This is a genomic window from Paenibacillus glycanilyticus (assembly GCF_051200795.1).
Lineage (GTDB): Bacteria > Bacillota > Bacilli > Paenibacillales > Paenibacillaceae > Pristimantibacillus > Pristimantibacillus glycanilyticus.
In genome coordinates, this window is sequence record NZ_CP195155.1 from 5,824,725 (window position 1) to 5,882,395 (window position 57,671).

At 51.2% G+C, this 57,671-nt stretch carries 52 protein-coding genes (2 of these 52 cut by a window edge); 13 read left to right on the plus strand and 39 right to left on the minus strand.

Annotated elements, in window-relative coordinates:
- Window positions 1–237, plus strand: partial view of an ABC transporter permease subunit gene (locus ACR9FF_RS26230; protein ID WP_435166459.1) — the end only. The gene continues 576 nt to the left of window position 1, outside the view; only the last 237 of its 813 coding nucleotides appear in the window; its start codon lies beyond the left edge, outside the window; the stop codon is at window positions 235–237.
- Between the two features lie 1,795 nt (window positions 238–2,032).
- On the opposite strand, the gene ACR9FF_RS26235 is transcribed toward ACR9FF_RS26230, so the two are convergent.
- The 5 genes from ACR9FF_RS26235 to ACR9FF_RS26255 form a co-directional block, all read right to left on the minus strand.
- A complete protein-coding gene (locus ACR9FF_RS26235; RefSeq protein ID WP_127492841.1) occupies window positions 2,033–3,094 on the minus strand; it encodes a BtaManbiosPhlase in 1,062 nt (353 codons plus the stop codon).
- Window positions 3,095–3,163: 69 nt separating this feature from the next.
- The gene (locus ACR9FF_RS26240; protein WP_435166463.1) at window positions 3,164–4,111 is read right to left on the minus strand and encodes an MTP-1 family protein; all 948 of its coding nucleotides are present in this window, start codon (window positions 4,109–4,111) and stop codon (window positions 3,164–3,166) included.
- Window positions 4,112–4,135: 24 nt separating this feature from the next.
- Entirely contained in the window at window positions 4,136–4,975 is an 840-nt protein-coding gene (locus ACR9FF_RS26245) for a carbohydrate ABC transporter permease (protein WP_201008285.1), read from the minus strand.
- Window positions 4,962–5,837 (minus strand): carbohydrate ABC transporter permease, encoded by an 876-nt coding sequence (locus tag ACR9FF_RS26250; RefSeq protein WP_435166467.1) that lies wholly within the window; start codon window positions 5,835–5,837, stop codon window positions 4,962–4,964. The genes ACR9FF_RS26245 and ACR9FF_RS26250 overlap by 14 nt, the downstream gene beginning before the upstream one ends.
- Before the next feature lie 15 nt (window positions 5,838–5,852).
- Window positions 5,853–7,187 carry an ABC transporter substrate-binding protein gene (locus ACR9FF_RS26255; protein ID WP_127492832.1) on the minus strand — a complete coding sequence of 445 codons (1,335 nt, stop codon included), beginning with the start codon at window positions 7,185–7,187 and terminating at the stop codon, window positions 5,853–5,855.
- Window positions 7,188–7,548: 361 nt separating this feature from the next.
- Here ACR9FF_RS26255 and ACR9FF_RS26260 point away from each other — a divergent pair, with 361 nt between their 5' ends.
- A complete protein-coding gene (locus ACR9FF_RS26260) occupies window positions 7,549–8,574 on the plus strand; it encodes a LacI family DNA-binding transcriptional regulator (protein WP_127492830.1) in 1,026 nt (341 codons plus the stop codon).
- Between the two features lie 106 nt (window positions 8,575–8,680).
- Here ACR9FF_RS26260 and ACR9FF_RS26265 read toward each other — a convergent pair whose 3' ends face one another.
- The 4 genes from ACR9FF_RS26265 to speD all read right to left on the minus strand — a co-directional run bounded on the left by ACR9FF_RS26265 (window position 8,681) and on the right by speD (window position 11,217).
- The gene (locus ACR9FF_RS26265) at window positions 8,681–9,226 is read right to left on the minus strand and encodes a hypothetical protein (protein ID WP_127492828.1); all 546 of its coding nucleotides are present in this window, start codon (window positions 9,224–9,226) and stop codon (window positions 8,681–8,683) included.
- Window positions 9,210–9,803, minus strand: a complete 594-nt coding sequence (locus tag ACR9FF_RS26270; RefSeq protein ID WP_127492826.1) for an AAA family ATPase — start codon at window positions 9,801–9,803, stop codon at window positions 9,210–9,212. The genes ACR9FF_RS26265 and ACR9FF_RS26270 overlap by 17 nt, the downstream gene beginning before the upstream one ends.
- 12 nt (window positions 9,804–9,815) lie before the next feature.
- Window positions 9,816–10,304 carry a CYTH domain-containing protein gene (locus ACR9FF_RS26275; RefSeq protein ID WP_127492823.1) on the minus strand — a complete coding sequence of 163 codons (489 nt, stop codon included), beginning with the start codon at window positions 10,302–10,304 and terminating at the stop codon, window positions 9,816–9,818.
- 103 nt (window positions 10,305–10,407) lie between these two features.
- Window positions 10,408–11,217 (minus strand): adenosylmethionine decarboxylase, encoded by an 810-nt coding sequence (gene speD, locus ACR9FF_RS26280; RefSeq protein WP_015846969.1) that lies wholly within the window; start codon window positions 11,215–11,217, stop codon window positions 10,408–10,410.
- A 156-nt stretch (window positions 11,218–11,373) separates the two neighbouring features.
- On the opposite strand from speD, the gene ACR9FF_RS26285 reads away from it, so the two are divergent.
- Window positions 11,374–11,586 carry a hypothetical protein gene (locus tag ACR9FF_RS26285; protein ID WP_127492821.1) on the plus strand — a complete coding sequence of 71 codons (213 nt, stop codon included), beginning with the start codon at window positions 11,374–11,376 and terminating at the stop codon, window positions 11,584–11,586.
- 63 nt (window positions 11,587–11,649) lie between these two features.
- Here the strand turns inward: ACR9FF_RS26285 and ACR9FF_RS26290 are convergent, their stop codons facing one another.
- From ACR9FF_RS26290 to ACR9FF_RS26305, 4 genes are all read right to left on the minus strand, one after another.
- Window positions 11,650–12,021: a DUF779 domain-containing protein gene (locus ACR9FF_RS26290; RefSeq protein ID WP_127492818.1), complete on the minus strand. Its 372-nt coding sequence runs from the start codon at window positions 12,019–12,021 to the stop codon at window positions 11,650–11,652.
- Window positions 12,022–12,023: 2 nt separating this feature from the next.
- A complete protein-coding gene (adh, locus tag ACR9FF_RS26295; protein ID WP_127492816.1) occupies window positions 12,024–13,544 on the minus strand; it encodes an aldehyde dehydrogenase in 1,521 nt (506 codons plus the stop codon).
- A 194-nt stretch (window positions 13,545–13,738) separates the two neighbouring features.
- Window positions 13,739–15,619, minus strand: a complete 1,881-nt coding sequence (gene htpG, locus ACR9FF_RS26300; RefSeq protein ID WP_435166476.1) for a molecular chaperone HtpG — start codon at window positions 15,617–15,619, stop codon at window positions 13,739–13,741.
- Window positions 15,620–15,812: 193 nt separating this feature from the next.
- Window positions 15,813–16,196, minus strand: coding sequence for a cupredoxin domain-containing protein (locus ACR9FF_RS26305; protein ID WP_164775399.1), 384 nt, complete (start codon window positions 16,194–16,196; stop codon window positions 15,813–15,815).
- 221 nt (window positions 16,197–16,417) lie between these two features.
- Between ACR9FF_RS26305 and katA the strand changes: the two genes are divergently transcribed.
- Complete coding sequence (gene katA / locus ACR9FF_RS26310) at window positions 16,418–17,917, plus strand: catalase KatA (protein WP_435166480.1); 1,500 nt, start codon at window positions 16,418–16,420, stop codon at window positions 17,915–17,917.
- Between the two features lie 92 nt (window positions 17,918–18,009).
- On the opposite strand, the gene ACR9FF_RS26315 is transcribed toward katA, so the two are convergent.
- The 3 genes from ACR9FF_RS26315 to ACR9FF_RS26325 all read right to left on the minus strand — a co-directional run bounded on the left by ACR9FF_RS26315 (window position 18,010) and on the right by ACR9FF_RS26325 (window position 20,586).
- On the minus strand, window positions 18,010–19,008 hold the full coding sequence (locus ACR9FF_RS26315) for a type I glyceraldehyde-3-phosphate dehydrogenase (RefSeq protein WP_435166483.1): 999 nt from the start codon (window positions 19,006–19,008) through the stop codon (window positions 18,010–18,012).
- A gap of 33 nt (window positions 19,009–19,041) precedes the next feature.
- A complete protein-coding gene (locus ACR9FF_RS26320) occupies window positions 19,042–19,992 on the minus strand; it encodes a ring-cleaving dioxygenase (protein WP_435172222.1) in 951 nt (316 codons plus the stop codon).
- 156 nt (window positions 19,993–20,148) lie between these two features.
- On the minus strand, window positions 20,149–20,586 hold the full coding sequence (locus ACR9FF_RS26325) for a Dps family protein (protein ID WP_435166486.1): 438 nt from the start codon (window positions 20,584–20,586) through the stop codon (window positions 20,149–20,151).
- Window positions 20,587–20,769: 183 nt separating this feature from the next.
- Between ACR9FF_RS26325 and ACR9FF_RS26330 the strand changes: the two genes are divergently transcribed.
- Both ACR9FF_RS26330 and ACR9FF_RS26335 read left to right on the plus strand, forming a co-directional pair.
- Window positions 20,770–21,162, plus strand: coding sequence for a cbb3-type cytochrome c oxidase subunit I (locus tag ACR9FF_RS26330; protein WP_015846979.1), 393 nt, complete (start codon window positions 20,770–20,772; stop codon window positions 21,160–21,162).
- The gene (locus tag ACR9FF_RS26335; RefSeq protein ID WP_435166490.1) at window positions 21,159–22,385 is read left to right on the plus strand and encodes an MFS transporter; all 1,227 of its coding nucleotides are present in this window, start codon (window positions 21,159–21,161) and stop codon (window positions 22,383–22,385) included. The genes ACR9FF_RS26330 and ACR9FF_RS26335 overlap by 4 nt, the downstream gene beginning before the upstream one ends.
- A 104-nt stretch (window positions 22,386–22,489) precedes the next feature.
- Here the strand turns inward: ACR9FF_RS26335 and ACR9FF_RS26340 are convergent, their stop codons facing one another.
- Window positions 22,490–24,319 (minus strand): amidohydrolase, encoded by a 1,830-nt coding sequence (locus tag ACR9FF_RS26340; RefSeq protein WP_435166493.1) that lies wholly within the window; start codon window positions 24,317–24,319, stop codon window positions 22,490–22,492.
- A gap of 25 nt (window positions 24,320–24,344) precedes the next feature.
- Window positions 24,345–24,530: a XapX domain-containing protein gene (locus tag ACR9FF_RS26345; protein ID WP_244935528.1), complete on the minus strand. Its 186-nt coding sequence runs from the start codon at window positions 24,528–24,530 to the stop codon at window positions 24,345–24,347.
- Window positions 24,531–24,811: 281 nt separating this feature from the next.
- On the opposite strand from ACR9FF_RS26345, the gene ACR9FF_RS26350 reads away from it, so the two are divergent.
- A complete protein-coding gene (locus ACR9FF_RS26350; protein ID WP_127492796.1) occupies window positions 24,812–25,450 on the plus strand; it encodes a hydrolase in 639 nt (212 codons plus the stop codon).
- Between the two features lie 77 nt (window positions 25,451–25,527).
- Window positions 25,528–26,367 (plus strand): alpha/beta fold hydrolase, encoded by an 840-nt coding sequence (locus ACR9FF_RS26355; RefSeq protein WP_435166497.1) that lies wholly within the window; start codon window positions 25,528–25,530, stop codon window positions 26,365–26,367.
- 64 nt (window positions 26,368–26,431) lie between these two features.
- On the opposite strand, the gene ACR9FF_RS26360 is transcribed toward ACR9FF_RS26355, so the two are convergent.
- From ACR9FF_RS26360 to ACR9FF_RS26385, 6 genes are all read right to left on the minus strand, one after another.
- A complete protein-coding gene (locus ACR9FF_RS26360) occupies window positions 26,432–27,994 on the minus strand; it encodes a response regulator (RefSeq protein WP_435166500.1) in 1,563 nt (520 codons plus the stop codon).
- Window positions 27,987–29,888 carry a sensor histidine kinase gene (locus tag ACR9FF_RS26365; protein WP_435166503.1) on the minus strand — a complete coding sequence of 634 codons (1,902 nt, stop codon included), beginning with the start codon at window positions 29,886–29,888 and terminating at the stop codon, window positions 27,987–27,989. Before ACR9FF_RS26365 ends, ACR9FF_RS26360 begins: the two co-directional genes overlap by 8 nt.
- Window positions 29,889–29,921: 33 nt before the next feature.
- Window positions 29,922–31,622, minus strand: coding sequence for an extracellular solute-binding protein (locus ACR9FF_RS26370; RefSeq protein WP_435166506.1), 1,701 nt, complete (start codon window positions 31,620–31,622; stop codon window positions 29,922–29,924).
- 272 nt (window positions 31,623–31,894) lie between these two features.
- Window positions 31,895–32,755 carry a LysR family transcriptional regulator gene (locus tag ACR9FF_RS26375; RefSeq protein WP_435166509.1) on the minus strand — a complete coding sequence of 287 codons (861 nt, stop codon included), beginning with the start codon at window positions 32,753–32,755 and terminating at the stop codon, window positions 31,895–31,897.
- Complete coding sequence (locus ACR9FF_RS26380; RefSeq protein ID WP_435166512.1) at window positions 32,740–33,639, minus strand: LysR family transcriptional regulator; 900 nt, start codon at window positions 33,637–33,639, stop codon at window positions 32,740–32,742. Before ACR9FF_RS26380 ends, ACR9FF_RS26375 begins: the two co-directional genes overlap by 16 nt.
- A 238-nt stretch (window positions 33,640–33,877) precedes the next feature.
- Window positions 33,878–35,254, minus strand: a complete 1,377-nt coding sequence (locus ACR9FF_RS26385) for an MATE family efflux transporter (protein WP_435166515.1) — start codon at window positions 35,252–35,254, stop codon at window positions 33,878–33,880.
- Between the two features lie 176 nt (window positions 35,255–35,430).
- Here ACR9FF_RS26385 and ACR9FF_RS26390 point away from each other — a divergent pair, with 176 nt between their 5' ends.
- Together ACR9FF_RS26390 and ACR9FF_RS26395 are read left to right on the plus strand one after the other, a co-directional pair.
- Window positions 35,431–36,306, plus strand: coding sequence for an AraC family transcriptional regulator (locus ACR9FF_RS26390; protein ID WP_435166518.1), 876 nt, complete (start codon window positions 35,431–35,433; stop codon window positions 36,304–36,306).
- Window positions 36,303–36,716 (plus strand): cupin domain-containing protein, encoded by a 414-nt coding sequence (locus tag ACR9FF_RS26395; RefSeq protein WP_127492778.1) that lies wholly within the window; start codon window positions 36,303–36,305, stop codon window positions 36,714–36,716. Before ACR9FF_RS26390 ends, ACR9FF_RS26395 begins: the two co-directional genes overlap by 4 nt.
- Before the next feature lie 132 nt (window positions 36,717–36,848).
- Here ACR9FF_RS26395 and ACR9FF_RS26400 read toward each other — a convergent pair whose 3' ends face one another.
- The gene (locus ACR9FF_RS26400) at window positions 36,849–37,538 is read right to left on the minus strand and encodes a glycosyltransferase family 2 protein (protein ID WP_435166521.1); all 690 of its coding nucleotides are present in this window, start codon (window positions 37,536–37,538) and stop codon (window positions 36,849–36,851) included.
- Between the two features lies 1 nt (window position 37,539).
- Window positions 37,540–38,568, minus strand: coding sequence for a glycosyltransferase family 4 protein (locus ACR9FF_RS26405; RefSeq protein WP_435166524.1), 1,029 nt, complete (start codon window positions 38,566–38,568; stop codon window positions 37,540–37,542).
- A gap of 200 nt (window positions 38,569–38,768) precedes the next feature.
- Here ACR9FF_RS26405 and ACR9FF_RS26410 point away from each other — a divergent pair, with 200 nt between their 5' ends.
- Both ACR9FF_RS26410 and ACR9FF_RS26415 read left to right on the plus strand, forming a co-directional pair.
- Window positions 38,769–39,752 carry a sugar phosphate nucleotidyltransferase gene (locus ACR9FF_RS26410; protein WP_435172224.1) on the plus strand — a complete coding sequence of 328 codons (984 nt, stop codon included), beginning with the start codon at window positions 38,769–38,771 and terminating at the stop codon, window positions 39,750–39,752.
- Window positions 39,749–41,044, plus strand: coding sequence for a UDP-glucose dehydrogenase family protein (locus ACR9FF_RS26415; protein WP_435166527.1), 1,296 nt, complete (start codon window positions 39,749–39,751; stop codon window positions 41,042–41,044). The genes ACR9FF_RS26410 and ACR9FF_RS26415 overlap by 4 nt, the downstream gene beginning before the upstream one ends.
- Window positions 41,045–41,117: 73 nt before the next feature.
- Here ACR9FF_RS26415 and ACR9FF_RS26420 read toward each other — a convergent pair whose 3' ends face one another.
- Together ACR9FF_RS26420 and ACR9FF_RS26425 are read right to left on the minus strand one after the other, a co-directional pair.
- The gene (locus ACR9FF_RS26420; protein ID WP_435166530.1) at window positions 41,118–42,197 is read right to left on the minus strand and encodes a glycoside hydrolase family 172 protein; all 1,080 of its coding nucleotides are present in this window, start codon (window positions 42,195–42,197) and stop codon (window positions 41,118–41,120) included.
- Window positions 42,198–42,246: 49 nt separating this feature from the next.
- The gene (locus tag ACR9FF_RS26425; RefSeq protein ID WP_435166533.1) at window positions 42,247–44,655 is read right to left on the minus strand and encodes a glycoside hydrolase family 2 TIM barrel-domain containing protein; all 2,409 of its coding nucleotides are present in this window, start codon (window positions 44,653–44,655) and stop codon (window positions 42,247–42,249) included.
- A gap of 125 nt (window positions 44,656–44,780) precedes the next feature.
- Between ACR9FF_RS26425 and ACR9FF_RS26430 the strand changes: the two genes are divergently transcribed.
- The gene (locus tag ACR9FF_RS26430) at window positions 44,781–45,629 is read left to right on the plus strand and encodes a helix-turn-helix domain-containing protein (RefSeq protein WP_435166536.1); all 849 of its coding nucleotides are present in this window, start codon (window positions 44,781–44,783) and stop codon (window positions 45,627–45,629) included.
- A gap of 44 nt (window positions 45,630–45,673) precedes the next feature.
- On the opposite strand, the gene ACR9FF_RS26435 is transcribed toward ACR9FF_RS26430, so the two are convergent.
- The 11 genes from ACR9FF_RS26435 to ACR9FF_RS26485 form a co-directional block, all read right to left on the minus strand.
- Window positions 45,674–46,354 (minus strand): VOC family protein, encoded by a 681-nt coding sequence (locus ACR9FF_RS26435; RefSeq protein WP_435166539.1) that lies wholly within the window; start codon window positions 46,352–46,354, stop codon window positions 45,674–45,676.
- 50 nt (window positions 46,355–46,404) lie between these two features.
- A complete protein-coding gene (locus ACR9FF_RS26440; protein ID WP_435166542.1) occupies window positions 46,405–47,016 on the minus strand; it encodes a hypothetical protein in 612 nt (203 codons plus the stop codon).
- Between the two features lie 149 nt (window positions 47,017–47,165).
- The gene (locus ACR9FF_RS26445) at window positions 47,166–49,358 is read right to left on the minus strand and encodes an alpha-galactosidase (RefSeq protein WP_127492758.1); all 2,193 of its coding nucleotides are present in this window, start codon (window positions 49,356–49,358) and stop codon (window positions 47,166–47,168) included.
- Between the two features lie 34 nt (window positions 49,359–49,392).
- Complete coding sequence (locus ACR9FF_RS26450) at window positions 49,393–50,415, minus strand: LacI family DNA-binding transcriptional regulator (protein WP_201007707.1); 1,023 nt, start codon at window positions 50,413–50,415, stop codon at window positions 49,393–49,395.
- Between the two features lie 163 nt (window positions 50,416–50,578).
- Window positions 50,579–51,100 carry a hypothetical protein gene (locus ACR9FF_RS26455; protein ID WP_435166546.1) on the minus strand — a complete coding sequence of 174 codons (522 nt, stop codon included), beginning with the start codon at window positions 51,098–51,100 and terminating at the stop codon, window positions 50,579–50,581.
- An 821-nt stretch (window positions 51,101–51,921) separates the two neighbouring features.
- Window positions 51,922–52,599, minus strand: a complete 678-nt coding sequence (locus ACR9FF_RS26460; RefSeq protein WP_435166549.1) for an ABC transporter ATP-binding protein — start codon at window positions 52,597–52,599, stop codon at window positions 51,922–51,924.
- Window positions 52,596–53,708, minus strand: a complete 1,113-nt coding sequence (locus ACR9FF_RS26465) for an ABC transporter permease (RefSeq protein ID WP_435166552.1) — start codon at window positions 53,706–53,708, stop codon at window positions 52,596–52,598. Before ACR9FF_RS26465 ends, ACR9FF_RS26460 begins: the two co-directional genes overlap by 4 nt.
- Window positions 53,709–53,773: 65 nt before the next feature.
- Window positions 53,774–55,153: an ATP-binding protein gene (locus ACR9FF_RS26470; protein WP_435166555.1), complete on the minus strand. Its 1,380-nt coding sequence runs from the start codon at window positions 55,151–55,153 to the stop codon at window positions 53,774–53,776.
- A complete protein-coding gene (locus ACR9FF_RS26475) occupies window positions 55,150–55,827 on the minus strand; it encodes a response regulator transcription factor (protein ID WP_435166558.1) in 678 nt (225 codons plus the stop codon). The genes ACR9FF_RS26470 and ACR9FF_RS26475 overlap by 4 nt, the downstream gene beginning before the upstream one ends.
- A 146-nt stretch (window positions 55,828–55,973) precedes the next feature.
- Window positions 55,974–56,369, minus strand: a complete 396-nt coding sequence (locus tag ACR9FF_RS26480) for a 4Fe-4S dicluster domain-containing protein (protein WP_201007714.1) — start codon at window positions 56,367–56,369, stop codon at window positions 55,974–55,976.
- Window positions 56,366–57,671, minus strand: partial view of an FAD-dependent oxidoreductase gene (locus ACR9FF_RS26485; protein ID WP_435166562.1) — the 3' portion only. Its footprint extends 329 nt past the window's final position; the window shows 1,306 of its 1,635 coding nt (coding positions 330–1,635); its start codon lies beyond the right edge, outside the window — the gene reads right to left on this strand; it ends in the stop codon at window positions 56,366–56,368. The genes ACR9FF_RS26480 and ACR9FF_RS26485 overlap by 4 nt, the downstream gene beginning before the upstream one ends.

Consider the following 57,671-nt stretch of genomic DNA (forward strand, 5'->3'; position numbering starts at 1 on the left):
GCGCTTGGCACCTCCGGTTTTATCGTCATCGGCATGTTCGCGCTCGATATGCTTGGCAAAATCAGCGACAGCGTCGAGTGGCTGCGGTACATCTCGATCTTCGCGCTGTACCGGCCAAGCGATATTGCCGCCGGCAGCGGCGATCCGCTGCTCTCCTCGCTCGTGCTGCTCGCGATTGGCATCGCCTGCTTTGCCGCAGGCGTTATCTCCTTCAGCAGGCGGGATCTACCGCTATGACGGGAACCGATAGCCGGCGGCGGCGTGGCAAGATGCGGAGCTAGTCAGCGAGGCCGCATCCGGCCACCCCGCGGCACACACTCAATCTCGTCGGGGTACTCACGTGCCTGCCTTTAACGCCGTTAAGGTCCCTAAAGGGCCTTAACGGCTTTCTTTTTATCTTTACAAGTCAGCTTAAGGTCCCTGAGGGATCTTAAGTGCGCAACCATTGGCGTTTTACTTGCCAATTCAAGCATAGCGTTAATCCTTAAGGTCACTAAGGGACCTTAAGGACCTCAATTTTCACCTTACGGAGCCGCTTAAAGCCCATTAGGGACCTTATCTGGTTAGCTCTCCAACACACTTTAAGCCACCCCACCTTTAACACCGTCGGCATCCCACTAAACCTAAGCAAATAAGACCCTCGTGGGGGCTTATGATCACCAATATTACTCGGACTTCGCACGATAAGACCCTGCCAGGGTCTTATCCCAACGCCGCACGTCCGCAACATGCACATTAGTCGCCTTGCCTATGCAAATAAGAGCCTCACGGGGTCTTATGATCACCAATATTACTTCACTTTCGCCCGTTAAGACCCTGCCAGGGTCTTATCTCAACGCCGCACGCCCGCAACATGCACATTATCCGCCTTGCCTAAGCAAATAAGACCCTCGCGGGGTCTTATGATCACCAATATTACTCCACTTTCGCACGTTAAGACCCTGCCAGGGTCTTATCTCAACGCCGCACGCCTGCAACACGCACATTAGTCGCCTTGCCTAAGCAAATAAGACCCCTGAGAGGGTCTTATGATCACCACTATTACTCGGACTTCGCCCGTTAAGACCCTGCCAGGGTCTTATCCCAACGCCGCACGCCTGCAACACGCACATTAGTCGCCTTGCCTATGCAGATAAGACCCTCGCGGGGTCTTATGATCACCAATATTACTCCGCTTTCGCAAGATAAGACCCTGCCAGGGTCTTATCTCAACGCCGCACGCCCGCAACATGCACTTTCACCCCCTTACCTATGCAAATAAGACCCTCGCGGGGTCTTATGATCACCACTATTACTCCGCTTTCGCAAGTTAAGACCCTGCCAGGGTCTTATCTCAACGCCGAACGCCCGCAACATGCACTTTCACCCCCTTACCTATGCAAATAAGACCCTGAGAGGGTCTTATGATCACCACTATTACTCTCCTTTCGCACGTTAAGACCCTGCCAGGGTCTTAACCCAACGCCGCACGCCTGCAACACGCACATTAGTCGCCTTGCCTAAGCAAATAAGACCCCTGAGAGGGTCTTATAACCACCAATATTACTTCGCTTTCGCCCGTTAAGACCCTGCCAGGGTCTTATCCCAACGCCGCACGCCTGCAACACGCACATTAGTCGCCTTGCCTAAGCAAATAAGACCCTCGCGGGGTCTTATGAACACCATTATTACTCCACTTTCACCCGATAAGACCCTGCCAGGGTCTTATCTCAACGCCGAACGCCCGCAACATGCACATTCACCGCCTTGCCTATGCAAATAAGACCCTGGCAGGGTCTTATGATCACCAATATTACTCCGCTTTCGCACGTTAAGACCCTGCCAGGGTCTTATCTCAACGCCGCACGCCTGCAACACGCACATTAGCCGCATTGCCTATGCAAATAAGACCCTCGCGGGGTCTTATGATCACCAATATCACTTCACTTTCGCCCGTTAAGACCCTGCCAGGGTCTTATCCCAACGCCGCACGTCCGCAACATGAAAAGCCATCCCTTGCCGAAGGCGGAAGGGATGGCTTTTTTTGGCAGTCTTATACGGCTTCCAGACTATCCAGAATCTCGCTTAGGCTAAGCTCGGCGCAAGCCATGGACGTATCGGCCGCTCCGTAATACATGCGGATGCGGTCGCCGTCTACCAGCGCGCCGCAAGAGAAGACGACTCCGCCGAAGAAGCCGTTCTGCTCGTAGTCGGCCTCCGGCTCCATAATCGGGCTGCCGGAACGAGCGATAACCTTGGACGGGTCGTTCAGGTCGAGCAGCACCGCGCCCATGCAATAGCGGTTATCTTTGGTCGCGCCGTGGTACAGCTCGAGCCAGCCTTTGTCCGTCTTGATCGGCACGGCGCCGCCGCCAAGCCGGCCGCTGTCCCACATGCCGTCGCGCAGACCGATCAAATGGCGGTGATTGCCCCAATAGAGCAGATTGTCGGACTCGGCAATCCACATCTCCGGACGTCCGCAGCTCTTTGTCGTTGGACGGTGCAGCGCGTAATACTTGCCGTTCACGCGTTCCGGGAAGATCAGCACGTCTTTGTTATCCGGGCCAAAGATCATCCCGTGATGAGTCACGCTCTCGAAATCCTTCGTCGACACGAGCGATTCACCGATGCCGACCGGGGAAACCGCCGAGAAGTAAATATAGTAGGTATCCCCGATCTGCGTAATGCGGGGATCCTCGATCCCAAACGTCTCAAGCGATTGGGACGGATATACAAACGGCTTGTCGTCGATGGTAAAATGCCGTCCGTCTTTGCTCCGCGCAATGCGCAGGTAAGACAAAGAAGTCAGGTATTCAAACGACGGCGCGTGCTCCTTCCGCACGATAACGCGCGGATCGGAGAAATCGTAATCCTCGTCGTCCAAGCGGACCGGGAACAAGTCCAGCTCGCCCCGTTCCACGTTATAGACCGGCGCCAGCACGACATCCGGGTCCGGACTGATAGGCCGTTCAGCAACGCGGAGCAGCATGATAACCTCCCCGTTATATTCCGCAATGCCGGCGTTAAACGCACCGATCACTTCGAAATCGGGACGGTGAGGCTTGACGTCCGCGGGCGTAACCAATGGATTCTGTTCATATCTATAGATGTTCATAAGAGGAGTCCTTTCTTTCGTACATTGCTAGACCGGCCGCATTCGACCGGATATAAATACAATTCCAAATTACAAGCCGGCAAAAGGGTCAATGATGGTCAACACCTGCGCATCGGCATCGCTAATGCCGGCATACAACAAGGCGCTGCCGTCCTCCCGTCTCACAAGGCCGCCGCTAAAAACAACATCCTGCAAGTCCGGCCGCTTGGACGGTCCAGGCAGGAACCGGCTACGCTCGGCGATTATCTTCATATCGGTAAAAGAAGCGTCCTTCGGATCGTATACGAAGGCCATCGGATAATAATGCCGGTCCCCCGCTTCGTCGAAGCAGGCTGTATGGCCTAGCACACCCACTCGGCCGTCATTCAGCAAATGGGCTTCGTTAGCGCCGCCCCATTCACCTTCGGCGAATTGACCCTCGAGAAGAGGCGCGTCGTCGATAATTTTCGTCGTCAGGGCATCCAGCGAAGCCACCTGCGCAAAGCCGATCTTGCCGCGGCCGCCCTTCTCGCCCTGCGGGCGGGTGAAGACCCCAACGCTGCCGCCCGGAAGCTCAACAAGACGAATATCCTTCATGCCGTCCGGCCCTTTGAAGAAGGGTTTCAAATCGTGAATGCCGCTGCCGCGATAGAAGACCGTCCGCCACATAAGCGCGTCCTCCCGTTCCGGATGCGGATAAATCTCGACGCCTCCAAGCACGAGTTCCCCGCCGATCCGGCAGTGGAACGGATCCTGCAGCGCCAGCACGGGAGCGCCCTCAACGGGAAGCCACTTGCCGTGTTGTTCAGCGAAGAAGACCACGTCGGAATGCTCGCTGTCCCTCGATTCCACGCGTCCCGGAATAACGGTTATTTCGCCATCCTGGATGGGAGCGGCGATATTGTATACGTCTTTATCGCCTACGCCTTCAAAGACGATACGCGACGGGCTGTCGGCACGCGCACCAGAGGCGCGGTAAGCTTCAAGAAGCTCGGAGCAGGCCAACGGCCTGCGAGCAATTGGTTCTTGAACGGTCATGGTTCGTTTCCCCCAATGTTGATGTTATTTCAGGCTGAACTGCATGCCTTCTTGGAACTTCTTGCTGAATATAAGGAACATCACGATAATCGGCAGCGTCAGGATGGTTGAAGCCGCGTACAGAGGACCCGGATAAGACCCGTACGGTCCAAACATCTGGGACAATAACACGTTCAGCGTAAGCATCGAATCGCTCTTGACCGCGATCATATCCCATAGCAGCTCCGTCCACCGTTCCATCAGCAGGAACAGGAAGATGACGGTCGTGATCGACTTCGACATCGGCAGCATGATTCGGAACATGATTTTCAGATCGGACGCTCCGTCCAGCTTGGCCGCTTCGATGAAGACGGTCGGTACCGCCTTAAAGAAGTTCGTGTACATAAAAATCGCCCATAAACTGACGGCCTTCGGAATGATCAGCCCCAAATACGTATCGTACAAGCCCGCACGCTGAATAATCAGAAAAGACGGTACGAGCAGAATGATAGCCGGGAAGAACATATGAAACAGAACAAAGTTATTGATCGCGTTCCGGCCGAAGAAATTCAGCTTCGACAGCGCGTAAGCGACCATGATGCCGAAGAACATCATAAGCGCCGTTGAAGCGATCGAGACAAAGATACTGTTAAAAAAGGCGTTTAACCAAGGCCGTGTAATACCGGTCTCGCCGCCGCTGAAAAGCCATTCGTACGATTTTGTCGTAAACCGCGTAGGAAAGAGCTGCTTGTCGATCTGCGTCCAATCCGCGAAGGAGCTGAGTACCATATACAGGTATGGATACACCATAATGAGCAGAAGCACGGCCGCGATTCCGTATCGAACAGCTCTTCTCGTACCGCTGTGCTTTTTAGACCCAACCATTGCGCTTCCCCCACATCTCCAAAATTTTGCGAATAACGAAGATAGATATAAACGTCGCCACCGAAGCCAGCAGCGCTACCGCGGATGCGTAGCCAACCTGCATGTTCTGGAACGCCTGCTTGAAAATTTCCATCTGCCAGGTGTTCGTCGCATGACCCGGTCCGCCGCCGGTCAGCTGATACACCTCCGTGAAAATGCCAAAGGTAACGCCAAACGCCAGAATAAGCGTCGTATACAGCGAAGGATAGAGCAGCGGAAGCGTAATGCGCCAGAACCGCTGGCTGTCCTTCACGCCGTCAATCGCAGCGGCTTCATATACTTCCTTATCTATACTTTCAAGGCCTGAAGTAATAATAAGGGCGTAATAGCCCGTAAATTTCCATGCAAGAATCGCGCCAACCACGCAAAGCGCCGAGAATGGTGAACCAAGCCAGTTGATATCCAGCCCGATGCTGCGCAAAGAGACGTTTACGGGGCTTGTATAGGAAAGCAAGCCTTTTACGATAAGGGCGCTAACAACCCCGGAGCTCAGGTAAGGCAGGAAAAAGCCGATCAGGAACAGGCTTTTGAACCGGTTCAGCCCGTGCACGAGCACTGCCACCCCGATCGCCAATACGGTAACGAGCGGAACAAAGATCATCATGAACTTGTACGTATTCCAAAAAGCCGCATGCACGCTTGAATCCTGCAAAGCGTCCATAAAGTTGGCGAAGCCAACGAAATTAAAGGTCGGGGCGATCAAGTCCCAGTCCGTGATGGACAGGAAGAACGACCAGATCAGCGGTCCGAAAAAGAAGATCAAGGAATAGATGAGATAAGGGCTGGTAAATAACCAGCCCAACTTGTTATTGCGTTGGTCCATGAGTAGGAGCCTCCCTTACTTCAGGGCTTTTTCCAAAGCGGACTTCATCGCCGCCCAGCCCTCCGTCGGAGCGATTTCGCCTTTGACGACTTTATTGAATGCCTGCTCGCCGATAATCGTCTGCAGGTCGTTGTATTTGGCGTTGTCCATCGGCGGCACGGCATTCGGCACGTTATCCGCGTATGGCTTGAGCTGCGGTTTCGCGTCCAGAATCGCCTTAAACGATTCGTTTGTCGACAAGTCGTCGCGCGCCGGCGGCAGATTGGTCTGCTCGAACCACTTGGCGTCGTTCTTTGCGTCGCTGTACACCCACTTGATGAAATCAAGGGCTGCCTGCTGCTGTTCTTTCGTCGCGGAAGCGTAGATGACAAGTCCTTTCGTATCGGCGAACGTTTTGCTTTGCGCCGGATCAACGTCGTCCGGAACAGGAGGCATGCTGAGCGCATACGTTTCGTTAAACTTCAGGTTAGGATATTTTTCTGCCCAGGTGGTGAAGGTCCATGGCCCAACGTCGGTGAAGATGCCCGTTCCGTTCTCGAACGGATCCGTCACCTGACGGGAAAGAAGACCGTTCTCCTTGCGCAGGTTATCTACGAAAGTAAGCACTTCGGTTCCTGCTTTCTCGTCCCCGGTGAACTGATCGCCTTCGATGAACTTGTTGCCGTTCGATGCCGCGTCATACAGCATGTAGAAGTCGAACCAGCGTTTCCAAGCCGTGGGATCCGCGAGATCCGGCTTCGCCCAAAGGAACTTCTTGTCCCCGTATTTCGCCTTCAGCTTCTTCGTCACTTCAAGAACTTCGCTGTAAGTTTTAGGCGGTTCGTTATAGCCAAGCTCCTTCAGTACATCCAGGCGCCAGCCGAACAGCATCGGGTTGGAGTAGATCGGCAGCACGTACTGATGGCCGTCGGCGAACTTCCATGGCTCGATCGTTTTGGTCATGTTGCGTCCTTGAATAATATCGTTGTAGCCTTCCAGCGTATCGAGCGGTACCAGCGCCTGACTGTTGGACAGCTGAGCAGCGAAGCCGCGGTTAATGTTCTCGGAGATCGTTGGCGCGCTCTTCGCCGCGATGGCCGATTGAATGCTGGCCTCCGACGTCGGCGATTCCTTGATGGCGCTGACGTTGATCTTCACCTTGTCGTTCGTTGCTTCGTAAGCCTTGGCAAGCTCCTGCCAATAAGCCTGCTGGGTCGGGTTTGGAGCCGCCCAAAACTCGATAGTCGTAACCTTGCCTGCGCCCGACGAGCTGTTTCCCGTCTGATTCTGGCCGCCTTGGCCTGTCGAGCAGGCACTCAGCATTCCAAGCGCCACGATAGTGGTAAGCAGAACCGGTGCTTTTTTCTTCATGGAACAATGACCTCCCAAAAGCATGATTTTATAATGACAAATTTAATCCCGTCATGTTGCATCGCATGACATAAAGTGACTGGAAGCGTTTACGACCCTTATTATGCGCTGTCATTATTGTCTTGTCAAGTGATTACAGTAATAATCATCTTCAAAACAACATTACTAATTGCTTTACTTATTTGTTTTGTAACGTTACAATAGGCAGTGAACAAACCGTTCCTCCTTCCTTTTTCAAATACCGGAAGTGCGTCTTGACACACTTTCGAGGAACGGGAACAATTAAAGAAAACGAGCATTATTTTAGCGTTCTTGCGCATAAGCGCAGCGCCGAAATCAAGTCCCGACGGAGGTTGACCTCGTGAACAGAAAAGTTACGATGCAGGATATCGCAGACAAGCTAAGCTTGTCCAAGAATTCCATATCTCAAGCGCTCACCGGCAAACCGGGCGTAAGCGACGAGACGCGCCGATTGATCATGCAGACGGCGGACGACATGGGTTATGTATACAGCAAGCGGGTCGACCAGCCGGCATCGCCGCAATCGGCTCCGCGTACGATCGCCCTGATCGCTTCGAATTACGCATTCTCTATGAAAAGCTTCTTCGGCGATATTTATCTCAGCGTCGACAAAGAATTGAAGCAAAAAGGCATTGAGCTTATTATCCAATCCATCAGCCCGGAGGATGCCGCTTCCCTTACGCTGCCGCCGTTTATTCAACAACGCGCGGTTGACGGCATTCTTATTTTGTCTCATATAACGACGCCTTATATTCAAGCGGTTCTCGACACCGGAATTCCTTCCGTGTTGATTGACCATCACCATCCGGACCTCGCTGCCGACTCTATTCTGACGAACAACCGGTTCAGCGCATACGAGGCTATCCGCCATCTGGCTAATTTGGGACATAAGAAAATCGGGTACATGGGAAATATCCGTTTCTCGCCAAGCTATTACGAAAGGCTCGAGGGAATGCGGCTGGCCGCTTTCGAGCTTGGCATCGAACTTAAGGAAGAGTGGCTTGTAACCGCGGCGAAGGAAGAAAGCGGAGAAATCCGAACGCTCCTGGAGGGAATAACCGATCTACCGACCGCCTGGTTCTGCGTCAACGACGGCTTTGGCTTTATGGTGAATTCGGCTTTGCAGCAGATGGGGCTACGCGTTCCGGAGGATGTCTCCGTCGTCAGCTTTGACAACGGTTACTTGTCGAAGCTCGCCACTCCGCCAATCACAACCGTAGATGTCGATCTTCATCTGTACGCGCGCTGCGCCGTCGAGAAATTGATCAGCCGGCTTAACGATTCGGAACAGCCGCGGACGGAGACCCTGCTCTCCACCAAGCTGCTCGTAAGAGGCTCTACCGGTCCGGCTTTGCAGCAGAATTAAGCTTCTTCCTTACGTTAGGCACAAAAAAAGCGGCCAGCATGAATCATGCTCGGCCACTCTTTCATCCACGATGCTTATGTAAGCGTTCTGTCTTGTTCTAAATGTTCTAAAGCTGCTCCAGCGCCTCAAGCGTAAGCAGCATATGCTCGATCAGCTCGGGTAAATCATTCATTTGCTCCTCGTCAATGCGGCGGTTGAAACGAAGCTCCACAGCGTTCTTGTACAGGTTGCCGCCCCCGCTCTTGCTTCCGTATACGAAGCTAAGCGTCTGGGTGAGCGAGACCTCCGCCCCCCATTGCTCCCTTACGGCCGTCTGTATTCGCTGGCAATGCGTTTCCGCATCGGGCATAGCCAAATGGAACAGCAAACGAAGACTGCAGCCCGGCGGCTCGCCTTCCTGCAGCTCCAGCAGCTCCGTCGCCAGGTCGCGGAGCGAGGTATCCAGCCGGATTTCCCCGATAATCCGCTTCTGCCGGTCGCTGCCGGCTAATACGAATTGCAGGGCGAACTCGCGGCACATCACCGCCATATCCAGCCGATCCACGCGGTTAACGATCCGGATCCGTTCGTCCAGGTTATCCAGATCATACAGCTGATTTTCCAGAGCGACCTTCAAATTATCGAAGATAGTCGGGTCAAATAACATCGCCATACACGAACTCCTCCAACCGTTCTAAAGCCGCTTCGTCAAAAGGACGCGAATTGTCGTAATACAGAACCGACGATTCCGGCAGCTCCCACGCAAGCGATCTGCGCCCAAGCGAACGGGAGAATGAATCCCAATGCACCAGCTTATATTGATCCGTCGCAAGCCCGCGCTCCTCGATCCGGCTGTAATGCATAGCCTCATCCTGCAAGTAAACCACAACCGCCTTCACATCGACATCGTCCAGGGAAAAGCCGGCTGAAGCCAGCTCCTTCACAATCCACGAAGGGTCGCTGATTTCCTTCGTAAACGGCCCGATGACGAAGGCATCCGTCCCAACGCCGACGTTTTCGAGCGCGGCATCCATCGTAATCCGGTAGCCGAGATCGCGGCACAGCTTCTTATAGTCTTCCGAATCGCGGTCATTCGGGTCCAGCCCGGCAACCGTCATAATCTGAACGGCTGCTGGCCGCAGCATCGTATCCATATCGAATACCGCCGCGCCGCGCTTACGGGCAAGCGCTTTGGCCAGCGTTGTTTTCCCCGCTCCGGCGCCGCCGACGAAAAATACAAGCTTTCGCATGACTTCCGCCCCCTACTTCCGCTGCAGCTGCTTCCAGACGGTCTTGTTGCTGTATTCCTTCGAGCTGCTGATGTCTTGGCCGAACCATTCCGGCGCCTCGAACGAAAGAGCGGCTTCCTCGGAATCGAACTCCACCTCAAGGACGGTCAGTTGAATCTGGTCGTAAATATCAATCTCTATCTGAGCGCCGTTCCATTCCGCCGTTATCCGGTTTTTCGTCAAGGCAACGGCGCCAAACGCTTTCACGACCTGCTCGTATAGCCCCTCGTTGATCTCGTACTCGACTTCCTCGCGCTTAATGCCGAATCCCTTCTTGAACGTGTGCGTGTAGGTAACCTCTCCGTTATCCAAATCCGTAATCCGGCGGACGCGCAGCTCCTGATCGGCCTCCAGCGCCAGGTAAGTCTGCTCGATTCGCTGCTCCGAGCGCACCCGAATTCGGTCTCCCAACTGCTCGTATGGTACGGCCAGCAGAAATTTGCGTTCGATCTCTAATGCCATGAATACTTCTCCCCCATAAACATGAATTTGCTTAATCATATCACAATCCGCCGCTTGGACGCGCCAAAAAACCGGGAGATGCCTCATCCCCCGGTCCACAGCGTCATTTAATATTTTTCCCGTAAAAAATCTCGTACATCTCGTCCGTCAGCCGCTCCGTAATTTCCTTCTGCTCGTCCATGCTCAGCTTGTCCTTCGTGTAGCCGAACAGGTAGTTATTGAGATCGAATTCCCGCAGCTTGCATTTGGTGTGAAAAATATTTTCCTGATAGACATTTACGTCAATCATGTCGTATTGGTCGATAACCTCGTCCGGAATGTAATTCTGGATCGAATTGATATCGTGGTCGATAAACAGCTTGTTGCCGTTAATATCCCTCGTAAACCCCCGAACCCGGTAATCGATTGTCATTATGTCCGTATCAAACGAATGAATCAAATAATTCAGCGCCTTAAGCGGCGAAATCTCCCCGCAGGTTGCCACGTCGATATCGGCGCGGAACGTGCTGATTCCTTCGCTCGGATGATATTCGGGATACGTATGAACGGTAATATGGCTCTTGTCCAGCTGCAGCACCACATTGTCCGGAAGCGGACCCGGCGACTCGTCAAACGTCGATTCGGTCGGCACCTCCACGATTGGCCCTTCCGAGACCAGGATCGTAACGCTGGCGCCTTGCGGCACGTAATCCTGCTTGGCAATGTTCAGGACATGCGCGCCGATGATGTCGGCAACCTGCTTCAATATTTTCGTAAGCCGGTCGGAATTGTACTGCTCGTCGATGTATTCGATGTAGGCTTCGCGTTCTTCCTTCGTCTTCGTATAACAGATATCGTACATATTGAAGCTGAGCGACTTCGTCAAATTGTTAAAACCATGCAGCGTAATCCGCTGCTCGGGCGTAAACTTCACCTTCAATCCCCCCGTTCCTAACTCTTCCACTACTATTACCCATTTTTCCGGGGCTGATTCAAATTATGGCAATAATCTCATGTTGAAGGCAGGTGCGGGATAAGCCTTTTATGGTATACTGCTTCAATAAAGAATTGCATTGGAGGGCCAGCAATCATGAAAATTTACGTCGTTGTCTCGTTCACGGAGGACGGGATGGAAAATGTATACGTCGGCGATGACCAGGAAAAGGTGCAGTCGCTGAACCCGGATGACTTCGAGAACAGCGATGCGCTGTTCGTCGAGATTTGGGAAGACGGCGAGAAGACCGACGAATACCGCGTCGGCTCGTACGAAGAGGACGAAGAAGACGAGGAACCCGAGAACTAATCGTACGCCAAAAACGGTCCCCGCGATGCCTGATGCAAGGCAAAGCGGGGACCGTTTTTTATTTTACAGCAAACCTAAGCTTCGCAGCTCCCCGGCGGTAAAGACGCGGGATCTCGTCAAGAAGCGCAATCCCTCCGGTCCTTCCAGCGAGAACATCCCTCCTCGCCCGGGAACAACGTCGATGATCAGCTGCGTGTTTTTCCAATAGTCGTATTGCGCCTTGGTCATATAAAACGGCGCGCCGCCAATCTCGCCAAGCAATACATCCTGATCGCCGATCAGGAATTCGCCCTGCGGGAAGCACATCGGCGAGCTGCCGTCGCAGCATCCGCCCGACTGATGGAACATGACGTCGCCATGCTTAGCCCGAATCCGTCCGATTAGCTCAAGCGCGCTTTCCGTGGCAAGCACCTTAAGTACGGTTTCCGCGGCCATAATTAGAAGAAGCCTAACGCATCGGGGCTGTAGCTGACGAGCAGGTTCTTCGTCTGCTGGTAATGCGACAGCATCATCTTGTGGTTCTCGCGGCCAACGCCGGACATTTTGTAGCCGCCAAACGCCGCATGCGCCGGGTAAGCATGGTAGCAGTTCGTCCAGACGCGGCCCGCTTCGATCTGGCGGCCCATCCGGAAGGCTGCGTTGATGTCCCGCGTCCATACGCCGGCGCCAAGCCCGTACAGCGTATCATTGGCAATCGCCAGCGCTTCCTCCGGCGTGCCGAAGGTGGTGACGGCAACAACCGGCCCAAAGATCTCCTCTTGGAAAATCCGCATGCCGTTATTGCCGCGAAGCACGGTCGGCTGAATATAGTAGCCCTGCGAAATATCACCCTCGACAGCCGCGCGGCCTCCGCCAATCAGGCATTCGGCGCCTTCTTGGCGGCCGATGTCGATGTAGCTTAAGATTTTCTCCATTTGCTCGGTGGACACCTGCGCTCCGATCATCGTATCCGTGTCGAGCGGATTCCCCTGCTTGATGGATGCAACACGCCGCAGCGCCTTCTCCATAAAGCTGTCGTAGATCGACTCCTGGATCAGCGCGCGGGACGGACAGGTACATACTTCCCCTTGATTCAGCGCAAACAGCGTAAAGCCTTCCAGCGCCTTGTCGAACAAGGCGTCATCCTTGGCCATAATATCCTCGAAGAAAATGTTTGGCGATTTGCCGCCAAGCTCGAGCGTTACCGGAATGAGATTTTGCGAGGCGTATTGCATGATGAGGCGGCCGGTTGTCGTCTCGCCCGTGAAGGCAATCTTCGCAATCCGGTTGCTTGAGGCAAGCGGCTTGCCCGCTTCCAGCCCAAAGCCGTTAACGATGTTAACGACGCCCGCAGGCAGCAGATCCTCGATCAGCTCCATCAGCACGCAGATCGAAGCCGGCGTCTGCTCCGCGGGCTTCAGCACGACGCAGTTGCCGGCCGCAAGCGCCGGAGCAAGCTTCCAAGTCGCCATGAGCAGCGGGAAGTTCCACGGGATGATCTGGCCTACGACGCCAAGCGGCTCATGATAATGGTAAGCAACCGTATCGTTGTCGAGCTGGCTGAGCGAGCCCTCCTGCGCGCGGATGCAGCCGGCGAAATACCGGAAATGATCGATCGCAAGCGGCAGGTCGGCTGCCAGGCATTCGCGGATCGGCTTGCCGTTATCCCAGGTCTCGGCAACGGCGAGCGTCTCCAGATTGCTCTCGATCCGGTCGGCAATCCGGTTCAGGATGTTCGCGCGCTCCGCCGCGGAGGTCCGTCCCCAGGCTGCTTTTGCCGCATGCGCCGCGTCCAGCGCAAGCTCGATATCCTCCGATGTGGAACGGGCTATTTCGCAGAAGGCCGCGTTGTTCACGGGAGAAACGTTTTCGAAATATTGGCCTTGCGTTGGCGGCGTCCAGCGGCCCCCTATGTAGTTCTCGTACCGTTTCTTGAACGTAATCTTCGAATCCTGCTTACCCGGCTCAGCGTAAATCATGGGCTAACCATCCCCTTTTCGAAAAGTAGCTTGCTAGCGTTATTGAGAGATTCCGAAGCGCAGTTTCACGAAAACGCTACCATAGTGATACAAGCTTATGCATGGCAGGTTGATGATAGAACGAGCACGCAAAAAAGCCGGTCCCACAAGGGGACCGGCTTCGTCTGCTGTTTGTTGTCTGCCAAGACAGACGTTTACAGCATGATTTTGCAAATATCGTTCGTGAACTGAACCGGATCCTGCACCGTCAAGCCTTCGATCAGAAGAGCTTGATTGAACAGCAGGCTCGTATAGAGGCTCAGCTTTGTTTTATCGGTTGCGTAAGCATCCTTCAGTGCCTTGAACACGTCATGGTTCACGTTGATTTCGAGCACCTTGCTGGCCTTCACGTCCTGGCTGTTAGGCATCGCCTTCAGCACCTTCTCCATCTCAATCGTCACTTCGCCTTCGGAAGACAAGCAGACCGGATGGGATTTGAGACGCTTCGAAGCTTTGACGCCCGTTACGTTGTCGCCAAGAATTTCTTGCATGGCCGCGAACAGATCCTTGTTGTCGTTAGCTTCTTCTTCGGTTTGCTTCTCCGCTTCATCCGCTTCGATGCCAAGGTCGCCGCTCGACACGTTTTTGAACGACTTGTCTTTGTACGTGCCAATCATCTTGATCGCGAACTCGTCGATATCGTCGGTGAAGTAGAGCAGCTCATACCCTTTGTCCGTTACGATCTCGGCTTGAGGCAGCTTCTCCAGACGTTCGATCGACTCGCCTGACGCGTAGTAGATAAACTTCTGGTCTTCCGGCATGCGGGATACGTATTCCTCAAGCGTAACCTGCTTCTTCTCCTTCGAAGAGTAGAACAGCAGCAGATCCTGCAAGGTATCCTTGTTCGCGCCGTAATCGTTGTACACGCCAAACTTCAGCTGACGGCCAAACGCTTTGTAGAAGCCTTCGTACTTCTCGCGTTCTTCCTTCAGCAGGCTCTGCAGCGTGCTTTTGATTTTGTTCTTGATGTTTTTCGCGATCAGCTGCAATTGACGGTCATGCTGCAGCAGCTCCCGGGAAATGTTCAGCGACAGATCCTCGGAATCGACCATCCCTTTCACGAAGCTGAAATAGTCCGGCAGCAGGTCCGCGCATTTGTCCATAATAAGAACGCCGTTCGAGTAGAGCTCCAGCCCTTTTTCGAATTCCTTCGTGTAGTAGTCAAACGGCGTATTTTCCGGGATAAAGAGAATCGCATTATAGACTACCGCGCCGTCCGCGCTGATATGAAGATGCTTCAGCGGCTTGTCGAAGCCGTAACGCTTCTCGAAGTAGAAGTTGTCGTAGTCTTCCTGCGTCAGCTCGTTTTTGTTTTTGCGCCAGATCGGAACCATGCTGTTGATCGTTTGTTCCTCTTGGTATTCCTCGAACTCGCCTTCGCTGCCTTCTTTGGGACGCTGGCCCTTCACATCCATCTTGATCGGGTAACGGATAAAGTCCGAGTACTTCTTAATGATCGATCTCAGGCGGTACTCTTCGAGGAACTCGTCGTAATTGTCGTCCTCGGTGTTCGGCTTGATCGTCATGATGATATCGGTGCCCACATCCGCTTTGTCCGCAGAGGTAATCGTGTAGCCGTCAGCGCCTTCCGACTCCCACTTGAACGCTTCGCCTGAGCCCAGCGCGCGGCTGATGACTTCAACCTTGTCCGCCACCATAAACGCGGAGTAGAAGCCTACGCCGAATTGGCCGATAATGTTGTGGTCGTCCTTCGCTTCGTTCTCCTTCTTGAACGCCAGCGACCCGCTCTTCGCAATAACGCCAAGGTTGTTTTCCAGCTCCTCCTGCGTCATGCCGATACCCGTATCCGAGAGGATCAGCTTACGGTTATCTTTATCCACCGTTACCTTTATGTAATAGCTCTCTTTGTTGAATACCAGCTGGTCGTCCGTCAGTGCTCTGTAGTAGATTTTATCAATCGCGTCGCTGGCATTCGAGATAAGCTCTCTCAAGAAAATTTCGCGCTGCGTGTAAATGGAGTTGATCATCATCTCCAGCAGCCGTTTCGATTCCGCTTTGAACTGTTGCTTTTCCATTCGTGTGATGTTCTCCTTCCAATATCGTGAGTTTGCGTTAGCACTCTCCGTGTTGGAGTGCTAAACCTTGCCTTTACTATATAATATGGAGATTTTGGGTGTCAACCGGATATAGGGAATGACTCTAATAAAATAAAAAAACTCCGTCCTCCAAGGACGAAGTTATCGTTTGCATCTTTAATGAACCTTCTATTTATTCAACTATAAGTTTAGCCTTCATATTGGCGTGGCCTGAGCCGCACATAACATTACAGAAGAATTCATACGTACCCGCCTCATTTATTGTCACAACCTCGGAATCACCGGAGTGCAGTTCTTTGATTTTAAGGTCCTTAAATGCAAGGCTATGTACGCCGGACCCCGAATCTAACGTCAGCTTAACGGCTTCTCCTTTTTTAATTCTGTACTCGGCTTTATCAAACTCCCAGTTCTTTGCCTTGATAACGACTTCATTCGCAGTTGTGTTTGACTCTTCACCAGCTCCTGATTGAACTTCTTCATTTTTACCGGCTCCACATGCCGTTAGCAATAGGACATACGCAACAATAATGACGAAAACCCATGTTATACGAGACACGCTATCCCCTCCTTGTGATGGTAATAGCTTAAATCCTTCCATTTATATCTATCAATACGTCTATCTCTATATCTGTCATAGGAATCTCTAATATCGATGGGGACCACGCCTTTTTTCACACAGACTTTTTTAAAGATATAAACGATAGCTATAACTTATATAGACAGACTCCTATTGATCGAAGCACAAAATGGATACTAAGATATTTCTAATGCCCAGCCATGATTGGATTGTGCGAATTGAACATATCGGAGGTATTTAAATTGGAATTGAAAAGAGACCAATTAACGACAAGCTGGGGAGCTCCGGTGGGAGATAACCAGAATTCGATGACAGCCGGCTCCCGGGGTCCAACGCTTATTCAAGACGTTCATCTTCTCGAGAAGCTAGCTCACTTCAATCGCGAACGAGTTCCTGAACGCGTCGTGCATGCGAAAGGTGCCGGCGCGCACGGCTATTTCGAAGTCACCCGTGACGTATCGTCCTATACAAAAGCCGGCTTTTTGTCCGAGGTTGGCAAACGTACGCCCGTGTTTGTACGCTTCTCCACGGTTGCAGGCGAACTCGGCTCCGCGGATACCGTCCGTGACCCTCGCGGCTTTGCCGTCAAATTTTATACCGAAGAAGGGAACTATGATTTGGTAGGAAACAACACCCCTGTCTTCTTCATCAGAGATGCTATTAAATTTCCCGATTTCATCCATACTCAGAAAAGACATCCTCAAACCCACCTGAAGAATCCAAACGCCGTATGGGATTTCTGGTCTTTGTCCCCCGAGTCCCTGCACCAAGTATCCATCTTGATGTCCGACCGCGGCATCCCCGCTACGCTCCGTCATATGCACGGTTACGGCAGCCACACGTTTAAGTGGGTGAATGCGGATGGACAAGCTGCTTGGATCAAGTATCATTTCAGAACGGAGCAAGGGGTCAAAAACCTGGATGTTGAGCTAGCTGCCAAGCTGGCCGGCGATAATCCCGATTATCATATTGAGGATCTGCAGACTGCCATAGAGCAGGCAGACTTCCCTTCATGGAAGCTGTATGTTCAAATCATGCCGCTTGAGGATGCGAATACCTATCGTTTCGACCCGTTCGACGTAACGAAAGTCTGGTCGCAAAAAGACTACCCTCTTATCGAGGTTGGGCGTATGGTACTCGACCGTAATCCGGATAATTATTTTGCCGAGGTGGAACAAGCTGCTTTCTCTCCCGGAGCCTTCGTACCGGGTATTGAAGCTTCTCCGGATAAAATGCTTCAAGGACGTTTATTCGCCTATGCCGATGCGCATCGCTACCGGGTTGGCACAAACCATAACACGCTTCCCATTAATAAGCCTGTTGTCGAAGTGAATAATAACCAGCGCGATGGTCAGATGCGTTATGACCGCAATGGGGGGAGCTCGGTATATTATGAACCGAACAGCTACGGGGGAGCGTCCGAATCCGTTGTATCCAGGACAGCCTCGTTTGAAGTATCCGGTTCAGCGGGCAGTGCCCCATATGACAATAATGACCATTACACGCAGCCCGGCGATCTGTACCGGTTGCTTAGCGCGGAAGAGCGCGGGCGTCTCGTAAACAACATCGTAAATGCCATGAGACCGGTTGATAAGGATGAAATCAAACTTCGTCAAATCATGCATTTTTATAAAGCCGATCCCGAATGGGGAAATGCGGTTGCCGAGGGGCTTGGTTTGAGAGTTACGGAGTTGGCTTAATCCATTCCCTCATTAAAACAATCAAAAAGCAGTTACTCGAAAGCTAATAATAGCCTGAGTAACTGCTCTTTTTTCGTTATAAAAGGAATGAATTATTTTGCGGCAAGAAAAGCGGCAACCTCGGCTAGCCGGGAAGCGTAACCCCATTCATTATCGTACCAAGCGGCTACGGATAATAACCCGCCCTGCACTTGCGTCAATGGCAGATCGATAATGGAGGAATGAGAATCCCCTACAATGCGGGAAGAGGCCCATTCGCCTTCCAATACATCTAAAACTCCCTTAAGCTCCCCTTCGCTAGCGGCCAAGCGGAACATGTCATTGATCTCTTGAACGGAGCATGGTTTCTCCGTGATCAGATTAAGCTCCGCGATACTGCCTGTGCGAGTCGGGATTCGGTAAGCCTTGCCCGTTATTTGAAGATCGCTCCAAATAAACTTGAGCGCCTTAGCTGCTCCCGAGGAGGAAGGAATGATATTTTCCGCTGCCGCCCAGGAGTCCCGGCGATCCTTCATAGGCTGATCCGTTAAGGATTGCGTGTTGGTATAAGAATGTACCGTGGAGAACAGGCCGTATTTAATGCCGTAATTTTCCTTAACCAATTTCACCACGGGTGCCAGCGCATTGGTTGTACAGCTGGCCATGCTAATAATTTTATGCTTATCCGGATCAAAGCTGTCGAGATTAATGCCTTTAAGCAGAACAGCGTCGCAGTCCTCGAGACTTTTGCTCGGCCCGCTGACAAGCACGCGCTTGGCACCGCGATCGAGATGCATTTGAGCAACGGGTCTGGTCACGGCGCGTCCCGTACAGTCAATGACCAGCTCAACGCCTAGTTCTCCCCAATTCGGCACTTCACTGGACGAGTTCATATAGCGGATTTCGCGTCCGCCTATGATAATTGCTCCTTCGCGGCCCACAACCTCTTCAGGCCAACGTTTGTAATTCGTATCCACCTCAAAAAGCGCCGCAAGCACGGATTCCTCTTTTATATCAGAAATCGAATACGGTACAAAAAGCTTCTCCTGAAGCGCTACTCGAAGCAGTTGCCGACCGATGCGCCCGAATCCGAAAATTGCAATCTTACTCATGGAATTCTCCCCTTATCATGAAGAAAAATAGGTTCATTTCTTGCTTGGATCGAGCTCCTGCACTTGAATAGGCGGCAGGTTCTTTTCTATTTCCGCACGGCTGTTTTCAAACCACAACGGCAGCATTAACGTCTCGCCCAGATGATCCTCATGCTCATCATTTGCGAAACCCGGAGGATCAGTCGCGATTTCAAACAAAATGCCGCCATGTTCGCGAAAATAGATGGCATGAAAATACTGACGGTCGATAACCGGCGTAGGATGGAAGCCGCTGCTTTCCACATGGCTTCTCCAAGCCTCATGCTCTTCGAAATCCCTGGCTCTCCAAGCGATATGGTGAACCGTGCCTGCACCGGGGATTCCCGCATCCATCGGCTCCGCATTCACGTCGATCAGGTTGCCTAGCTCCCCTTCCGCCTTATAGCGAATGAAGCCGCCTTCTTGCCCTACCTTTTCAAGACCCAAAACATCCTCAAGAACTTTAATCGTATCTACGGATGCCGTGCTGTACAGCACCGCGCCTCCAAACCCTTTGATAGCCTTATCCTTTGGGATACCCCCAAATGACCAAGTATTGAGATCGCCTTCTTCTCTTTCAACTATCTCTAACTGAAGACCGTCAGCATCGAAAAATTCGATATAAGCTTCGGAGAAGCGGGTACTTTCCGTGAAGGAAATATCAAACGCAGCGAGACGCGCTCTCCAATATTCAAGTGCGCCTGGCGGCACTACGTATGTTGTTGTACCTACTTGCCCTCCGCCAATTCGGCCCTTATGAGAAAATTCGTATGGGAAGAACGTGATAATGGTTCCGGGGCTGCCTTTTTCATTGCCGAAGTACAAATGGTAAACTTCAGGCGCGTCAAAGTTGATCGTTTTTTTCACAAGACGGAGCCCTAGGACCCCAGCATAAAAATCTACGTTTCTCTGCGCATCCTTCACGAAACAAGTAACATGATGGATGCCTGCCGTTTTCATTGTGATATTCCCCATTTCTCCCAGACTCCTTCTGTTAGGTTTGTCGATCATGCTAGTAACCGAACATACTATTAATAAATCATAGAGAAAAGAGCTCCCGCGAACCATCCCGTTTTCTCTATATTGGTATAGCGAATTTACTATATCTTCGGCCCGAATAACCTAACCTAAAAATGATTTCAGCATCCATACGTGCTTTTCGAGCGAGTAATGAATGGCTAGCAGCATATCTCCGGTTGTCTCATCGCCTTCATGATTAGCGATGCTCATCCCTTCTTTAAGCTCGTTAACAATCGTTTCGAAATCAACTGCAATCGTGCGGACCATTTCCGTAGCGCTCTCATTGCCCGCCGCATCCTTAACCGTTGCGATTTCGAGAACTCCATGCAGAGTCGCTACGGGACTGCCGCCCAATGCCAGCAGCCGCTCGGCCAGATTGTCCACATGCAGCGCGGCCTCCGTGTATAGTTCTTCAAACTTTAGATGCAATGTGAAGAACTGCGGACCTTTGACATACCAATGATAGTTATGGAGCTTGGTGAACAGAAGACTCCAGTTCGCTATCTGAGTGTTTAACGCAACCATAAGCTTTTCAGACATCATAAATCTCCTTTACAATTTAGCATTAAATTCCAGATGTCAATATAACACAAGCATAAACGTGATGTATATGCGGATTTCTTATTATAAGAAAATGCTATACGAGGCATAGATAGATCGATATTGATCGGATGAAGCTCTATTTATACGATTATGTTACAAAAAATATAAAGGAGAATTCGAATGGGAGTACGTTTTTTAAAAATGGCTGTTATCTACATTGTTCTCGGTATTGGCATTGGAATCTACATGGGTACAACTTTGAACTTTGCGTTGACTAGCGTTCACGCCCACGCCAATCTTTTCGGATGGGCAACCTTGGCCCTTTGCGGATTTACTTATCTGCGTTTCCCCAAGGCAGCAGAGTCCCCGCTGGCTAAATGGCACTTCTGGCTGCAGGGTACAGGCTTGCCAATCATGTTGATTTCGCTATCCTTTATGGCAAACGGTTATGATCAAGAGTGGCTGTCGACTATAAAGCGTATAGGCGAATCCGTTGCCGGAGTCGGAATTCTTGTTTTTGCGGTCAACGTATTTATGCATGTTAAGGAAACCGAGAGGGAGGAACACATTTGATTAACACCGTAAAGCCTATTAAACCGCATTATCATTTAACGACTCTAATTTTATTCTGGTGCTCATTGATTGTCGTCTCCGCTTTATATTTAACGATACCTCTGCTCTCCGTATTCGAGGACGTATTCCAGGTGTCGTCTTCCGACGCGGCTTGGGCGGGAAGCGCCTTTTCTTTTGCCTTTGCGGGCGGAGGACTCCTGTTTGGCGGGCTCTCCGATCGTTACGGACGAAAAAAAATGATGATTGCCGGGTTATGCCTGCTTACGGCATCAACCCCTTTTATAGGAACCGTTCACGAGATTCATTGGCTTATTGTGTTAAGAGCGATTCAGGGATTGGCAGCATCCATGTTTCCGCCTGCCGTGCTAGCCTACGCTATGGAGATGTTCCCGGCTAAGAAAAAGGTAACGATCCTTGGTTTTATAAGCACCGCTTTTTTAATGGCCAGCATCGTTGGACAGATCTATAGCAGCACCGTCGAAATGGCACTAAGCTGGAAATATGTGTTTTACATCCTCGGCATCGTGTATGCTGTTTCGTTTTTTTTGATTGCATCAGGTATACCCAAAGATATAACGCAGAAGCCGGAGGGCAATTGGTTCACTCCTCTTAAGCGCATCGGCGGTATTTTCAAGAAAAAAAGCCTGCCCTTCTGTTACATCATTTCCTCAACCCTCTTTATTGCGCTCGTCGGTTATTTCTCTACGCTGGGAAGTTATCTAAGCAGCTCTCACTTCGGTCTGAGCCACCAGGAAATTTTATGGATTCGCGCAGCCGGCATCATTGGCATGTTCATCTCTCCGTTTGACGGAAAGCTAGTTGCTAAGTTTGGCGTTAAAACTGTTCTATGGTGCGGATTAATTATGGCCGGTATTGGTCTCGGCTTGGTTGGCGTTTCGGAGAACCTCGCATTATTAATCCCGACGAGTATTATATTTACTGCCGGCATTGCGATGGCCCTTCCCGCCTTGATATCCTTAATAGGCACTTTAGCCGGAGAGCTAAGAGCCAGCGCTCTTTCCTTCCATATGTTTATGCTTTTCATCGGTGCCTCGCTTGGCCCTATCATCTCCATTTATTTAATCGATACCCAAGGTCATAGGTCTACTTTCGAGGTGTTAGCCGGATTGCTTCTGATCAGTACGGTTGTCCCGCTCTTTATTCGCTTAGAGAAAAAGGAAACCAAGACACAGACCAATTCGCTCAATCAAACTAACGTTTAGTCTCATTAAGAGGTTAAATGAAACAACAAAAATGCTCCCCATGCAGCGTTTATCTGCAAGGGGAGCATTTTTATTGTTGTTCGTGAATCAAGCAAGCAGAAAGGTTAGAATACAAAGCAATCGAGGTCGCAGAAGCCGCTTCCGTGATGATGATTGCATTTATGATGAAGATGGACCTGTTTAGGGGCATGAATGCCCGATCCGCCTCCGTATTCCGGTTCCTTGTAATAACCGCCAAAGACATTATGCGGAGACCAGTCCGGACTCGCTTTGGGAGCCGGAGGCGACAAAGACTCAAATTCCTTCGTGCCGTAGACAATTTTGCCTCCTACAACCGTAAAGACCGATTCTATTTTTTTAATGGCTTCTTCGGAGACAAGCAAGAAATTATCGGAAAGAATCGAAAAATCAGCATAATGACCCTCTTTGATTTGTCCTTTTACGTCCTCCTCTTTGGAGAACCAAGCATTCCCCGACGTATACATGCGGAGCGCTTCATGCCTTTCTACGCGGTTGGATTCAGGATACAGGCTGAGCCCGCCCAACGTTTTGCCTGTTACCAGCCAGTATAAGGCAACCCACGGATTGTAACTCGCCACCCTGGTCGCATCCGTCCCAACGCCAACGCGTAATCCGTGCTTAAGCATCTTGGTGATCGGAGGAGCATTTTCCGCCGCTTCAGCCCCGTATCTTTCCACGAAATACTCGCCTTGAAAAGCCATTCGGCTTTGAACCGCGATTGAGCCGCCTAATTCCACTACCCGCTCCAAATCCTTCTCTTTGATCGTTTCGGCATGATCGAGAATCCAGCGCAAGTCTTTGAACGGCACCTCTTTATTCACGCGCTCGAATACATCAAGAAAACGGGAGATCGACTCTCCGTACGTGGCATGAAGACGAAACGGCCAGCGTTGCTCAACGAGATGCCGGGAGACATCGAATAGTTCATCTTCAAGTACGGCAGGCAGCTCCGGGCGAGGCTCTACGAAATCTTCAAAGTCTGCCGCGCTATAAACGAGCATTTCGCCGGCTCCGTTATGGCGATAGTAAGAGCTGCCCGTGTACGGCTGCGATGAAGCGGTCCAAGCTTTGAAATCACTCAACTCATTCTTGGGATTCTGCGTGAATAGATTATAGGCCGTGCGTACCGTGATCTCTTCGCGTTTATCAAGCTCATCGAATACCTGATAGTCATCGGGATAGTTCTGAAAACCGCCGCCGGCGTCAATCACGCTCGTTACTCCGAATCGATTCAATTCCCTCATGAAGAGTCGGGTTGAATTCAATTGATCCTCGTAGGAAAGCTTAGGCCCTTTGGCTAACGTAGCATACAAAATAGTGGCATTGGGCCTCGCGATGAGCATTCCCGTAGGGTTGCCCTTGCTATCCCTTTGGATTTCTCCGCCCGGTGGATTTGGCGTATCTTTTGTATATCCGATTACCCGCAAGGCGGCTTTATTCAGAAAAGCTTGACGGTAAAGATTGAGAATAAACACGGGGGTATCCGGGGCAATTCGATTGATTTCATCCAGGGTTGGCATCCGGCGTTCAATAAATTGGAACTCCGTCCATCCCCCAACGACACGTACCCAATGAGGAGCCGGCGTACGGTCAACCTGCTTTTTCAGCATGCGAAGCGCATCCGCTACGGATGGAACTCCATCCCAACGAAGTTCAAGATTATAGTTCAGACCGCCGCGAATGAGATGAATATGGGAGTCGTTCAAGCCCGGTATTAACATGCGTTTGTTTGCGTTAACAACCTTCGTGGAGGATCCGGCGTATTTCATGATTTCGGCATCATCCCCCACTGCCACGAATTGGCCGTCCTTCACGGCAACTGCCGTTGCTGTAGGATTTGAATCGTCCATCGTTACAATATTGGCATTATGAATGACTAAGCTAGCTTCACAATCTATCGTTTTCTTAGACATGATTCCGTGCTCCTTTTCCATCATTTTATTTGCTGTTCATCAAATGCTGGATCCAAGGTATCAGCCGCTGGCCCAAAAACATGCCGGCGAGACCAAGCAGCCCTAAAAAAGGCGGTGCAGGCGAAGGGATTTTAAGCGATTGAAAAATAACGCCGATTACGACACCCGCAGCTAGAGCTAGTACCATAGACCCCAAGCTCATTTCCCCCATATTCATTCCCTCCTTTTTCATCTTCTTACTAGATGCGTTCTATTTATAAGTCTAAAAGTCAACATTTTTACTAGCAATAAGGCTTTCTCTATAACAATCATAGGAATTATTTATGCAAATACTTTATAGAACTTTTGATGTATATAGTTTTTATCTATGAAATATATAGAAAACTGAAGATTGTTCGCATGGTTGTATTTCAATAGACTGAGTACATGCAGCGCGATTTCCAATTTATTGGGACTGTTGTAATACTATTCGGAAAAGGCAGGGATCTTAGTATGTTTAACGGGAAGACGGATTTACTTACAGCTGACAATTCTGCAATCATTCTTGTAGACCATCAGCCTCAAATGCTCTTTGGCGTTCAAAGCGCCGACCGCCAGACCATCATTAACAATACGGTTGGATTGGCCAAGACAGCTAAAGTGTTTAATGCACCGATCATTCTTACGACCGTAGCAGCGGAATCCTTTTCTGGCCCGCTTCACCCGCAAATTCAAGAGGTATTCCCGGATCATAAGCCGATTGACCGAACATCCATGAACTCCTGGGAGGACGAAAACTTCTTAGCGGCGGTGAAGAAAACGGGCCGTAAAAAGCTGATCATCGCGGCGCTTTGGACGGAAGTTTGTCTGGCTTTCCCTACAATTGCAGCCATCAAAGACGGATACGAAGTATACATTGTAACGGATGCTTCCGGCGGGACAACAACGGAAGCGCACGACATGGCTGTTCAACGCATGATTCAAGCAGGAGCCATTCCGGTAACCTGGCTGTCTGTTCTGCTTGAATACCAACGCGATTGGGCGCGCCAAGAAACCTATGACGCCGTTCTGTCGGTCGCTAAGGAACACAGCGGAGCTTATGGCGCAGGTCTTGTTTATGCGCAAGCGATGTTTGGCGGCCACGGGGGATAAATCTATTCCCAAGCGAAACCGGCTTAAACGGGAGTGGAAAATAGAGAAACGAATATTAGAGGAGTGAAGGCTGAAGCATGGCTAAATTAACAGTCGGAACAGAAAACGGACAACCCATTGAATTGTATTTTGAAGATCTTGGCGCAGGAAAACCTGTCGTTTTGATCCACGGCTGGCCACTGAGCGGACGCTCGTGGGAAAATCAAGTTCCAGCGCTTATCGAAGCGGGTTACCGCGTGATTACCTATGACCGCCGCGGATTCGGACAATCCTCCCAGCCGTGGAACGGCTACGATTATGATACGTTTGCGGCCGATCTCCATAAGCTGATTGAGCATTTAGACCTTAAGGATGTAACGCTGGTCGGGTTTTCGATGGGCGGCGGAGAGGTTGCCCGTTATGTCGGCACTTACGGAACAAGCCGCGTCAAAAAAGCCGTGCTCGCCGCAGCGGTTCCGCCGTTCTTTTATAAATCTGACGAGCATCCGGAAGGCGGTCTGGATGAAGCCGCCATTCAGAGCTTCCAAGACGGCCTGAAGAAAGACCGTGTCGCTTTCCTTGACGGCTTCACCCATAATTTCTTCAAAGCAGGGGATAGAACCGATCTGGTGAGCGAGTCCTTCCGTGCTTACAACGTTGATATTGCTTCGTTTGCTTCGCCTAAGGGAACGCTGGATTGCACGGATGCCTTCGGCCGGACGGATTTCCGCGGCGATTTGGCTAAATTCGATATCCCGTTGCTCGTTATCCATGGCGATTCCGATGCGATCGTGGCGCTTGAGGTAAGCGGTCAGCTTTCCCACGAAGCGGTTGCGGGCAGTCAGCTCGTCGTCATTGAAGGCGGACCGCATGGTCTGAACGCGACCCATCCCGAGGAATTCAATACGGCTTTGATTCACTTCCTTAATGCCAAATAAATAAAAATGACCCATAAGAAGGATGTTGTCGAGAACAATACCCTCTTGTGGGTCATTCGTATAGTTATGCTTGAGTTTCAAAAAGCCTTCGCTGGCTACGGAATTCCAGCGCCGTGATGCCTTCGGTTTCTTTGAATATTCTCGTAAAATGCTTCACGTTCTCAAAGCCAACCTGATCGCTGATTTCGTATACCTTCAAATCGGAATGCACCAGAAGCTCCTTCGCCTTGTCCAGCCTTAACCGGCGAACATAATTCGAGAAACTCTCGCCGCTGTATTCCTGGAAGGCATAACTGAAATACGAGTAATTGAGGGAGAAATGGTTGGACACGACCGCCATGTTCAAATCGTCGGCATAATGCGTCTGCAAGTAATGAAGAACCTTTTGCATCGTATTTTGTTCCGTTGGCGCTTGCTCTCTCCGATTTTGGATGAACCGATCAAGACTATCGATAAGCTGTCCGACGGCTGTGCAATAATCTCCGAAGCGGTCGAAGTTCCCGATGTGGCCCACGTTGGCAAACGTCCTTAATTGATCGAGCACCTTATATCCGTAGATGCTGTACAGCTTGTCAAACAGCTCTTCGTTGAACAGCTGGCTAATCCGCTCCAGATACCCAATCTCGCAGCTGCTAATAATGCTGACGTCGAGGATTTGATTAAGAAGCTGTTTGATTTCATCGGCTCTCCCCATCCCAAGGAGATTCAATATTCGCTGAATCAACTCAACAGGTACGGCATGCTTCTCATTGCGTTCGCTTAAAATCGTATGGTCCAGCACATCGCGCTCTGAAAGCAGAATACCGTACTTCAAAATTTGCTTTGCTTGGCTGTATGCCCATCTTATCTGCCCGATCCCTTGAACGGAATCGCTTGTTGCGATTCTCAGCTGCGACCCGTATGCATGCCGCCTCCATTGTTCTGCCAACCGGCGGAACAGTACCGGATCGCGCGCGAGCATCATCGTTCCGCCTTTTCCGTCACGCGTGAGCAGCCAATCCGCATGCCCCTGTAACAGCTCCGCAATTTGATTCCTGAAAGAAGCAGCATCCGTACTGCCAGCCTGTAATCCTCCATTGCGCCGCAAAATCAACCCCAGCGTATATCCTGCATCCAGCCACTCTAAGCCCGCCTGCTTAAGCTTGTTTGGTGTCAACGCATCGTCCGCATCCATCTGGGTCAAATGCAGGGTAACCAGCTCGGCAGCCAAAAGGCTGGCATTCTCGCCCGTCCCGTCTGCTTGCTCTTCTCTTGCCCTTATCTCCCGTATCAATCGCTCCAAAGCGGCAAACAATTCTTCCCGAACCACCGGCTTTACGAGATAATCCTTCACAGCATAGCGGATCCCTTTCTGCGCGTATGCGAAATCATTATACCCCGACAGCAATACAACCTCGGGTTTGACCGGGTGATCTTGCAGATGCTCTAGAAGTTCGATTCCATCCATAATGGGCATTCGGATATCGGTTATCAAAATATCCGCAGGCTCTTGGATTAAAAGCTCCAGCGCTTCTTGTCCATTCTCGGCAAATCGGTAGTTGAACCGATCAGGAAACTGCCTCTCGATTACCGATTGCAAGCCCCTCCGGATGATTTTCTCGTCGTCGACGATCAGCAACCTAATCATCGATGTCCACTCCTCCTCCCATGACTCTATACGGTAAAGTCATGATTATGCGTGTATAGCTTCCTTCCTGGCTTTCGATCTGAATCCCGTATTCCGGCCCATAACTCATCACCAAGCGTTGATCCACATTACGCAGACCGATTCCGTTGCTATCCTGGTTATCCTTCCGAACAACCAGCTGCCGGGTATCCTGGTAAGCGGACTCTTCCATTCGCAGCATTTGATTCAATAAACCCAGCATCTCTTCCGGTATGCCGCAGCCGCTGTCCGTGATCTCTATGACGCACGCGCGGCCACGCTTTGCGGCAGAGATAGCAACGACAAGATTTCCGTCACTGGAATGCATGCGGCTCATCCCGTGCTTGATTGCATTCTCGACTACGGGCTGGAGTGACATTTTGAGCGATTCCTGCGTGAGGCATTCCTGTGCAATCGACAGACGGAGATCAAGTCGTCCATCATAACGGATATTCATGACGGATATATAATGCTGAACCTGCTTAATCTCGTCACTGAGCATGACGTGATCCTGTTTCCATTCCATGGAATACCTCATCATTCCGCCTAGCGAGGTCATGATGTCCGATATAAGGTACTGCCCTTCAATCTCCGCCAGCATCTTGACATTTTCCAGCGTATTGTAAAGGAAGTGGGAATCTATCTGATTTTTTAGCGCCTTAAGCTCAGCTTCTTTACCCGCCGCCTGTCTAGCTGCCTGATCTTGGATGAGCTCGTTAATCTTCAGAATAAGCTCGCGGTAATGAAAGCCGAGCTCCCCTACCTCATCGCTGCCGGTCATTGGCGGCAGCTCGACGTTGAAGTTACCGCTTCTTACCTGTTGCATCGATTCTCTTAACACCTTAAGCCTGCGCAAAATAAACGCCTGCATGAAGTAAGACAGCACAACGAGAAAGGCCACCAGTAACGAAATGAGTACAAGATAACGAATCCTCGAATGATTAATGCCCTCCATTGTGTCCGCAAGACTAACCATATTGACCAAGTGTACGTCGACCGATGGAATGTAGATCTGAAAGGCCAGGTAGGACTGCCCGCCTACCTCGAACTGAACCGTCTCGTAATTTGTGTTACTAGTCAGTTTCACCCTGTTCATTAATTGCTCCGCGCTATGCTGCTTGAACAAGGGTGAAGTCTTCAGGCTGTATACCTGTCCATTCCTCGCTGCTACGATCAGCTGGGAGTTACCGTCCTGCACGCTGCTGAACGTTTGAGTGAAGAAATCCGACAGCTTCATGGATATCTCTAAAATCCCGTTATGCGCTCTGTTGTCCGCATACTTGAATTCCTGCAAGTATGTCATAAAGGGCTCACTTGGGGATGGTTCGGAAGGCAAGCCGGTGAGGACTACGCTCTCCTGTATTTCCCACCACGGCAAACCGCTCTGCTTCATTACATCATCATGCCAAGACTTATCCCGAATACGTGATTCCTGTAGAATGACTGGCCAGATTTCGTTCACGTAAAGGTTGTCCGTGAACAAACGGACATTCGCAATTCTTGGATTATTGAATAGAAAATATTGAAAGTTGTTGACCACGTCTTTCTTAATATGAAGAACATACGCTGCACTCTGCGTTTGTTCGATTTGCAGATAATTGTTCATTTCCCGATTAGACAATGCCAGCTGACCGGTCCATCCCATCAGCTCTATATTATTCTCAATGTTTATCTTCTCGACCGCGAGCACATTCTCGTTATTCTTCGTCAATTCTTCCATCGCCTTGGCAGACTCTTCATTTAGCGTATACCAGGAGAATAGAATAACAGGTATGAGGATGACGAACACAAACGACAGAATCAGTTTGACTTGAAGCGAGAGTTTTAACGTGAATGCGCGTATCCCCATTAACAAGCGTATTAAAGAATATCCCATCTCCGGTTTCACATCCTGCTGCTTCTAAAAGAACTATTGCTTGAGAGACGACTTCAGCTTCTGTACATTCCGTTCATAGGCTGCTTGCCGGATAGCCATAATAGCCCCATACTCGGGATCCTTGGTAATGGTGTTCATGAATCCGGAGTACAGTTGATCGAATTCGGCATCCGATCCCGCCATCAGCAGCTTCGGCAGCGTCTCGGCCCAGAGCCGCGTTTGTTCGCCTTCCGCAATCCCTTCCTTCGTCGTCGGGTCCGGATCCAGATTGTCGAACTCGGACATGCTGATCGTCTTGCCTCTCGTCCAATCGGCAATTTGCTTGGCCGGCTCGGCATTCATCCCCGTCATCCATGCTAGATTCATGTTTGTATCCATCAGCATCCAGTACATATAAGAACCGCCATATTTTTTATCAAACGCTTGGCGGTCGGTGTTGAGCAGATCCATCACTCCTGGCAAGAATTGATCCTTGCCGTCTATCGTATCGTAAGTAACGCCTTTTTCTCCTAAGTACAGATCCTTGTTTCCCTCTTCGCTGAGCAAATAGCTGAGGAAGGCAATTGCCCGCTTTTTATCCTTGACGTTCTTCGAGATGAGCGTCACCGTCCATCCGGAGATGCCGTTGCCCGCAAGTGTAGGAGCATCATGTGCGTCATTCGCAGGACCATCAATCGCGATATATACTTTATTGGGGTCCTTCTGATATAACTTTTGGTTAATCTCCGTAAAATCGGACCATTGATAGAGCATGGCGAAATAGCGGCCTTGCGATATTTTCTCATCCTTTTCCAGCCGCTTTTCATCAATATAGACATCCGTCGGCATAAGCCCGTCCTCATTCGCTTGACGGAACACCTTCAACCATTTCAGATACGTTGGATCGCTGCGGCGATCATACAGCTTACCGTCTTTCTGCTTCGGGATCGCCAGGAAATTCTGTAGATACTCGTCCAGCGAATAGTTGCCGGTTTCCGTAAACTCATGCAGACCGATTGGAATGAGCGGCTGGCCGTCCACCTCGGGAAACTTCTCCTTCGCAGCCCTTAGCGCTCCGAGAAACCCTTCCGGCGTGCTCATATCCGGCTTCCCGAGTGCTTCATACAAGTCTTTCCTGACAACAAAGGTCTGATTAGAGGTAAAAAGCTGACCGTATTTTTCATAATCGGCAGGGGATGAGGAAGCATTCGGGTAACCGTACACCTTGCCGTTAGACTGTGTGTACCAGCTAAGCTTTGCGGGATCCGCAACCTTAAAAAAATAAGGATCGTATTCATCCGCCAGCTCGTTCAAAGGAAGCACCATACCGCCATTGATCATCTTCTGAACGGCATCCTCGTACCAGCCTAGCGTAATGAAATCAGGGAGCGATCTTGCCGACATCATCGTATTAAGCTTCTCGCCGGCGTCGCCGGCAGGCACGATAAAGTTCAAGCTGACGCCCGTCTTTTTCGTTATATAATCGGAGACGGCGTTACCTCCCCACTTGCTGGTGAACCAATCGAAATTGATATACCAATCAAACGTAATTGGCGTCGTGTCCAGCTTCCAGGCAGGCTCATCCGGAGAAGTCTTCTTATCAGAAGCATTTGCCTCCATAGAATTGGCGTTCGAATTCGCGGGATCTTCAGCAATGCCATTGCTCGAAATGCCAGTGTTAACGGAACAAGCCGCTAACGTCCAACACATCATCAGAGCTATTAACAGCGTTGCTGATTTAAACATCTTACCCATTAACTACTCTCCTTTGTCTGCACAGCAAATAACTAAATAAACCGTTATTGTAATATACTACCAAAAATTAGTAGAATTATGCTGGTCAGTAGCCTCTATTTTACAGCTAGTATAAAGGTTATTGCTGGCAAATAAAAGAGATTACATTCCTATATAGAGTTACTATTTTGCAGATTTCCTCTGTTCCAACGTCGAATAAGCGAGCACAACAAGGAAATCTTTCTTCCTTGGCTCGCTTTGATTATATATGATTAGTCATTCGCTTTATTTGATTATTGCAGTAAAAAATCAATGCATTTCTGTACGGAAGGATTATTGTAATGATACTTTTTATACACAAGCTTGATTTCGCGAACGGGCGTTGGGCCAACAAGACGAATCATTTTCAATTGCATGCCAGGGAAGCTTTCCATTATAGAGACAGGTAAAATAGCTACTCCCATCTTTTGCAGTACCATGGAAAGAAGGATTTCCGTAGAGGTTGATTCAAACATGGATAGCAGTTTTTTCGAAATCTTGGCACTGGATGCGTGAATGTAGTCGATCAAACGCGTATCCCCAACAATCAAGGAAGATTCTAAATCTTCCAGCTCTTGAAAAGACATGCTGGTTCGATCCGCCCATGAATGATCTTCATAAACGATCAGCGCTTGTTCTTCTTTATACAGGTGTGTCATTTGAATTTCTTTGTTTGGGTTATATTGATCGGCAACGCCAATATCGATACGGTCATTCAATAATTGCTGCGTCGCATTCTCCGCACTGGAAAATTTCAATGCAATGTCGGGGTGCTTTTCATGAAATTCCAGAAATCGGGATGCCAATCTAAAAAAGTACGTCGGCGAAATGCCTATCGAAAGCTTGTTTACCCGGGCGTAACGCAATTCTTGCGTTTCTTTTTTGGATTCCTCAATGAGCCTCATCACGGAAAGAGCTTTTTTGTACAGGATTTGTCCGTCAGCCGTTATCTTTACCCCTCTGCCAAATCTCTCAAACAAAGGCGCTCCAACCTCCGACTCTAAGAAACGAATCTGTTGGCTTAAAGTGGGCTGCGAAATCAATAAAGCATCCGCGGCCTTCGTAAAGCTGCCTTCTTTGCAAATTTGAATAAAACATTCTAATTGCCTGAACACAATAGATTCACCTCATCCTCTCTTACATAGGAATCCATCTCCTGAATGAATAAGCGCGTGGTGGATTTCATATTAACGGAGTTAAGGTATAAGAGAGAGATATCCCAATAAGGAATATGCCCTTCCAGTTTGACAATACGCAAAGAATCGTCCCTTAAATTTTCAAGCAAAGACGTTGGCATAAGCGCCGCTCCAAGTCCCTGGCGAATCCAATGCATCATTACCGAAGTGGCGGACGTTTCTATAATCGACTTCAATGCAAACCCGTAAGGGAAACAATACCTATCAATTAACGATTTGTTCTGTTCCCGAAACATGATCGAATTCATTTGCTTCAAAGATTGAAACGGGATGGAAGACTGCTTGGCCAAAGAATGCTCGGAGTGAACCAATAACGCCATTTCTTGTCTATACAAATGAGTCGAAATAACCGAATCATCGGAAACCGGATAGGCCGTTATTCCAAAGTCTACCTGTTGCTCCAAAACTTTTTTCTCGGCATCCTCTGCATCCATAATTTTCAATAAAATATTCGGGTACTTTTGATGGAATTTCATGAAGAAAGGGGCTAGATACTCCATCTCCGCAGGACAACATCCAATGGAAATCGTTTCTCCGGAACTATTGTTTCGCCCCTCTATTTCATTTCGCGCTTCTTCAAGAAGATTCATTATGGCATTGCCCTTATTCAAAAGGATTTTTCCGGCTTCCGTTACTTCAACTCCCCTGCTTACCCGATCGAACAATTGAATATTGTACTCACCTTCCAAAACCCGAATTTGCTGACTTAGCGTAGGCTGGGTCACACCTAGTTCTTCTTTGGCTTTTGTGAAGCTCCCAGATTTGCAAACTTGAATAAAATATTCAAGCTGGCGCAATTCCACAGTGTATTCCTCCTTAGTGAAACCGGATTCGCTCCATACATGGCTGCCTTTATCGACTATTCTCCTCTTATGTTTTTAGCTCTAACCTCTCATTAACCATTATATGAAAGAACCTGTCCTGTAATATATCCGCTAGATTTCAGGTTATGGTTGCTGGATTTTAGGGTTGGTGCACTATCAGCATGATTTGCCGGTCGGCAAAAGAAAAAGCCACTCCCGCAAGAGTGGCTTCCGTAATCTAGTTTATTCCAACCGTCTGCACCGCGGAGGCAGACTCCCCCTGCTGCCGAGGCAGCTTGCGGCGGCGGATCCAGCGCGTGCCAACTAGGATGGCGCGAAACAGTTCATCCAGGAGCAGACCAACCAATGCCCCCATAATGCCCATATGGAACACTACGCCAAACACATAAGCCCCGCCTGTTGCGAAGATCCACATGCCAAGCATGCTGCTCATGGCCACAAACTTGGCTTCGCCAATCGCCGTTAAGGACTGGATGAAGGAATACGTCCATGTCCGCATCGGCTGCCAGATCATGCACCAGAAGAACAAGGGCAGCAGGATGCCGGTTATCTCTTGGTCCGACGTAAACCAGCTGATCGTTGCATGTCCAAAAGCATACAGCAGCACGGCCAGCGCAAAGGTTGGCACCATGCCGATCATGGCAGCGCGGTACGGAGCCCGGTAGACTTCGTCGTACCTCTTCCCGCCGTACAGCTGACCGCATTGAATCTGGACGGCCATGCCGATGGAATTGCCGATCAACCAGGGCAGCTGCTGGATAATGTTGAAGTAGGAAAATGCCGCCAGCTGCGCCGCCCCCATCGACGAGACGATCGCCAGCGTGACAATCTGCGAATATCCCCAGGATGCCGCATTTCCCAGATTCGGCAGGCCAATGCCAACCATCTCCTTGAGCAGCGGACGGTCAAACCCGCGCCAGTCGTTCCGCTCAAACGGGCTTGGGAACGAGCGAAGCAGGAGCCATACGCCCACCGCACACGCAAGCAGCCGGCTGATGATTGTCGAGATCCCTATCCCTTCTATCCCCATCTGCGGGAATCCGAACTCCCCAAAAATAAACACATAGTTCAGCAGCACGTGAACCACGTTCATTCCGATTGCAATCATCATCGGCCCGCGCGTATTGCCGGTGTTCCGGATCATCACGGTCAACATCATATTAAGCTGCGTCAATATAGAGCAGCCCCCGATAAAAGCCATATAAGTGGTTGCTTGCGGCACCACCTCGGCAGGCGTCCCCATTAGACGCACGATAGTACCCGAGCCAAAAGCAAACAGCAGACTAACCAGAACTCCGCCAATCAGCCCGACTTTAATCGCCATCGCCGCGGCGCGTCTCGCCGTATGGGGATCGCCCGCTCCCCATCTGCGCGCGATTACGATCCCTGCCCCGCCGTTAATAAGCACAAAGATCGTAAGCAGGGAACGCATCACCTGATTGGATACGCCTACCGCCGACACCGCATTATCTCCCAAGCGGCTGACCATTAAGGAATCAACGGTTCCCATCAGAAACTGTAAAATCAACTCGATAGCGATAGGCCATGCGAGCGCGTATAAAGAGATGGATCCGTCTTTCTTTATCTGAGCCATCGCTGCCCGTACCTCCCAGTTTTATTTAATCCATTTTGCTCCAACAATCCGATATCCACTGGGGTATCTATGTGTGATAACATTAACCAATATAGAACGTTCGACGATTAATGTCTTAATGCTTCTTGTTGTTTATTATCCCGATCTTGCTAATCTGATGGCTGGAGGCAGCACCTATGCGAAGTGATTTATGGGAAGATACCCTGATGACCGATCCGGCTCTGCCGATTAATGTGTTCCATCCGACCTTTAGGATCGGGTGCTCCTTGCCTCTTCACTGGCATGAGCATTTTGAACTCATCTACGTCGAAAGCGGCGAGGTTCTCTACACGATTGGCGGACAGCCGTTCCCTACCAAGCCGGGCGACATGCTGTTCGTCAACAGCGGCGAGCTCCATTCGGCATCCTCGCTTAATCCGAACGAGCCTTTTACGATATACGCGCTTGTGTTTAATCCGTCTATACTAGGCCTGAAAGAACCTCATATTGTTGATCTGGTCGCTCCTTACACGAACGGCATGTCCATGATTGCAAGCCGCATTGAACAGACGGATTCGCGGTACCCGCTGTTAAAGCAGACAACGCTGCAGCTAGCCGAAGAATTCGAACGGAAGCCCCGCGGCTATGAGCTGGCCGTCCGCTCTTACTGCCAACTGCTCTTCACCTGGCTGAGCCGGGAATTTACCGTCATGCAGCGCAGCGACACCGAGATGAACGCGTTCCGCGAGAGAACCAACCGGTTCAAGGAGCTGCTTACCCGCCTGGAATCCGACGTGGCCGAGCGCGTAACCGTCGAACAGGCGGCCTCTTTTGTCCATATGAGCCCGTACCATTTCTGCCGCATGTTCAAGAAGGTTACGGGCCAGACCTTTGTGCAATACATGAATCTTAACCGCATTAACAGAGCCGAATATTTGCTGAAAAACACCGCCATGAGCGTCACGGACATCGCCGCCGAGATCGGCTGCAGCAGCATCAACAGCTTCTCGAAGCTCTTCCGCCAGCTGCGGGGCGTGTCGCCGCGCGACCTTAGAAAGGGGCAGACAATATGAAAAAAGTAACCGCTTTCCCATTAGCGGGACATTTACTGTCAACAACGGGAGGCAATCTGGTTATGGCCGAGTGGACGGCAGAGGGCTGCACTGAAGGGGCGGAGCCTATGAAAATCGCTCCGCTGCACATTCATCGCGAGGATGATGAGGCATGGTACGTACTGGAAGGAACTCTTGCCTTCCGGATTGACGACCAGACGGTGGAGGCGAACGCAGGCGACGCCGTTATGGTGCCCCGGGGAGCCGCCCATACGTACTGGAATCCAAAGGCCGAGTCCGCGCGTTACCTTCTAATCATGACGGTCCGGATCAGCGAGTTGATCGAAGCCATCCACGCCGCCCCGGATCGCAGCCCGGAAGGGCTGCGAAGGCTATTTGAAAAGTATGAAACCGAATTCATAGGATGGTAACAGTTTATAAAGGGGCAAGAAAGATGGTTTGAGCACGAAAAAGCAGACGGGTTCCCGCCTGCTTTTTCGTGCTGTCCTAATCAATGCTCTTCCGCCAAGCCGATAATCCCCCGGCCCCCGCGTCTGCTGCCTCTAGTTTACGTAACGCCTGAAATGCTTCGTCCTGCGAACAAGTCTGCAGTGCGACATGTACAGACGCGTGCTTTTCTTTTGCGTGTGGCTTTTATAATCCCTTCTCCTTATACAGACGTAATGCCGCTTCGACAAGGAATACACGCGGAAGCCTCTGCGTATGCACCGCCCCACCCAACCGGAATCCGAGCCGACCTTCTTGAACTCGGGAAACGGGACGCGCTTCCAGACCGACTTCTTAAACACCAGCGTGCCGCCCTTGATGCTGCGCGAGTATTTCCTCTCACCCCCCCTGCGGAAAACCATTAGAGAACGATAGGCCTCAAAATAAATATAGGAGGTATGCTTGCCTACAATAGACGCCTTGCCGCTCTTGATCGCACGCGCGGCTTCCCGCAAAAATTTAGGCCCGTAATAATCGTCATCGTCAAACTTGGCGATCATGCCGTCCTGAGCCATATTAATGGCATAGTTCAAGCATTTGCCAAGCTTATATTCCTGGGGGAGCTGAATCACTCTAACTTCGTTCTCCGGGTATTGGTTGGCCCTCTCCTGATAAAGCTCGATATCCATCTTGTCGTTATTCAAGACGATAATCATCTGTTTGTCCTTCCAAACCTGCCGATCGTAATTATCGAATACATTATCGATGAATTGGGATCTCATCGTACACGCGATTACGGTGATCATCTTACTTATCATCTCCATTCGGCGCAGCCAGCAGCTTGGCTTTACGCCGGTTCCATAATGTATTTTTTTTGATTTTATACAATTTTTTATTGATGATTTTCTCATACAAACTTAAGAAGCGATCCGTCATGATTTGATCGGAATAGCGGGTCCTGGCATAACGTCTGCATTCGCTGGCCTTGGGCAGCCTTGTCTTGCGGTATTTAACCTTCATCGCCATTTCGGATGTTGTTTTGCATAGGAGCTGAGGCATTCCTTTAAGCACCTCGGCAACGCCGCCTTTATTGAAGCCTAGCACGGGCGTACCGCTGGCCAGCGATTCGATGAGGACCAGTCCGAAGGGTTCATCCCAAGTCGACGTGAACAGGACGCAGCTTGCGTTGGCGAGCAGTTCGCGTTTGCGGTCTCCGCCAACGGGGCCGATATAACTGATTTTGCTGCCCAGATGGGGTTTAATTTTTGCATTGAAATAAGCTTTGTCGTTCAGCGTGCCGGCAATGATGAGCCGCATGCCTGTTTTTTTGGCAACCTTAATGGCGAGATGGACGCCTTTTTCCTTGATTAATCTACCCATGAAGAGCAGGTAGTTTTGCTTGTCTTTCGTGTAGGTGTAATCCTCCATACGGATGCCGTTATGGACGGCATAACCCTTTCGTTTCCCGTATTTGCGGAGAATGAATTTGCTGACGTATACCCGAAGCTGTACATCGCCCTTTATTCCTTTGGAATGGGAGTTGCTTATAGTCGGAATAGGCGGATTTGCTTTCGCAACGATGCCGTAGTGATCGTGTATGATATCCACGTCAGGCGGGAGGTTTTTAATAATAAAGTCCAGCTGCTTTTTCGGATCATCCGACTCGTATTCGAACGTTTGGGTCGCATTCGAGGTTGATCCTTTCTTAGCAAACAGAAACACCTCATGTCCCCGGTTGACCAACTCTTCCGTTAAATAATGCACGTCGCGCTGCGTACCCCCGTAATCCTTCGGAGGCACAGGAATCGTATTCGTCGATATTTGAGCAATTCTCAAATGTCTCTCAACTCCTTAGGTCCAATCTTCCCATAGGCATTCTTTGTAGGATATGAATGGACTTCTGTGCAGGGCACGGCGTTTGCACCATTACCAGCCACCTACTTTATACCGTGTACAGTATACGCCCATACCAAATGTTAGCCTTTTTAATAGAATAGTAGAAGTTGATAGAAAGAGGTGAGAAGCTGTTGAAGGGATTGATTCTCTGTGCGGGGAAAGGAAGCCGTTTATATCCGTTTACCAAAAAACGGCCAAAAACGCTTATACCCGTTACAAATACGCCCCTGTTGCAATTATCAATCATGAAGTTAATGGAGCTTGGTATAGATCGTATCGGCATCGTCATCCACCCATCCCAAGAAGCCGACATTCGCGCGCAATTCGGCGAGGGAGAGGCGTTTGGCATTGCGATTACGTACATTTATCAGCATGAGCCCAAAGGAATCGCGAACGCGCTAAAAAATGCGGAATATTATTTATCGGGCGAGCCGTTCCTGCTTCTTCTGGGAGACAATTTGATTTCCGCTCCGTTAACCGATCTGAAGTACGATGTCGAGCATGGCGGTGTACAAGCGTCCTTATTGCTCGCGGAAGTTGCGGATCCGCAGGATTACGGCATCGCGGAGATCCGGGATTCCCGAATCATAGGCCTGGAAGAGAAACCGGTAAAGCCGAAGTCGAATTTAGCGGTTATAGGAGGCTACGCGTTTACGAAGGAGATCTTTGGCGCCGTGAACAATATCAAGCCCTCTAAGCGCGGCGAGTACGAAATCACGGATGCGATTCAGTGGTTGATCGAGCAGCATTACGAAGTCGCTTACCGTGTGACCGACCAACTGAATATCGACGTGGGCACGAAGGAGCGATGGCTGCTGGCCAATCGAAAGCTGCTGGAGGCCGAAGCCTTGCAGAAACGGGTTCACGACTCCGTCCAGATGGAGCGCTGCACCATCGTAGAGCCGGTATCGATCGATAAGGACTGCGTGCTGAAGGATTGCCGGATTGGCCCATACGTTTCGGTGGGAGCGGGATCCAGGCTGGAAAATTGCCAAATCGAGAACAGCATTATTTTGAATGGGGTGCATATAAAAGATCTCCCATTCCCTATTAAAAATGTGATTATCGGCGAACATTCCATTGTCGCCGGGGGACTGATGGATAAAGAGGTGGAGGAGCCTTGAAAATTCTGATTATCGGTACGGGCTATGTAGGAGCCACGACCGCAATGGTATTTGCCGAGATCGGCTGGCAGGTAACCGGACTTGATATCGATGCGGGCAAAATCGAACGGCTGAAGAAAGGACAACTGCATTTTCACGAGCCCGGCCTTGAAGACCTGATTGCCAAGCATGTGCAAAGCGGTCGGTTGCGGTTTACGACGGACAAAGCCGCCGCCATTAAAGAGCACGACGTTATTTTCCTTTGCGTCGGGACGCCATCGCTTCCGGATGGAAGCGCCGACCTCCGCTACGTTGGGAAAGCCGCCGAGGATATCGGACGTTTGATGAAAGGCTATAAACTTGTCGTCACCAAAAGCACCGTGCCCGTCGGAACGCAAGAGCAGATCAAGAAGTGGATAGAAGCTGCGCAGCAAACGGCCTATCCCTTCGACGTCGCTTCCAACCCCGAATTCCTGAGGGAAGGCAAGGCCGTCGAAGATGCTTTGCATCCCGACCGAATCGTGATCGGTACCGACAGCCAGCGGGCAACGGAGCAGCTTAAAAAGCTGTATTGGTCTTTTACCTGCCCTTGGATTGTAACGACGCCAAGAACCGCGGAGCTTATCAAATATGCATCCAATTCGTTTCTCGCAACTAAAATATCGTATATGAACGAGCTTGCTAGACTTTGCGACGAGCTGGAGGTCAACGTAAAGGAGATTGCCGAAGGAATGGGCCTTGATCCCCGGATCGGGCCAAGCTTCCTGCAAGCGGGACTTGGGTACGGAGGCTCCTGTTTTCCCAAGGATGTATCGGAGCTGGTTACGACTTCAAATAAACATCAGGTAAACCTACGGATCCTGGAGGGAGTCATAGAGGTCAACCGCACGCAGTACGCTTATTTGCTCGACAAGGCGCGGGCGCGCCTCGGCGGCTTCGCGGGCAAAACCGTTGCGGTACTGGGGCTGGCGTTCAAGCCGGATACGGACGATATTCGCGAAGCGCCGGCTTTACGGATCATCGACCAATTGCTGCTCGAGCAAGCGGGCGTGCAGTTGTATGATCCCATTGCGTCTTTACCGGGTAACGCAGCGTACCAGGCAGTGAAGGTTTGCACCTCGGCGGAAGATGCCTTAAAAGGCGCGGATGCGATTATTCTGTGCACGGAATGGCCGGAATTCGCACAGCTCGATTGGAAAAAGGCGAAGAAGCTCCTTAAGCAGCCCAACCTCTTTGACGGGCGCAATATGATGGACGCTAAGCGGCTGCGCGCGCTTGGCTATTATTATCAAGGCATCGGCAGCGGTTATTGATTCGTTTTTTGCAGATAAAGAGAAGGCTGGCCTCGGAGTCCAATGACCCGAGGCCAGCCTATTATTTTACGGCCTAAATAATTTCGAGATCGTCTATTCCCGGCATTGGCGGATGAGCCGCATGCGGCTCCATCTGATACCAGTAAGCGACCGATGCGATATCGTCCTGAAGCGGCAGGTAACGCCCATGCGAACGCCAACCCAGCGCCTGAATCGTCACTTTCAGATTATCCTCGAAGCGGATCGGATCCATTACGTGGAACCTGTACATGCCAAAGCGCTGATTCGCCTTGTACAAGCCGTCGGCCTTTATCGCCTGATGCATCCCGAGGAATGGCGTGGAATACGTCACATACTGCCCGTTCATGTCCCAGTTCCAGGCACCGCCGAAGTAATCCTCCGTCCCCGTGCTGCAGATCGTCGGATAATCCTTGTCGCCGTCCATGTAGAACTTGACCTCTCCCTCACCCCACCAGTTGTTGCTGTTCACCTGCCAGGCGAGATAGGTGCCGACGTAATGCCCTTTACCTTTAATGCCGTCAACAATCGTATGAACGTCCTTGTACGGAACCGGATTGCTGCAGCGCCACTGGGCATGGAAATACGCCATATCGTCCGGAACGTCCGTCAGCGTGTAGTTGATCTGATAATATAGAATCGTCGATTCATGCGACAGGTTCTGCATGACGATCCGCGCCTTTTTGCGGAAAGGCATTTCCCAATAGCTGTTGAAGCCGCCCGCCGGATTTACCGAGATCGGCAGCGAATTGACAAGCGCGCGTTCGCCCCAGCCGTTGCAGAAGAAGTCCCCGACCGGCACATACACGGAAGGCTCCTCTTCCTCATCCCAATAAATTTTGAAAATAAGCGATCTTACAACCTGATGCGAGCAGGTCAGCCAAATATTCTGGATGACGCCCGGCCCGTCGATAACCCCCATCGTAAACTCCTGATGGCCCGCGATGCTGACCGAAGGGGATACCTTCCAGCCAACGCCTAGGTCACGTGCCGCTTGAGCTCCCGTACCTTCGGACGCCATAGCTCCCTTGCCCTTCTCGCCCGTAAAATTTTCCGGAGAAATCGATCTCGATACCGCATTCGAAACTCTCGCCAAATTGCCAAGTCCCATACCTAATCCGTTAAAAGCGTTCATGTTATTGAGTAGCCTCCCGGGATATAAAATTGTAGGTGATCTTGCCTGCTTACGCGTTTACGGCTTCCGTAATGCCGATTGCTTTGATCGTTATCTTGGAGGCTTGGAGTCCCTCCGCCGCTGCCGTGACAATAATATCCCCGGCCTCGGTTGTTGCTCTTACGTAAGCGAGAAGCTTGCCGCAATGGGCTTTGCGTACCCGCGAGCTGAACGGCTCCAGATCCTGAATATCGCCGTTTTCCATCCCGATAATTTCACCCGGACCTTCTATCGTCAGAGCAATCGGGTGCACGGCCAGATACACGGGACGACCCTCGCCATCCGTAATCTGAATTTCGATATGCGCGATATCCAGCCCGTCGGCCTGAAGCTCGGCGGCATCCGCATGCAGCTGCAGCCGAGCCGCCTCGGTTACCGTGTTAAGGACGCAGGAATAGGTCTCGCCATCTTTTCCTTTCGCCACCGCTTCCAATGTTCCTTCTTCAAAAGCCGTCTCCCAAGTCAGGTACAGCTCCGGCGCATCCGCCAGCTTCTTCACGCCAAGCGACCGGCCGTTCAGCAGCAGCTCCACCTCTTCGCAGTTCGTATGGCAGCTGACCTTAAGCTGCTCGCCCGCTTCCCAGTTCCAATGCGGCACGCCGCCGGTCCATCTTCTCGAGCCCTTCTCGGGATCCTCCGCCTTGATTGCGGCAAGGAAAACAACCGGCTTGCCGCTCCACAAGCTTTGGCGGTAATAATAGCTTGTTTTCTTGAAGCCCGCCGTGTCCATAAACCCGGCCCCGGCTACGCGCACCGGCCAGCCTTTAGCTTCGCCCAAGTAATCGATGCCGGTCCAGATGAACTGTCCGCTGATCGCATCGTTATCCCGAACCGCCAGCCAAGCCTGCAGGCTCGAGCCGTTTTCGCTGCCGTAGGTGACCCGGTCCGGGAATTTCCGGAGATCCTCCTCGTATAGATGCTCCTTATAGTTGTAGCCGACGATATCGAGCGCTTCCGCGTAACCGGTCAGGTTGGACAGCTCCGGAAAAGCAAGCGCAGCCGTTACCGGCCTTGTCGTATCGCATTCCTTAACCGCCTTCGCAAGCCGCCTTGCGATAACCGCCAGACGCTCCGCATTGGGCTTATTCGGATCGTATTGACGCTCCGCAGCCGGTTTGTTGGCATCGTTGTTGCCGGTCATCGTCTCGAAATAAGGATGGCAATACGGATCATTCGGATAATCCACTTCATTGCCGATGCTCCACATGATAATCGAAGGATGGTTGCGGTCGCGGAGGACCATTTCCTTCAGGTCGATCTCTCCCCATTGCGGGAAGTCCTCGTAATAGCCGAAATGCTTCGGCGGATACACGTTATGGCCCGTCGACCATTTGTTCTTCACGCCTTCCCATTCGTCAAACGCCTCGTCGATAACAAGGAAGCCCATTTGATCGCATAGATCCAGCAGATTGGAAGCCGGCGGATTATGGCTCATCCGGATCGCGTTGCAGCCCAGTTCCTTCAGCGCTTCAAGCCGGCGGCCCCAGACTTTGGCCGGAACGGCGGCGCCTAAAGCGCCTGCGTCGTGATGCACGCATACGCCTTTCATTTTCATATTCGCGCCGTTAAGGAAAAAGCCGTTCGCCGCATCGAATTCAAACCAGCGGATACCGGCCGGCTTCTCGACATGATCAACAAGCTCGCCGTCCCGCAGGATTTCCGTTCTGACCGTGTAAAGATAAGGGCTGTCCGGCGACCAAAGCTTTGGATTTGCAACAATCAGCGTCTGCTCCGTTTCTTTCGCGGAGTCGCCCGGCACGGACATGCTGCCATGCACCGTCTGAACCGCTTGCCCCGCATGATCCAGAATCGTATTCTTTATTTCCACCAGCTCATCCTTGGCAGAACCGTTCGCCACTTTCACCTTAACCGCTACCTCGGCCTGCTCCTTGGATACGACAGGCGTTGTCACGAACACGCCGTACGTATCGATATGAACCTGATCGGTTATCGTCACGAATACGTCCCTATAGATGCCCGAGCCGGTAAACCATCTGGAATCGGCAATATCCTTATGGTCAACCTTTACCGAGATGATCGTTTCCTGGTCTCCAAACGAGACGAAATCCGTTATATCATACGTAAAAGAGCTATAACCGTAAGGCCGTTTTCCGATATAATAACTGTTGCACCATACTTGCGAATTGTTGTAAACGCCTTCAAAAGTAATGTAGACGCGCTTGCCTTGAAGATTCGAAGGGAGAGCTATCGCTTTTCTGTACCAGCCGATACCGCCCGGCAGATAGCCTGTTCCGCTGGAATGCTCCTCGGAGAACGGCTCTTCAACCGACCAGTCATGAGGAAGAGTAACCTGACGCCAATTGGAATCGTCTAAGCCTTTATACCAGGCACGAGGCTCATCGCCTCTATGAAATTTCCAATTCAAATTAATAGGAATAATGATACGTCCCTTGTTCATCCGCTTTCCCCTTTCGCATTCCCTTTATTGCGATTCACCTAGATTATAGAGCTATAATAGGGAATATAGAATGAATCAAATTGCTGTAAACATACACAAAATTGTTGTTCCGGGAGTGACGCTTTGTGATCAGTATATCCGGTGATGCCCACAGCTGGCAGGAGCGCGGAATTGAGGATGAAGAGCAATTTCTGGCCGTCAACTGGTGCGGCTACCAAAGGCTCCAGACAAGAAGCCTGTCGCGCAATCGCGAGCATGGACGGGTAGATTTTCAACTGATCTATGTAACGGGCGGCAAAGGGCGCTTTCGATTCCATAACGAGACGATCGAGGTTCCAAGCGGCAGCCTGGTCGTCTATACGCCGGGGCAGCCGCAGCATTACAGCTATCAAGCCGAGGATGGCACGGAGGTCTATTGGATTCATTTTACCGGGTACAGCGCTTATGATTACCTGCAGCAATTCGGCCTGCTGAAGCAGCCCGTTCATACGGTTGGCATGATAGACGAAGTAACCGCTTTGATCAAAAAAATCATCCAGGAGCTGAACAGCCACCGGCCGCTCGGCAGTCATATGGTTAACGCCTACCTGCTGGAGATGCTGACTCTTCTTGGCAGAAGGCTGCAAACGGCGGAAGAACCGGGAGCGCAGGGACGGCATCCCGACATTAATCAGATGATTGCTTTTATCCATGAAAAATACAGCGATTCCTTAAGCATCTCCGAACTGGCGGGCGAATGCTCCTTGAGCGTATTCCGGTTTATTCACAAGTTCAAAGAAGTGACCGGCATGACGCCGATGAAATATATTACCGAGATTCGGATCAACGAAGCGAAAAAGCTGCTGTCGGAGTCTTCGCTTCATGTGAAGGAAATTGCGGCCGTTGTCGGCTATGACAACCCGCTCTACTTCAGCCGGATTTTCCGCAGCACCGTAGGCATTCCGCCAAGCGAATACAAGAAGCAGTTTCAATGAGCGAGTAAGCATGAAAAAGCCCTGTTCCGGGAACAGGGCGGATATTATTCGGCTGAGCTCGCGATGATGATCTCGTAGGGATAGCCGGGAATAACGGATCTCCGGTCTTGCGATCCCGCTATCGTGACCGAGAATGGCACAACCTCCGCTTGCGTCTGCGTCGGAAACCAGGACCGATCCTGGGAGGCTATGATAAACAGGCCATGCTCATCTCCGACTGGTTGGAAGTTAGTTCCATTGCCGCGCCATGGATCTAAACCGAGCTCCTCCCGGCAATACCGTACAACCTCCGGCACGGCTGCTGCCGGCATGCCCAGCTCGCTGATGCCTTGCACGTCCTTCTGGATCGAGAACGGTCCCTCCGCTTGACTGGCCAGGTTATGACGCGCGATGAATTCAACGATATTGCCCGCGGCATCGTAGAAATAGCAAGCATGTGCATTCCAATCCTCAAAATGGAAAATTTCATCCCGCCCGTCGCTTAGCGTCCGGGTCCGTTCACGTACAAAGCGAACCGCCGACTCCAGCTTATTCTCTTCGATATTAAAGGCAAAATGATAGACATAGCTTTCATTAGCCTGCTTAAACGTTAATCGCGTATGCCCGGCCTTCACGGTGAAGGAATCTTCCGTTTCTTCTATTAATGGCAGGCCGAGCAAGCCTGTGTAAAAGCTCTTTTGCTCCGGCAAAAGAGGTGTATAGAGTTCTAACCTTTGGATAATCATTCGACTTTCTCCTTCCATACTCATTCACAACTTCTGCTGGCAGACTGTCCCTACTCCCGCTCGTATTTCACGAGGTTAAATCCTTCGAATTTCAGCGTTAACCCGCCGTCAAGATCCTTAAGCTGCTCCACGGGAATAAAAGCGCTGTTTCTGCCGTTTCCGTCGTTTATCGGAAGCTTGATGCCGTTATCGGCATAATAGTCCGGCATAAACAAAACGTTGCTAAAGGAATGATCGCTATTAAAGATAACGTCGGTTACAAAGCTGCCTTTGCCGTATAGATAAGTAGGATCAAACTTCAACTCGATATAAATATTGTCCGAATTCTGGGGCGGGTTGTACCAAGCAACCGTTTCCAGGTAGATCTTCGTATGATTGCGGTTATAGATAAGCTTGTGCAGTCGGAACACTTCGCCTTGCTTCTTCGGAATATAGGCGGGATCAATCCGGAAATCCAGCCTCTCCGACTGCTGCTGCCCCGCAATCCGGTAGCCGTTCCGCGAGAATATACGGTCTTCGATGACAGCCTGGGAATACCTCTCCTGCAGCATCGCGTGTACCGTTAGCAGCAAAGGTGTCAGCATAAAAGCGATCAGCAAGGCTGCAAGGCTTTTTACGGTAAAAATCCGTTCAAGCGAATAGCCGCGAATGCGAATGTTCACCTTCCTCATAACCTCCTTCGGCTCTTATTCTCTTCCTTCTATTGTACTCGAGCTCAGGCCTATAAATATGCTTACTAGTAAAATTTAACCTTTCTTATCGTTACAAAAAAATCCTGAAAGGAGCTTCGCCCTTTCAGGATTTTTACTATTTATTTTACCGCGCGGAAGCGGAATACCTTGCTCGAATAATCGCCATGGAAGAGTGGTGCCTGGATGCCGGCATGCATCAGCTCGTCGCCGCCGAATGCGCCTTCTTCTCCGTCGAGTACATAGTCGAAGTTCGGATCTAGCCCTTTCAGGCGGAGGCGGTCCAGCTTCTGATTAGCCTCTTGAAGAACGGATACGTAAACGACAAACGCTTCGCTCTTGTCTTTGGAGACAAACATCCAAGCCGTCTCGTTGCCCTCAAACGGGCTAAGCAGACGGTAGAAGTCGCCGAATTGCACCAAAGGACGAACCTCTTTGTACAGTTCAACCTGCTTCTTCACGGCTTCTTTTTCTTCATCCGTAAACACGGTGAGGTCCAGCTCGTAACCGAAGTTGCCGGACAAAGCTACGTTGCCGCGAGTTTCAAGGGAGGCTTTACGGCCAACTTGGTGGTTAGGAATCGCCGATACATGGGCGCCCATCGTGCTGATCGGATAAACGATGCTTGTGCCGTACTGGATTTTCAGGCGGGATACCGCATCGGTATTATCGCTGGTCCAAGTCTGCGGCATGTAATACAGCATACCCGGATCGAAACGTCCGCCGCCGCCCGAGCAGCTCTCGAACAGAATGTGCGGGAACGACGATGTAATCGTCTCGAGTACTTCATACAGTCCCAGCATGTAGCGGTGAGCCGTCTCGCGCTGGCGGTCAGCCGGCAGGAGAGCGGAACCGATCTCCGTCATGTTACGGTTCATGTCCCATTTCACGTAAGTGATAGGCGCGCTCGACAGGATATCCGATACCGTCTTCACGATGTAGTCTCTCACATCCTGGCGGGAGAAGTCGAGAATGAGCTGATTGCGGCCCTGCGATCTGCGGCGGCCTTCCACATGGAGGCACCAGTCCGGATGCGCCTTGTACAGCTCGCTCTCCGGCGAGATCATCTCCGGCTCGAACCACAAGCCAAATTGCATATCGAGACGTTTTACCCGGGCAACCAGATCCTCGAGTCCGTTCGGCAGCTTATTCTTGTCTACAAACCAGTCGCCAAGGGACGTTGTATCGTTATTGCGTTTGCCGAACCAGCCGTCGTCGAGTACAAACATTTCGATGCCAAGCTCTTTGCCCGCCGTAGCGATCGCTTCGATTTTGTCTGCGTTGAAGTTGAAGTACGTCGCTTCCCAGTTGTTGACGAGGATGGGACGGGTCTTGTCGCGGAATTCCCCGCGAACCAGTCTTGTGCGATACAGCTCATGATAAATGCGGGACATGCCGCCAAGTCCGTCAGGCGAGAACACCATAACCGCTTCCGGCGTCTGGAACTGCGCTCCGGCTTCCAGCTTCCAGTTGAAGTCGAACGGATTAATGCCGATAAACAAACGCGACGAATGGTATTGATCGACTTCAACGCCCGCGATAAAGCTGCCGCTGTATACAAGGTTAACGCCGTAAACATCGCCATGATCCTCGGTTGCGCCTTCGCTGAGCAAGGCGAGGAATGGATTTTGCATATGGCTGGAGGAACCGCGGCGGCTCTCTACGGATTGCATGCCTGGCTCAAGCTTCCGCTTGTGCACGTAACGCTCGCGCGCCCATGCGCCGGACAATTGCAGCATTTCGAAGCGGTCATGGACGAAATCCACGCTCATGCTAAGCGCGCGCTGCAGATCAAGCGTCATCTCGCCGCTATTAATGAATTTCACGGAACGCGTAATCGCGTCATGCTCCTCGAATACCGTATAGGACAGTACCGCCTCAAGTCCGGTCAGGTCATCCTTCAGCGTCAGCTCAAGCGTCTGCGCTTCCGAGTCCGACTCGACATAAACAGCCGGCAGGCCGTCGAGTTTCTTTTTCCCGCTGTAAATCTCGTGGGAGTGGTAAGTCAATTCCAGAATCGTGGAGCCGTTAGGCAGCTTCACTTGGTAAGCCGGCGAACGGAAATCGGTTGCTCCATAGGAAGGGTACTCCTGCGGCAAAGCATCAAGCGACAGATCCAGCTGGTTCTGGTCCGGATTCGGGCTGAAAGAAGCTCTTTCCTTGATCTGGAGCAGGCGGTTAAGCTGCAGGCCTCTTACCTTCTTGCCCCAATAAATGTGTGCGGGATAACCCTGCTTCAGAATTTGAAACGCGTAGCTTGTGTTTTTGGATTGCAGATGAAATACGCGGGTTTCCTGATCGTAAATAATAGCCATTGTTAGGTTCCTCCTCATAAATGCAATAAATAATTTACCTGCTCGTTCCGCTGCTCTCCCGAACGATCAGCTTCGTGTTAATCGTAATATGCGAAGTGATTTCTCTTCCTTCTACTCGTTCAAGCAGCAGCTGCACGGCCGTCCGGCCCATCAGCTCGGTGTGAACGCGTACGGTTGTAAGCGGCGGCGTAAGGAAGGCGGATACCTCAATATCGTCGAAGCCGATGACCGCCATATCCTCCGGAACGCGAAGGCCGCGTTCATGAAGGGCGCGAAGCGCCCCAACCGCCATCGGATCGCTGGCAACAAAGCACGCCGTCGGCCGATGACCGTCGTCTAACATCCGAAGCATGGCTTCATACCCGCTATTCGAAGACCAATCCGCCAAATAAATGAGCTCCGGATTGTAAATACCCCGCTTCTGCTGCAGCTCCGAGAACAGTCTGGTCCGGGGATCCTCGTGCTGTCCGTCTTCGCGATGCTGGTCAGGATTCGAGCTGCCTCCGATAAAGCCAATCTCCGTATGCCCCAGCTCGTACAAATGGCGAAGCACTTCCTTCATCGCTTGGCCAAAGTTAAGCTGGACGGAATCGCAATCATCCGGGGTCTGGTCGTGATTAACGAAGATCACTCTGTCCTTATGCGGATACAGCCGGTATACCTCCTGCTCATCAACGGATCCAACCACAATAAGCCCGTCCAGCTCTGTAAGCGGTGTCACCTCGGACTTTAGAACACCGCGGATAACCTTATCGATTCCGATGCCAAGCTCCTCGCAGCGGGTTTCAATCCCGCGCCGGATGGCACCAAAGTATGGATCGCTATGCTCATCCTCAAGCGTTGACCACATGACGAGGCCAACCTTTATCGTGGAGATCAGCTGATCCTGCTTCATTCGCTTGAGGCGAGCCGGCTTATATTGCAGCTGTTCGGCAATACTAAAAATGCGGCTGCGCGTCTCTTCGCTGACGCTCAGCGACAAATCGTTATTCAGCACCCGCGATACCGTCGCAGGCGAGACGCCCGCTTCGCTTGCAATTTGTTTAATCGTAGCCATAAATGCCTCATTCGTTAAAAATTTAGTTAATAAATTTACTAAACTACAATTAATATTGTAGCAAATAGCCGCGGAACACACAAGAGCGAAGCTCGCGGGATGCCCAAGCGGCAATCGCAAGCTTCGCTCTATTTTGGCATGGGACTAATATTGACCCCGCTCTTTATAGCTCGGAAAGAGCAAAGGCGCTATCATAATCCGTGGCCGGAGCCAGGATTTGGAGGTCTTTGCCTTGGCCTGACGCAGCCCCAACCGGTTCAAACAGCAGCAGCTTTAAGCTTTCGAATTCGCCTGTTTTCCAGATTGAACTGAACTGCACAATATTCCAAGCTTTGAGAGCTCCTGTAGTTGAATCGTGGGTGCTATCAAGATAAACCGTAACTCCCCAACCACTCTTTGTATCTTCATAAAAAGTGGTTCGCATCATATTTTCTTTCGTCACGTCATACTTTGCGATCTCAATCTTTCCCGTAAAACTCTGATTACGAAACAGCTTCCGGTGCAAAGTACCTTTTACCGTCACCGTCGTTTTATCAACCGTAGACGGATCTCCCGGCCGGAACTCCACTGCAGGATAAGTAAGATTTATCTTCTTCGGAAAATCGTATTTCCATACGATTAATCCAGCAAGAGCTAATAAAATAAATAGAACGATACCGGTTATTTTCAATCCTCTGCTTAGCATTAACGCCACGCCCTCCCCATTCTCAGAAATTACCATATGGAATAGAACGAGCGCAACAGCGAAAAAGGTTCAATTATTCATATGGCAGTGCAGACCAATATAGGTGACCGTCCGGAAGGAAAAAAGGAGAATCAGGATTGTCTTGGAAAGGCGTGTTGATTTTGTTTTGACATTCATTAGCTACAACTACATACACAAATTCTCCCCCTCGTTCTTAGATCAAGTCTCCTGCCTTCAAAGTTGATGCTTCGGGGTTAGTGATAGCCTTATTAATCAACTCTTCTGTCCAAGTAACTCCTTGATCCCTACTAACCATACATAGCTTCATCCTAGGCTTGTCCCGATTGTCATTAGCATGAGACACTATGGCATCTATAATCATTTTGCTTTTTTCAGGGCTAAAACCAGCACCAACGCAACTTACCTTCCTAGCCGTTCTTCGCTTCAGCCTGCGAAATTTTCGTCTATCTTCATTCCTCAAAGGTTGTATACTCTCCCTTCTTTATTCCTCATGCCTTCATGCGCAGCGAAAGCTATCAAATAAAAATAGGCAACCATGTCCGGTTGCCCTTTACCTTTTTCTACATTGGATTCACTACAGTAGAAAGAGGCAAAAATGAGACTGCGCCTTAGCTACGTTGGATTGGCTCCAGTAAAATCACCGTAATTAAGCGAAATGTTCTGGAACGAGCCTATTTTCCTGCATAGATTCCAACGTAGCACATGTTCCTAAGCGAAACCAGCGCATTTTACTGGATGAATTCCAACGTAGCCCACTTGGTCAGCGCGCAGCAAAAGGACAATAAACTCGGACAAATAAACTAATGCGCAACCAAACGACCTTCCTCCAGATACAAAACGCGGTCGCATAACGGAAGAACCCGTTCATCGTGGGTCACCATAATAGCGGCTTTGCCCTGCTCCTTAGCCTCGCCCGCGATCATGCGCACAACATCCATCCCGCGGCTTGCGTCGAGACTTGCCGTTGGTTCGTCCGCAAGCAGAACGGCCGGATCATTCATTAGCGCTCTGGCGATTGCGACGCGCTGGCGCTCTCCTCCGGACAGCTTCTCCGGATAGGCGCTGCGGCGATGGGTCAAGCCCAGCTTCTGAAGCAGCTCCCTCGCCCTGCCCGTTGCCTGCTTTTTGTCCACGCCTCCCTGCTTCGCCACGAACAGCAGCTGCTCCTCCACTTTCAAATAAGGAATCAGATTAGCGCTTTGAAAAATAAACCCAAGCTTATGAAGCCTCATGTCCGACAGCTCCTGATGAGCTTTACCGATGACCGATTGCCCGTCAACCAGCACATCGCCGCTTGTTGGCTCGAGAAGTGCTCCCGCAATGGAAAGGAACGTGCTTTTCCCGGAGCCGGACGGCCCCATCACGGCTACAAGCTCGCCTTCCGCAACGCTTACATTCAGATTATCCAGGACGACGCGCCGCATGCCGCCATCCTCGAACGAATGCGTTATATTTTGCAAAACGATCCGATGTCTCATGCTGCCGTCCTCCCTATCGCATCCAAGGCGTTTATTCGGTTCACTTTCCATACGGATAGCAGGGAGCCTGCCAGCGACATGGCCAGAAAAGCGCCGCTTGTAAGAGCAAGCGTAGAGGCGGGAAGCTGAAACGGCATGCCGCTAGGCAATACCGATTCCAACGCTTGAACCAGAAGCACGCTGATAGTCAAGCTTGCGAGGCATAAGAGCAGCACCTGCAATGCCACGCTTCCGGCAAGATAAGAGGCGCGTGTACCGATCGCCTTCAGAATACCGAATTGGCTGCTCTTTTGAATCGTAATGACATAAAAGAATACCGCCAGGACAAAAGCCGAAATGACAAATAGGAACACAATCATCATCATTAACGAACCCTGCTCTTCCTTATAGCCGGGGATGGCCGAGACTGCTTCCGATTTCGTCACGATTTCGTTATCCGGCAAGGCTGCGGCAAGGCGCTCGGCCTGCTGCTTGCCGGCCTTAACCGCTATGGCACTGTAGGTGGTGTCGGTTGGCATTCCGCTCCTAGCCGCCGCCACCTGCTGAAGCTGCCTCCAGTCATGCTCGCTTAGAAATACGGCGGGGGAATGACTGAATGATTCCCGGTTAACAAACCCGGCAACCGTCCATTTCATGCCCGAGGCCTGATCAACGAGCGTTGAACCGATGCGCACTCCCGAGTCCTTTAACTTGCTGTCGACAAGCACGGAACCGACACCGGCTTCTTCAAGAGAACTCCCCTGGGCGGCCGGCGGCGTAAGCCAGCCTTCCGGCTCCACGGCAAGCAGCGTCACATCAAGCTTATACTCTTCCAAGGTTACCGTAGTCATCCGGACGCCAAGCGGCTGCGCGTTGTTCTCGCCGGCGATTGACTTGGCCTGTTCAAGAGCCTCCGCTCCAACCTGAGAGCGGGTAAACCGGTGGTTGGAATCCTTCTCCATTACAAAATGCGTAGCTTCCATATTTTCTATCGATGCCGCGTTGTCGTAAGCGAGTCCCCTCGCAAGTCCCGTAACGAACAGGACCAGAAAAGAGACCAGCAGCATAATCGTTGCGATAAGCGTATAGCGGACCTTTGAAAACCTCATTTCCCGTATAGCCAAATACATGTTGCTTCCCTCCCTTTGATAGCTCAAGTGTAGGAAGCGAAAATGAACGGCGCGTGAACGAATCATTACAAATTGGGAAGTCTAACGGTAATACTAGTGCCCGCTCCGGGCGAGCTTGCGGCTTCGATTTCCCCGCCGTGCAGCTGCACGATCTTTTTCACGATAGCTAGTCCAAGGCCCGTCCGCCCCGAAGTCCGCTCGCGTGCACGGTCAACCCGGTAAAACCGGTCAAACAGAAAAGGAAGATGCTCGGGCGGAATGCCGTCCCCTGTATCCGAGACCGACACAACGATATGGGACAATGTCTTTTCCGCGTAAACCTTGATGCTTCTCCCGGGCGGAATATAGTTGATGGCATTGCCAAGCAGATTCATCCACACCTGCTGCAGCAGCACCTCATCGCCATAAATATTAACGGTGTCGGGAACGGACAGCTTAAGCAGCAAATCCTTCTCCTCCAGCTGCCACTGCAGAACTTGAACGGCTTGGCGAATGTTTTTATAGAGGGAAAAATGCTTTTTGTTCAAAGCCTCTTCGCCCTGCTCAAGCGAAGAAAGAAGCAGCAGCTGCTTGCTGAGAATAGAGAGATGGCGGCTTTCCGCTTCGATAATATCGGCGTAATGCCTGCGTTCCTCGCTCGGAAGCTCTTGCTCCCTTAACACGGCGGCAAACCCCTGAATCGAAGTAAGCGGCGATTGAATCTCATGCGACACATTCGAGACGAACTGCTGGCGGGTCTGATCCACGCGCTCGAGCTCCTTGCTCATCGTCATGAAATGCTCGGCAAGCTGTCCGATCTCATCGCGTCTTCTCGTGGGCAGACGAAGGTTGTAATTCCCTTGCGCGATACGCTTGGTCGCCTCCGTTAGCCTTGTAATCGGCTTGACCAAATAACGGGTACTGATCAGGAACAAGAGAATGCTGATGATTACCGTATACAAGCCGACCAGGGCAAAAAAGGTGCGAAGCTCGCCAAATTGCAATAGAACGTCCGGCCGCATGAACAAGGCATAGCTTTTCCCCGAGGACTGCACAAGCACGCCTACCGTATTGCTTAGCCGGTTATCGAAAAACCCGGTAATAAAAGGCTTGTTCGGGAACTGTGCCACCCCGTGGTAAACCTCTCCGCCGAGCACGAGAGCAACGGCCCGTTGATCGAGATCCTGCTCGCGAAAGCTTCTGCCGTAAAAATGACTTTCTCCTTGACCGTCCGTCAAGTAAATCTCGTAACCAAGCGAAGCCGCGTTTTGCAAATAACGCTCCATCCCGGCAGGCTCCGTCTCGATAAAGCTTTTCATCTGCCGGGCAATCCCCACCAGCTTCTCATCGTTGAAAGACTTCAGCTTCATATGGTAATAAAGGTTGGACACCAGAAACCCGATGACGCTGCTGACCAGTATGACGGCCGCGGTGATCAGAAAAACCCGGAAGTACAGAGATTTCATTTCCCCTTCACCTCAACCTTGTACCCGATCCCCCGTACCGTCTGAATGGTAAAATCTTCGGCGTAATCGGCAAAGCGCTGGCGGAGCCGCTTGATATGCACGTCTACGGTCCGGTCATCCCCTTCGAAATCCGCCGCCCACACGAGTCGAATCAGCTCCTCGCGGGAAAACAGCCGTCCCGGGTATTGAGCAAGCTGGGCAAGAAGCTCGAATTCCTTCATCGGCAGCAGCAGTACCGATTGGCCGTCGGTCACTTCTACATTTTTGCGGTCAATCGTGATGCGGTTCATACGGATGATATCATGGGATACCTGATTATAACGGCGGAACAGCGCTTTAACCCGGAACAGCAGCTCCTCCGGTTCAAAAGGCTTGGTCACGTAATCATCGGTTCCCCTGAGATAGCCCTGCTCTTTATCGGAAAGCTGGTCTTTAGCCGTCAGCATAATAATCGGGATATCATAACGCTCCCGGATGTACTCGCATAGCTCGAATCCGTCTATCCGCGGCATCATCACATCAATAATGGCAAGGTTTATCTGCTCCCGCCGCATGACCTCCACCGCCTCGGCCCCATCCTGCGCTTCATGCACCTGATAGCCTTCGCGGGTCATCACGAAACGGACAAGCGCTCTAATATTCGGATCGTCGTCAGCCAGGAGCAAATGATACATCCTAGCAACCTCCTGTCCTATTCCAGTATTTTTCGTTGATAGCATAGCACATTACCGGGCAAACACAAACAGGACCTGACTTTAACCAGCCAAGCAAAAAAACAAGTTCCAGGGCATCAAGGCTCCCCTGGAACTTGCTCTATTCCTTATATTCCGTTCGTTTGACTCCCGCCCCGAACGACTTCCGATACGCCTTGCGGACGGACCGTACGGGGAGGCAGGATTCTGTCGATAAACGGCGTTGTATCAATAGCCGCAATCCTCGTACGTCCCGGCCCCCAGCCGATAATGGCTCGCCAGCTGCCCAGCACGCCTTGCTCGGCCAGCTCCTGTTCGTTCACTTCCACGGTCTGCTCGGCATAGGGCGAGACATACAGCGCATCCGCCGGGCAATATACTTCGCAGATAAAGCAGGTCTGGCAGTCGCTTTGCCGCGCAATGACGGGGATGCCGTCCTCGCCTTTATCGAATACATTGGTCGGACATACCTTCACGCAGATATTGCAGGAAATACACCGTTCCTCGCTGACTAATTCAATCATCCCGCCTGCACCCCCTCGGGAGCAGCCGCGGCCCCGGTTGGCAACGCGTCGCTGCCTGATTCAGGCACCTTCTCCGCCCGTACGCGGATCTCCTCGAGCCCCGAGACGAGCAGCCGGTACTGCTGCTCGTCGTCTTGACCAGGGTATTCCGCCAGCACATGCAGACCGCCGCTTCGGGATTCCTTGCGCGACAACGCTGCCGTATACATCCACCTTGCAGTTGCCGTCATTGCCGCGGTCTCGCGGGCCCGCACCTGTTCCAGCATATTTTGCGGCGCTTGATCATTCACCCGCTTCCATACCTCGTCCAGCTGACGCAAAGCGAGCTTCAGCCCCCGTTCGGTGCGGAAATAATTAATGTCGAGCGGAAGAACCTGACTCTGAATATCCTTGATCAGCTCCTGCGAAGACACGACGGAAGAAGCCGGGGCTGTGCCAAGCCCGTAGCGCCCGGCCGGCTTCAATTCGCGTTCCGCCGCGCTGCTCCGGAGAGACAAGGCATAAGCCGCTGCGCCTTTGCCCGCCCAGGTTCCCGAACAGATCGCCCATGACGCGTTAAAGGCGCCTCCGCCGGATGCCGAACCGGTAATACGCTCGCGAGTTGCCGCATCCCCTGCTGCGAACAATCCTCCTACCGTTGTGCTGCAGTCATCGCCAACAATCCGGATGCCGCCCGTGCCTCTAACCGTCCCTTCATAACGCAGCGTGAGCGGGAAAGGCTCGTTAAACACGTCAATTCCCGCGCGGTCATACGGCAGGAAGAAGATCGCATGGGATTTTCGTAAGAAGGCCTGCTTCTCCGGCGTATCCGCCTTGTTCATGATGGCATACACGGGTCCCTTGAGCAGAGCCTCCGCCAGAAAATCTCCCTGCCGCCCCGCAACGATTTCTTGACCGGTATGATCGTAATACGTTGCCCATCCAAGCAGTCTGGAGCGGGTATTGGAGCCAAAAGCCGGGGACGGAGCATACTTGCGGGTAAATTCCATCCCAGACAGCTCTACGCCAAGCTCGCCGGCCATTAAGTAACCGTCGCCGGTCAATACATTGCAGCCTAGGCCATTGCTCAGAAAAGCGCAGCCGCCCGTTGCGATAACAACGGCATTCGCGCGTACCTCCCAGGTCTGATTATCCTGCCGGGACACGCCGCGTGCGCCGCCAACGCCAAACTCGTCAACCAGCAGCTCGAGGGCCGGCGACTGGTCGAGCACTTTGACGCCGGCACGCTTCACAACCTTGCGCATTATTGACATGTATTCCGGACCGTGCAGATGATCCCGCATCGGAGTACCGTTCTCGTCG

What these genes read in the sequence shown, in the direction of transcription:
- ACR9FF_RS26235 (WP_127492841.1), bottom strand. Translation starts at nt 3,094, where the DNA reads ATGAACATCTATAGATATGAACAGAATCCATTGGTTACGCCCGCGGAC.
- ACR9FF_RS26240 (WP_435166463.1), bottom strand. Translation starts at nt 4,111, where the DNA reads ATGACCGTTCAAGAACCAATTGCTCGCAGGCCGTTGGCCTGCTCCGAG.
- ACR9FF_RS26245 (WP_201008285.1), bottom strand. Translation starts at nt 4,975, where the DNA reads ATGGTTGGGTCTAAAAAGCACAGCGGTACGAGAAGAGCTGTTCGATAC.
- ACR9FF_RS26250 (WP_435166467.1), bottom strand. Translation starts at nt 5,837, where the DNA reads ATGGACCAACGCAATAACAAGTTGGGCTGGTTATTTACCAGCCCTTAT.
- ACR9FF_RS26255 (WP_127492832.1), bottom strand. Translation starts at nt 7,187, where the DNA reads ATGAAGAAAAAAGCACCGGTTCTGCTTACCACTATCGTGGCGCTTGGA.
- ACR9FF_RS26265 (WP_127492828.1), bottom strand. Translation starts at nt 9,226, where the DNA reads ATGGCGATGTTATTTGACCCGACTATCTTCGATAATTTGAAGGTCGCT.
- ACR9FF_RS26270 (WP_127492826.1), bottom strand. Translation starts at nt 9,803, where the DNA reads ATGCGAAAGCTTGTATTTTTCGTCGGCGGCGCCGGAGCGGGGAAAACA.
- ACR9FF_RS26275 (WP_127492823.1), bottom strand. Translation starts at nt 10,304, where the DNA reads ATGGCATTAGAGATCGAACGCAAATTTCTGCTGGCCGTACCATACGAG.
- ACR9FF_RS26285 (WP_127492821.1), top strand. Translation starts at nt 11,374, where the DNA reads ATGAAAATTTACGTCGTTGTCTCGTTCACGGAGGACGGGATGGAAAAT.
- ACR9FF_RS26290 (WP_127492818.1), bottom strand. Translation starts at nt 12,021, where the DNA reads ATGGCCGCGGAAACCGTACTTAAGGTGCTTGCCACGGAAAGCGCGCTT.
- adh (WP_127492816.1), bottom strand. Translation starts at nt 13,544, where the DNA reads ATGATTTACGCTGAGCCGGGTAAGCAGGATTCGAAGATTACGTTCAAG.
- htpG (WP_435166476.1), bottom strand. Translation starts at nt 15,619, where the DNA reads ATGGAAAAGCAACAGTTCAAAGCGGAATCGAAACGGCTGCTGGAGATG.
- katA (WP_435166480.1), top strand. Translation starts at nt 16,418, where the DNA reads ATGATTGGATTGTGCGAATTGAACATATCGGAGGTATTTAAATTGGAA.
- ACR9FF_RS26315 (WP_435166483.1), bottom strand. Translation starts at nt 19,008, where the DNA reads ATGAGTAAGATTGCAATTTTCGGATTCGGGCGCATCGGTCGGCAACTG.
- ACR9FF_RS26325 (WP_435166486.1), bottom strand. Translation starts at nt 20,586, where the DNA reads ATGTCTGAAAAGCTTATGGTTGCGTTAAACACTCAGATAGCGAACTGG.
- ACR9FF_RS26330 (WP_015846979.1), top strand. Translation starts at nt 20,770, where the DNA reads ATGGGAGTACGTTTTTTAAAAATGGCTGTTATCTACATTGTTCTCGGT.
- ACR9FF_RS26340 (WP_435166493.1), bottom strand. Translation starts at nt 24,319, where the DNA reads ATGTCTAAGAAAACGATAGATTGTGAAGCTAGCTTAGTCATTCATAAT.
- ACR9FF_RS26345 (WP_244935528.1), bottom strand. Translation starts at nt 24,530, where the DNA reads ATGGGGGAAATGAGCTTGGGGTCTATGGTACTAGCTCTAGCTGCGGGT.
- ACR9FF_RS26350 (WP_127492796.1), top strand. Translation starts at nt 24,812, where the DNA reads ATGTTTAACGGGAAGACGGATTTACTTACAGCTGACAATTCTGCAATC.
- ACR9FF_RS26355 (WP_435166497.1), top strand. Translation starts at nt 25,528, where the DNA reads ATGGCTAAATTAACAGTCGGAACAGAAAACGGACAACCCATTGAATTG.
- ACR9FF_RS26360 (WP_435166500.1), bottom strand. Translation starts at nt 27,994, where the DNA reads ATGATTAGGTTGCTGATCGTCGACGACGAGAAAATCATCCGGAGGGGC.
- ACR9FF_RS26365 (WP_435166503.1), bottom strand. Translation starts at nt 29,888, where the DNA reads ATGGGATATTCTTTAATACGCTTGTTAATGGGGATACGCGCATTCACG.
- ACR9FF_RS26370 (WP_435166506.1), bottom strand. Translation starts at nt 31,622, where the DNA reads ATGGGTAAGATGTTTAAATCAGCAACGCTGTTAATAGCTCTGATGATG.
- ACR9FF_RS26385 (WP_435166515.1), bottom strand. Translation starts at nt 35,254, where the DNA reads ATGGCTCAGATAAAGAAAGACGGATCCATCTCTTTATACGCGCTCGCA.
- ACR9FF_RS26390 (WP_435166518.1), top strand. Translation starts at nt 35,431, where the DNA reads ATGCGAAGTGATTTATGGGAAGATACCCTGATGACCGATCCGGCTCTG.
- ACR9FF_RS26395 (WP_127492778.1), top strand. Translation starts at nt 36,303, where the DNA reads ATGAAAAAAGTAACCGCTTTCCCATTAGCGGGACATTTACTGTCAACA.
- ACR9FF_RS26400 (WP_435166521.1), bottom strand. Translation starts at nt 37,538, where the DNA reads ATGATCACCGTAATCGCGTGTACGATGAGATCCCAATTCATCGATAAT.
- ACR9FF_RS26420 (WP_435166530.1), bottom strand. Translation starts at nt 42,197, where the DNA reads ATGAACGCTTTTAACGGATTAGGTATGGGACTTGGCAATTTGGCGAGA.
- ACR9FF_RS26425 (WP_435166533.1), bottom strand. Translation starts at nt 44,655, where the DNA reads ATGAACAAGGGACGTATCATTATTCCTATTAATTTGAATTGGAAATTT.
- ACR9FF_RS26435 (WP_435166539.1), bottom strand. Translation starts at nt 46,354, where the DNA reads ATGATTATCCAAAGGTTAGAACTCTATACACCTCTTTTGCCGGAGCAA.
- ACR9FF_RS26445 (WP_127492758.1), bottom strand. Translation starts at nt 49,358, where the DNA reads ATGGCTATTATTTACGATCAGGAAACCCGCGTATTTCATCTGCAATCC.
- ACR9FF_RS26450 (WP_201007707.1), bottom strand. Translation starts at nt 50,415, where the DNA reads ATGGCTACGATTAAACAAATTGCAAGCGAAGCGGGCGTCTCGCCTGCG.
- ACR9FF_RS26455 (WP_435166546.1), bottom strand. Translation starts at nt 51,100, where the DNA reads ATGCTAAGCAGAGGATTGAAAATAACCGGTATCGTTCTATTTATTTTA.
- ACR9FF_RS26460 (WP_435166549.1), bottom strand. Translation starts at nt 52,599, where the DNA reads ATGAGACATCGGATCGTTTTGCAAAATATAACGCATTCGTTCGAGGAT.
- ACR9FF_RS26465 (WP_435166552.1), bottom strand. Translation starts at nt 53,708, where the DNA reads ATGTATTTGGCTATACGGGAAATGAGGTTTTCAAAGGTCCGCTATACG.
- ACR9FF_RS26470 (WP_435166555.1), bottom strand. Translation starts at nt 55,153, where the DNA reads ATGAAATCTCTGTACTTCCGGGTTTTTCTGATCACCGCGGCCGTCATA.
- ACR9FF_RS26475 (WP_435166558.1), bottom strand. Translation starts at nt 55,827, where the DNA reads ATGTATCATTTGCTCCTGGCTGACGACGATCCGAATATTAGAGCGCTT.
- ACR9FF_RS26480 (WP_201007714.1), bottom strand. Translation starts at nt 56,369, where the DNA reads ATGATTGAATTAGTCAGCGAGGAACGGTGTATTTCCTGCAATATCTGC.